Origin of the sequence: Streptomyces sp. NPDC086777 (assembly GCF_040702065.1) — a bacterium.
Taxonomy (GTDB): domain Bacteria; phylum Actinomycetota; class Actinomycetes; order Streptomycetales; family Streptomycetaceae; genus Streptomyces.
On record NZ_JBFBJI010000016.1, the window covers coordinates 1 to 48,488 of the forward strand.

The window sequence follows — 48,488 nt, forward strand, 5'->3', positions numbered from 1 at the left end:
TCCATGTCCTCACCGTCCTCCCTGCTGCACTGGACCCGCCGCATGATCGAGATCCGCAAGCAGAATCCTGCCTTCGGACTGGGGTCCTACACCGAGCTGCAGTCCTCCAACCCCGCGGTGATCGCGTTCCTGCGCGAGTACGAGGACGACCTGGTCCTGTGCGTGCACAACTTCTCCCGCTTCGCCCAGCCCACCGAGCTCGATCTACGGGCCTACGACGGCCGGCACCCCGTCGAGCTGATCGGCGGGGTGCGGTTCCCCGCCATCGGCGAACTGCCGTACCTGCTCACCCTGGCGGGGCACGGCTTCTACTGGTTCCGGCTGCGGGCGGAGCCGGCCTAGGCGGCGCCCCGTAAGGGGCGCTGGGGTCCCCCCGGCCGAAGGCTGGGGGGAGGAACTGCGCGACCGGCCCCCACCGGCCCGCAGCCGAAGAACAGCGCGCCCAGCGGAGCGCTTGGCACAGTCCACCCCGGGCGGTGGCGGTTGGTTTCCTCCGGCCCGCCCGGGGCACGCATCACTAACGCCCCCGACGACCGGGGAAAGGACGTACCGCCATGGCGGAAACGGTCAGCCCCTCCACTCCCGCTCTCCTCGCCTCGCTCGACCCCCTGCTGCGCGAGTGGCTGCCCCGGCAGCGCTGGTTCGCCGGCAAGGGAGCGCCGGTCACCGGCTTCTCCGCGGTGGCCGAGACCGAACTCCTGCCCTCGGACGGCCGGCTGGGCCTGCACCACCTGCTGGTCCGCGCCCACCAGCCGCCCGCCCCCGCCGGGGCCGGCGACTGCTACCAGCTGCTCGTAGGCGTGCGCGAGGCGCTGCCGCCCCGGCTGGCGCCCGCGCTGATCGGGCACCTGACCGACGGCCCGCTGGCCGGGCACACGGTCTACGACGCGCTGTACGACCCACGGCCCGCCGAGGTCCTGCTGGAGGCCCTGCGCACCCGGGCCCGCATCGGCGACCTGCGCTTCGAGCGCGAACCGGGCCAGGAGATACGCGACGGGCTGGTGGCCCGGCTCCTGACCGCCGAGCAGTCCAACTCCTCGGTCGTCTACGGAGATACGTTCATCCTGAAGTTGCTGCGCCGGGTCGTGCCCGGTGTCAACCCCGACCTGGAGATACCCCTGGCCCTGGCCCGGGAGGGCTGCGCCCGGGTGCCCGCCCCGACGGCCTGGCTGCGGGCGGAGCTGCCCGGCGAACACGGCGAGCCCGACGAGCCGTACGTCCTGGCGGTCCTGCAGCCCTTCGTGCGGGGCGCCACCGACGGCTGGGAGCTGGCGCTGCGCGAGCTCGCCAAGGGCGAGGACTTCACGGCCGAGGCGCGGGCGCTGGGGCGGGCCACCGCCGAGGTGCACACGGCGCTGGCCCGGGCGCTGCCGACCGCCACCGTCGGGCACATCCAGCTCGAGTCGCAGGTCGCGGGCATGACCGAGCGGCTGGCTGCGGCCGTGCAGGCGGTACCGGCGCTGCGGCCGTACGAGGACGGGCTGCGGTCCGCCTACACCGCGCTGGCCGAACTGGCCGCCGAGGGCCGCACCTGGACCGCCCAGCGCGTCCACGGCGACCTGCACCTGGGGCAGTGCCTGCGCTCGCCGTCCGGTGCGTGGTCGCTGATCGACTTCGAGGGGGAGCCGGCCCGCCCGCTGGCCGAGCGCCGGATGCCGCAGCCGCCGGTGCGGGACATCGCGGGGATGCTGCGCTCCTTCGACTACGCGGCCCACTCGGTCACCCCGGCGGCGCCCGACTGGGCTCGCGGGTGCCGGGCGGCCTACTGTGCCGGCTACGCCGAGATCACCGGCGCCGACCCGCGCACCGACCCCGTCCTGCTGCGGGCCTACGAGACCGACAAGGCCGTCTACGAGGTCGTCTACGAGGCCCGGCACCGCCCCGACTGGCTTCCCGTCCCGTTGTCGGCCGTGCACCGCCTGGCCACCCCCGACCCGACCTGATCCCCGGGAGACGCGTCCGTGACCTCCAACACCCCCGTGTCCGTAGCCGCCGGCGACCGTGAGCGGCTGCTGCACGGCACCCACCACGACCCGCACTCGGTGCTGGGCGCACATCCGGTCCCGGGCGGGATCGCCGTCCGCGCGTTCCGCCCGTACGCCCGCGCCGTGACGGCCGTCGCGGGCCGGGATCTGCGGGCCGAACTGCACGACGACGGCGACGGCTTCTTCTCCGCCCTGCTCCCCCTCCCCGAGGTGCCGGTCTACCGGCTGCTGGTGGAGTACGACGGGACGGTGCAGGAGACGGAGGACGCCTACCGCTTCCTGCCCACCCTGGGCGACCTGGACCTGCACCTGATCGGCGAGGGCCGGCACGAGCGGCTGTGGGAGGCGCTCGGCGCGCATCCGACCACGCACCAGGGCGTGCCGGGCACCCGGTTCACGGTGTGGGCACCGAACGCGCGGGGCGTGCGGGTGGCCGGCGGTTTCAACTTCTGGGACGGCACCGGGGCGCCGATGCGCTCGCTCGGGTCCTCGGGGATCTGGGAGTTGTTCCTGCCGGGCATCGGCGAGGGCGAGCTGTACAAGTTCGAGATAACCCGCCCGGACGGCTCCCGGACGCTGCGGGCTGACCCGATGGCCCGGCGCACCGAGGTGCCCCCGCACACGTCGTCGATCGTGACGGCGTCCCGGCACGAGTGGGACGACGCGGAGTGGATGGCGCACCGCGGCGACACCCCCGTCCACGAGGCGCCGTTCTCGGTCTACGAGGTGCACCTGCCGTCCTGGCGCCCCGGCCTGACCTACCGCGAGCTGGCGGCGCAACTGCCCGCCTACGTCAGCGACCTGGGCTTCACGCACGTGGAGCTGATGCCGGTCGCCGAGCACCCCTTCGGCGGCTCCTGGGGCTACCAGGTCACCGGCTTCTACGCACCGACGGCCCGGCTCGGCACCCCCGACGACTTCAGGTTCCTGGTCGACGCGCTGCACCGGGCCGGCATCGGGGTGCTGATGGACTGGGTGCCGGCGCACTTCCCGCGGGACGACTGGGCGCTGGCGGAGTTCGACGGGCGCCCGCTGTACGAGCACGCGGACCCGCTGCGGGCCGCGCACCCCGACTGGGGCACCCTGGAGTTCGACTTCGGCCGCCGCGAGGTGCGCAACTTCCTGGTGGCGAACGCCGTGTACTGGTGCGAGGAGTTCCACATCGACGGGCTGCGCGTCGATGCGGTGGCCTCGATGCTCTACCTCGACTACTCGCGCGAGCCGGGACAGTGGACGCCGAACGAGCACGGCGGCCGGGAGAACCTGGACGCGGTGGCGTTCCTCCAGGAGATGAACGCCACCGTCTACCGCCGGTCCCCGGGCGTCGTCACCATCGCCGAGGAGTCGACGGCCTGGGAGGGCGTGACCCGCCCCACCGACGGCGGCGGTCTCGGCTTCGGCCTGAAGTGGAACATGGGCTGGATGCACGACTCGCTGGAGTACATGTCCCACGAGCCGGTGCACCGCAGGTACCACCACCACGAGATGACCTTCTCGATGGTGTACGCGTACAGCGAGAACTACGTCCTGCCCATCTCCCACGACGAGGTGGTGCACGGCAAGCGCTCGCTGGTCTCGAAGATGCCCGGCGACTGGTGGCAGCAGCGTGCCGACGACCGCGCCTACCTGGCCTTCATGTGGGCCCACCCGGGCAAGCAGCTGCTCTTCATGGGGCAGGAGTTCGCTCAGGGCGCGGAGTGGTCGGAGGCGCACGGCCCGGACTGGTGGCTGCTCGACCCCGAGTACGGGGCGGCGGCCGACCACCGGGGCGTGCGGGACCTGGTCCGCGACCTCAACGGGGTGTACCGGGCGACCCCGGCGCTCTGGGAGCGGGACACCGCACCCGACGGCTTCCAGTGGATCGTGGGTGACGCGGCGGAGGACAACGTCTTCGCGTTCCTCCGCCTGGACGCCGAGGGCACCCCGCTGCTCGCCGTCTCGAACCTCTCCCCCGTGGTCCGCGACTACCGCCTGGGCGTCCCGGACGACATCCCCGCCTGGCACGAGGCCCTCAACACCGACCTGGCCCGCTACGGCGGCAGCGACGTCACCAACCCCGACCCGGTCAAACCGGAGCCCCAGGGCAGCCACGGCCGCCCCGCGAGCATCCGGCTGACCCTCCCGCCCCTGGCTACGGTGTGGCTGCGGCCTGCCTGAGCCCGTCCGGCAGGCCGCCGGTGTACAGCACGCCCAGTCGCTGGGTGGCCCGGGTCAGGGCCACGTACAGGTCACTGGTGCCGTAACGGTCGGGTTCGACCACGAGGACGGAGTCGAATTCGAGGCCCTTGGCCTGGCGCGGGTCGAGCAGGACGACGGTCCGCGTCAGGTCGGGTTCGGCGCCGGCCGTGACGCCGTCCAGGCGGGCGGCGAGAGCACGGTGCAGGTCGCGGGGGGCGATCACGGCCAGCCGGCCCTCGGTGGGGGTGAGTTCGGCGACCGCCTTGCCGACGGCGCCGGGGAGGTCGTCGTACGCCTGCCGGATCCACGGCCGTACGCCCGTCGAGCGGACCGAGCTCGGGGGCTCGAAGTCCGGGTGTTCGGCGCGGACCACGGCCGCCGCGAGGTCCATGATCTCGGACGGGGTGCGGTAGTTGACGCCGAGGCGGGTGTGCTCCCAGCGGTCCTGCACGTACGGCTGGAGGATGTCCGCCCAGGAGCCGACGCCGGCCGCCTCCGCGGTCTGGGCCGGGTCGCCGACCAGGGTCATGGAGCGGGTCGGGCTGCGCCGCATCAGCAGCCGCCAGGCCATCGGGGAGAGCTCCTGCGCCTCGTCCACGATGATGTGGCCGAACGCCCAGGTGCGGTCTGCGGCCGCCCGCTCGGCGGCGCTGCGGAAGTCCTCCTCCTCCTGGCGCTCGGCGAACCGCTCGGCATCGATGATGTCGTGCGCGGACAGCACCTCGGACGCCTCGGGGTCGCTGTCCTCCTTGTCGTCGAACTCGAAGGTCCGGGAGGCGTAGGAGACGTCCAGGACGCCCTGGGCGTAGGCGATCTGGGTCTCGCGCTCGCGTTCGGCGCGGGCCCGCGCGACCCGCTCGTCCACGCCGAGGAGTTCGGCCGCCTCGTCGAGCAGCGGCACGTCCGAGACCGTCCAGGTCCGGGTCACCGGGCGGCGGACCGCGGCCGCGTCCTCGGCGCCGAGGTATCCCTCGGGGGCGGCGAGGAGGTCGGCGACCAGGCGCTGCGGGGTCAGCCGGGGCCACAGCTGGTCGATGGCGGACCAGACCTCGGGGTTCTCGGCGAGTTCGTCGCGGATCTGGGTGACGTCGGAGGGGTCGAGCAGGCTGCTGCCGTCGAAGGGGTCGGTGCCCACGCGTTCGGCGTAGAGGTCGGTGAGGGTGTTGAGGATGTGGCCCTCGAAGTGCTCGCGGGCCACGTTGTGCGGGAGCCGGGCGGCGCGGGTGCGTTCGCGGGCCATGTTGACCAGGCCGTCGTCGAGCATCAGCACCTCGCGGTCGTGCTCGACGGTGAGGACCGGGTCGGGCAGCGCCTGCCGGTCGCGTACGGCCGCCGCCAGCACGTCGGCCATGTCGGCGCGGCCCTTCACGGCGGCCGCCTCGGGGGTGTCGGAGGCCGTCGCCCGCACGCCGGGGAACAGCTCGCCGACGGTCGCCAGCAGCACACCGGTCTCGCCCAGCGAGGGCAGCACCTCGCCGATGTAGCCGAGGAAGGCGGGGTTGGGGCCGACGATCAGGACCGCGCGCTTGGCGAGCAGTTCCCGGTACTCGTAGAGGAGGAAGGCGGCCCGGTGCAGGGCGACCGCGGTCTTCCCGGTGCCCGGCCCGCCCTCGACGACCAGGACCCCGCGGTGCGGCGCCCGGATGATCTCGTCCTGCTCGGCCTGGATGGTCTGCACGATGTCGGTCATCCGGCCGGTGCGGGCCGAGTCGAGCGCGGCGAGCAGCACCGCGTCGCCGGACGGGTCCTCGTGGCCGGTGCGCTCGCGGTCGCCGAGATCGAGGATCTCGTCGTGCAGGGCGGCCACCCGGCGGCCGTCGGTGGCGATGTGCCGGCGGCGGCGCAGGCCCATCGGGGTGTGGCCGGTGGCCAGGTAGAAGGGGCGGGCGACCTCGGCACGCCAGTCGACGAGGACCGGGGTGCGCTCGGCGTCGTCCAGGCGCAGCCCGATCCGCCCGATGTGGTGCTTCGTGCCGGAGGTCAGGTCGATGCGTCCGAAGCACAGCGAGCCGTCGACGGCGTTCAGCGCGGCGAGCAGCCCGGAGCGCTCGGCGACCAGGATGTCCCGTTCCAGGCGGGCCTGCATCGGCTTGTCCCCGAGGGCGAGGGCGTCCGCGACCGAGTCCTCGGTGTCGCCGCGCAGGGCGTCCACCCGCGCGTAGAGTCCGTCGATGAATTCCTGCTCATGGCGCAATTCATCGTCCGGAAATTCGGTGTTTGACAATTCCACTCCCGCCCGGATATACTGTGCCCACTGAACTTCTCCGCGACTTCATCGACATCACCTCGATCCGAAGTCGCGAACTCTTGAATATACGCAAAGAAATCCCCCGGACGCAATTGTCCGGGGGATTCTTCGTATTACCGGTCGGTTCAGCCCAGCACGTCGGGCAACGCGTCGGCCAGTTCCTCGCGGAGCCGCCGCTTGGGCCGGGCGCCCACCATCGACCGCACCGGCTCGCCGCCCCGGAACACCATGAACGTCGGCATCGACAGCACCCTGTACGCGTTCGTCGTCTCCGGACTGGTGTCCACGTCCAGCTGCACCACCTTCAGCCGCTCGCCCTCCTCCGCCGCGAGGGCCGCCAGCACCGGGCCCATCTGCCGGCACGGCGGGCACCAGTCGGCGGTGAACTCCACCAGCACCGGCAGCTCCGCCCCGATCACCTCCGCCGCGAAGTCCGCGTCGGTCACTTCGGCCACACCAGCCGCCTTGATCATCGCCCGGTCCCTCCCAGTTCGCAGACCGGCTCCGGGCCCCCCGGAGCCAGCGCCTCGACGGCCAGGTCGTCGCGGGCCCTCCCGCACTCTCGGCTTCGCTCGAGCGGGGGGACCCCCATGGCCCGCTCCAGTCGCGCATCTATCTGCGCCCGCACGGCCTGCAACTCGCCGATCAGCGAGTCCAGCTCCGCCAGCTTGCGCCGGTAGACCGCGAGCGACGCCGGACAGGTGTCGCCCTCCGGGTGCCCGGCCCGCAGGCACTCCACGAACGGTCGGGTCTCCTCCAGCTCGAACCCGAAGTCCTGCAGCGTCCGGATCTGCGTGAGCAGCCTCAGGTCGCTCTCGTCGTACGTCCGATGCCCGTTGTCGGCCCGCCGCGCGGGCAGCAGCCCGCGCGCCTCGTAGTACCGCAGGGCACGTGTGGTGGTCCCGGCCCGTGCGGCCAGCTCGCCGATGCGCATGCCTACGACCGTACGACCTGACGCCGACGTCAAGACAAGCTCGGCTGGACCCCCGCGGACTCCTCGACCTCGAGGAGCGAGGCGCTCTGGCGCTCCTCGTCGAAGGCCCGGCGCCCGCCGCGCAGCCCGAACAGCCGCTTGGCGAGGGCGATGTAGAGCACCGCGAGGACGTTCAGCACGAGGGTCGCGATCTTCAGATAGCTGACCTTCTCCGTGAGTTCCCAGATCTCCAGCGGCAGGAAGGCGGCGGTGGCGACGACCGTCAGGTACTCCGCCCACCGCTTGGCGTACCAGAGGCCGACCGCCTCGACGAGTTCGATCAGCGCGTATGCCAGCAGCAGTCCGGCCACCAGCAGCAGCGTGGAGTGCTTGTAGCCGAAGGCCTTCTGGATGGAGCCGACGACCGGCGAGTGGTCGAGGTCGTAGTGGAAGTGCTTGAACACCGGCCGGAAGGCGTCCAGGTACTCGTTGAAGAGCCTGCGCACCGCGTCCTGGCTGTTGCTGAACTTCCACACCGCGACCGCGACCAGCACGATGAACACCCCGCGCACGGCCCGCTCGATCGCGAGGAACCTCAGGATGAACAGGTCCCGCAGCACCTTCCCGCGCGGGACCAGCGGAGCGTCCGCGGCGGGCCCGGAGCCGTGCGGCTCGCCGAGCACGAAGTCGCCGCAGCGCAGACACCGCCAGGTCTCCCCCACCGCGGTCTGCGCGTGCAGCCGCACCCGCAGCCGCGGGTCGTCCGGGGCATAGGTCACATGCCCCTTGCGCGCGCAGTGCCGGCGGTCCCAGTCGATCGCCATCCCCCGTGCCTCCATATGTCGACGTGCCGTTCCCGTTGGACAGGAACGGCACGTTAGTGGATACGTCCGACGGGCGGGGCCGAGGGGTGGACCGGGCGGCCGGACAACGGGGGGAGTTCCCAGCCGCCCGGAGAGCGGTGACCGGACGGCCGGCCCGGGTTCAGGCCGAGCCGGACGCCCGGCGGCTTGCGTGGCGCCCCATGAGGGGCGCTGGGGGTACCCCCGGCCGAAGGCTGGGGAGGAACCGCGCGGCCGGCCCCCACCGGCCCGCAGCCGACGGCGACGGCGCGCTACGCCTTCGCCAACTCCTCCCGCTGCTCGGGAAGGTCCGGCGAAACCACCGGCTCCCCCTCGTCCAGCAGCGTCTTCTCGTCGAACGGCAGCTCACCCGCGAGCACCTGCCGCACCCGCCCCTTGTCGATCTCCTTCGTCCACGTGCCGATCAGGACGGTCGCGACCGCGTTGCCCGCGAAGTTGGTCAGCGCCCGGGCCTCGCTCATGAACCGGTCGATGCCGACGATCAGACCGACGCCGTCCACCAGAGCGGGCTTGTGCGACTGCAGACCGCCGGCCAGCGTGGCGAGACCGGCGCCGCTGACGCCCGCCGCGCCCTTGGAGGCCAGCAGCAGGAAGAGCAGCAGCGGGATCTGCTCGCCGACCGACATCGGCGTACCGAGGGCGTCCGCGATGTACAGCGACGCCATGGTCATGTAGATCATGGTGCCGTCGAGGTTGAAGGAGTACCCGGTCGGGACGGTGATGCCGACGACCGGCTTGCTCACCCCCAGGTGCTCCATCTTCGCGATGAGCCGCGGCAGCGCGGACTCGGAGGACGAGGTGGAGAGGATCAGCAGGAACTCGCGGGCGAGGTACTTGAACAGCAGGAAGATGTTGAGCCCGGAGACGACCCGCAGCACCGTGCCCAGCACGACGAAGACGAAGAGCACACAGGTGACGTAGAAGCCGAGCATCAGCACGGCGAGGCTCTTGAGCGCGTCGATGCCGGCGGACCCGACGACGGCCGCGATGGCACCGAACGCACCGATCGGCGCCGCCCACATGATCATGCCGAGGATGCGGAAGACGAGCCGCTGGATGTGCTCGACACCGCGCAGCACCGGCTGCCCGGCCGACCCCATGGCCTGCAGCGCGAACCCGGCGAGCAGCGCGATCAGCAGCGTCTGCAGCACCTGGCCCTCGGTGAAGGCGGAGACGAACGTGGTCGGGATGATCGAGAGGACGAAGTCGACACCGCCGAGCGCCTCGGAGTCCACCTGGGCGTGCCCGGTGGCCTTGAGGGCGTTGGTGATGTGCAGTCCGTCACCGGGGTGCAGGATGTTGCCGACGACGAGGCCGATGGTGAGCGCGACCAGCGACATCACCAGGAAGTACCCGAGCGCGATGCCACCGACGGCACCGACCTTGGCGGCCTTCCGTACGGACCCGATCCCGAGCACGATCGTGCAGAAGATGATCGGCGAGATCATCATCTTGATCAGATTGACGAAGCCGGTCCCGAGCGGCTTCAGCTCGACTCCCGCGTCGGGCCAGACGAGCCCCACGACGATGCCGAGGGCCACCGCCGCGATCACGGCGATGTACAGGTAATGGGTGCGGTCCCGCTTCACAGCGGGTGCGGCAGGTGCCGTATCGGGGGTGCTGGCTGCGGCCACGGCTGCCCTCCTTGACGTCTTCGTCGGTACCACCGGCGTGCGGCTCACGTCCGGGCTATGTGGGGGATGCCGTGACTATCTCCCGGCCTGTGAGGGTGGTCACCCTTCCGTTCATTGAGTTCATGCCCGGACCGGAAGGCACACTGCTGACATGCGTTTTCCGTCCGTCCCCCGCCCCCGCAGCCTGGCCGGCCAGCTCCTCGCCATGCAGGCCGTGCTGATAGCGGTCGTGGTCGCCGGGTACGCGCTGTTCACGTACGTCAGCGACCGCCACCAGGCGGAGGAGGCGGCGACCCGGCAGGCGACGGCGGTGGCCCGGTCGATCGCCGACGCCCCCTCCGTCCGCGCGGCGATCCACACCGCGGACCCCACCGCCGAGCTCCAGCCGTACGCCCTTCAGGTGATGCGGGACACCGGCGTCGACTTCGTCACGATCATGACCCCGGACGGCATCCGCTGGACCCACCCGGACCAGAGCCAGATCGGCAAGCACTATCTCGGCCACATCGAGGCGGCCCAGCGGGGCCACACCTACAGCGAGACCTACAAGGGCACCCTCGGGGCCTCGGTGCGCACGGTGACCCCGGTCACGGAGAAGGGCCGGGTGATCGGCCTGGTCAGCGCCGGCATCAAGGTGGAGGCGATCAGCCAGCGGGTCCAGGAGCAGGTGACGGCGCTGCTCGGGGTGGCGGCGAGCGCGCTGCTGCTGGGCGCGCTGGGCACGTACGTCATCAACGCCCGGCTGCGCCGCCACACCCACGGCATGAACGCCGCGGAACTGAGCCACATGCACGACTACCACCAGGCGGCGCTGCACGCGGTGCGCGAGGGTCTGCTGATGCTGGACGGCCAGTACCGGGTGGCGCTGATCAACGACGGGGGCCGGGAGCTGCTGGGGGTGGGCGCCGAGCAGGACGTGGTCGGGCGATCGGTGGCCGAACTGGGCCTGCCGGCCCCGCTGACCGGCGCGTTGCTGGCTTCCGAGCCCCGGGTGGACGAGGTGCACCTGACGGCGGACCGGGTCCTGGTGGTGAACACGTCGCCGGTCTCCGGCGGTGAGCGGCGCGGCACGGTGGCCACCCTCCGGGATGTCACCGAACTCCAGTCCCTGATGGGCGAGTTGGATTCCGAGCGCGGCTTCACGCAGGCGTTGCGCTCGCAGGCGCACGAGGCGGCGAACCGCCTGCACACGGTGGTCTCGCTCATCGAACTCGGCCGGGCGGAGGAGGCCGTGGACTTCGCGACGGCGGAGCTGGAGCTGGCGCAGGCGCTGACCGACCAGGTGGTGGCCGCCGTCGGCGAACCTGTCCTCGCCGCTCTCCTGCTGGGCAAGACCGCGCAGGCGAACGAGCGGGGCGTGGAGCTGGTGGTCTCGGACGAGAGCCGGCTGGATGACGGTTTGCTACCGGAGAGCCTGTCGGCACGCGATCTGGTCACCATCCTCGGCAACCTGATCGACAACGCGGTGGACGCGGCCCAGGGGACGGTACGGGCCCGCGTGACGGTGACCGCGTACGCGGAGGACGCCGAGTTGGTGATGCGGGTGACGGACACGGGCGCGGGGGTCGACCCCGGCCACGCCGAGCTGGTCTTCCAGCGCGGCTTCTCGACGAAGCCGGCGGGCCCCGGCGGCCGGGGGCTGGGGCTGGCCCTGGTACGGCAGGCGGTCGTACGGCTGGACGGCACCCTGACGGTGACGGAGGCGCCGGAGGGCGGAGCGGTGTTCGAGGTGCGGCTGCCGCTGTGGGCGTCGCCGGCGGGGGGCGAGACGCGATGACCGCCGAACCGATCAGGGTCCTGGTCGTCGAGGACGACCCGGTGGCCGCCGACGCGCACGTCATGTACGTGGGCCGGGTGCCGGGATTCGTGGCGGTCGGGAAGGCGCACACGGGGGCACAGGCGCGGCGGATCCTGGACCGCACACCCGTGGACCTGCTCCTCCTCGACCTGCACCTGCCGGACGTGCACGGCCTGCAGTTCGCGCGCTCGCTGCGGGCGGCCGGGCACCAGGCGGACGTCATAGCGGTGACGTCGGCACGCGACCTGGCGGTGGTCCGGGAGGGCGTCTCGCTGGGCGTCGTCCAGTACGTCCTGAAGCCGTTCACCTTCGCGACCCTCCGGGACCGGCTCACGCGCTACGCGGAGTTCCGGGGAGCGGCGGGCGAGGCCAGCGGCCAGGACGAGGTGGACCGGGCCCTGGCGACGCTGCGGGCACCTACGCCGGCGGCGCTCCCCAAGGGGTTGAGCGCGCCGACCCTGGAGCGGGTGACCGTCGCGCTGCGCGAGTCGGCAGAGGGACTGACCGCGGCCGCACTCGCGGAGAGCGTGGGGATCTCACGCATCACGGCCCGCCGGTATCTGGAGCACTTGGTGGAGGCGGGGCGGGCCGGCCGCAGCCCGCTGTACGGGCAGGTGGGGAGGCCGGAGTTGGTCTATCGGTGGGGGCGGGGGCGTGTCTGAGGACCGGCGGGCTGCCGTGGCCGCGTCCGCTCAGCCGGTGTGGTCCACCAGGGCGTCGATGAGTGTGGGCCACAGTTCGCGTGGGCGGTCGTGGCCCATGTCGGGGATCAGCAGGAGCCGGGCGCCGGGTACCAGGTCCGCGGTGCGTTTCCCGCCGCTCGGGTCGATCAGCGTGTCGTCCAGGCCGTGGATCACCAGCGTGGGCACCGCCAGTTCGCGGAGTGCGTCCGCGCGTGACCCGCTGAGGATCATCGCGCCGAGCTGTCGGCCGATCCCGGCCGGGTAGTGGGCGCGGTCGTAGCTGGCGGCCGCCAGTTCGCGCAGCGCCGCGGCGTCGCCGTATCGCCCGGACGCCCAGACCAGTTCCCTCTCCGCCGCCGCGACGTACCCCTCACGGTCCGCGGGCTTCGGGCCGAACAGCACCGCCTGGGCCTCCGGGCTGGACCGGCCGTACTCGTTCTCGCCGGTCGAGGACATCATCGACGTCAGGGTCAGTACGCGGTCCGGGGCGGAGAGCGCCATCGTCTGGGCGATCATTCCCCCCATCGAAGCGCCCACCACGTGGGCTCGTTCGACACCGAGAGCGGTGAGCAGGCCGAGGCCGTCGCCGGCCATGTCGGAGAGCCGGTAGGGGACCATCGCGAGGGCGGCCGCGAGGTCACCGGAGCTCACGGCGGCAATGAACTCGCCCATGTCGACGGGGTGGTCGTCGAACCTGGTGGACAGCCCGCAGTCACGGTTGTCGTACCGGATCACGTAACGGCCGCGCTCCGCCAGCGCCCGGCAGAAGTCCTCGTGCCAGGCGATCATCTGCGCCCCGAAACCCATCACGAGCAGCACGGCGGGATCTCCGGGGTCCCCGAAGCTCTCGTACGCGAGGGACACCCCCGGGGACACGTCAACGATCGACATACGGGGAGCCTGTCACGGCCGACCGTGGATCGCACCCGGATATCGGCCTCTGCACGGACATTGACCTGACTAGACCACTCCACTTACCTTCACACGGCAAGAGAGACGAACCCCCAGGCCACAGCGCAGTGGCCGCCGAGGAGGTCGTGCCCGTGCGCCCCACCGCCGTCAGCATCGTTGCCCTCGCCGTCGTCACCGCCGCCGCATCGCTCACCGCGTGCGGCGGCGGATCCGGAAGCAGTCCGGACACCGTGAAGGTCTCCTTCAAGCAGTCGATGGACAACTCCGTCAAGGTGACGGACACCTATCTCGCGGACATCAAGAAGCAGTTCGAGAAGGAGTACCCGGGGAAGAAGGTCGAACTCGTCCCCATCAAGGCCTCGGACGCGGACTACTACACCAAGCTCCAGCAGATGCTGAGGTCGCCGCGCACCGCCCCCGACCTCGTCTACGAGGACACCTTCCTCATCAACTCGGACATCACCAGCGGGTATCTCAAGCCCCTCGACTCCTATCTCGCCCGGTGGAAGGACTGGGGGCAGTTCCTCGACACCGCGAAGTCGGCGGCCAGAGGCGAGGACGGGAAGACGTACGGCGTGCCGGACGGCACCGACACCCGCGGGCTCTGGTTCGACAAGCGGGTGTTCGAGAAGGCCGGGCTGCCCACCGACTGGCAGCCGAAGAACTGGGACGACGTGCTCGCCGCCGCCCGGACGATCAAGCAGAAGGTCCCCGGCGTCACGCCCCTCAACGTCTACACCGGCAAGCCCGCCGGCGAGACGGCGACCATGCAGGGCTTCGAGATGCTGCTGTACGGCACCGGCGACGGCACCGGCGACCCGCTCTACGACAAGACGAGCAAGAAGTGGATCGCCGGGAGCCAGGGGTTCAAGGACGCGCTGTCGTTCGTCGAGACCGTGTACAAGGACAAGCTCGGGCCGGACGTGTCCGACGCCCTCGACCCCAACTACCGGAACACCGTCTGGGGTGAGCTCATGCCCCAGGGCAAGCTGGGCATCAACCTCGACGGGTCCTGGCTGCCCCAGAACTGGCTCCAGGGCAGCGGGCACGAGTGGCCCGACTGGTCGAAGGAACTCGGGCTCGCCTACATGCCCACCCAGCACGGGCAGGCCCCGGGCAAGGTGAGCATGTCCGGCGGCTGGACCTGGGCCGTCCCCGCCAAGGCCGGCAACCCCGACCTCGCCTTCGACTTCATCAAGACCATGCAGACCAAGGCGAACGCCCAGAAGTGGTACATCGCCAACTCGGGGATCGCGGTGCGCAAGGACGTCGCGAGCGACCCCTCGTACACGTCCGCCCAGCCCGGCATCAAGTTCTTCACCGATCTCGTCGCCAGCACGCACTACCGGCCCGCCTACACGGCGTACCCGAAGGTCTCCACCGCCATCCAGGAGGCCATGGAGAGCGTGACCACCGGTGACGCGTCGGTCGACAAGGCGGCGAGCCAGTACGACTCGAACCTCAAGGACGTCACCGGCGGCCAAGTGGTCACCCAGTGAGCCAGCCGGTGAGGCAACCCGTGGTCATGCGGCGCATCGCCCGCGGCCTCCCGCTCACCCCCGCCCTGGTCCTGATCCTCCTCTTCCTGGGCGGGCCGATCGTCTACTGCGCCTGGATCGCCTTCACCGACCTCCAGCTCACCGGGCAGGCGCACTCGTCCTTCGTCGGTTTCGCCAACTTCCGCCGGGCGTTCCGCGACGACGCCTTCCTGAACGCCGTCTGGCTGACCCTCGTCTTCACCGTGCTGTCCTCACTCGTCGGGCAGAACACGCTGGGGCTCGCGCTCGCCGCGCTGATGCGGCGGGCGTCCAAGCCGGTGCGGACGCTCACCGGGGGGATCGTGGTCACGGCGTGGGTGCTGCCGGAGGTCGTCGCCGGATTCCTGCTGTACGCGTTCTTCCGCAAGGAGGGCACCCTCAACGCCATCCTCGACGTCCTCCATCTGCCGTCGCAGAACTGGCTGTTCACGCTGCCGATCCTGGCGGTGTCGTTCGCCAACGTGTGGCGGGGCACGGCCTTCTCGATGCTGGTCTACTCCGCCGCCCTCGACGAGATACCCAGCGAGATCGAGGAGTCGGCGGAGGTGGACGGCGCCGGCGGCTGGCGGCGGATGTGGCACATCACGCTGCCGATGATCCGGCGGTCCATCGGGACGAACCTGATGCTCAACACCCTTCAGACGCTCTCCGTCTTCGGGCTGATCTGGGTGATGACCAGGGGCGGTCCCGGCGACAAGAGCCAGACACTGCCCCTCTTCATGTACGAACAGGCCTTCCAGAACAGCATGATCGGGTACGGGACCGCGGTCGCCCTGCTCCTTCTCCTGGTCGGTTCGCTCTTCTCCGTCGTCTACATGCGCCTGCTGCGCACGGAGGTGTGAACCGGACCATGCCCCGCCGTCAACGCCGTGCGCACCGGCTCGCCGCCGACCTCGGGCTGCTGATCGTGGCCGCCGCCTTCGTGCTCCCGCTCGCCTGGGTGGTCCTCTCCGCCGTCGACCCGCACGCCGGCCTGCGGGTACGGATCCCGGACGGGTTCACCCTCGGGAACTTCGACGCGATCCTCACCCCGGACATCACCTACACCCCGCTGCTCAACAGCCTGGTCCTGTGCGGCGGCGCCACCGCGCTCACCGTCGTCTGCGCCGCCCTCGCCGCCTATCCCCTCTCCCGCTACCGCTCCCGGTTCAACCGGCCGTTCCTGCTGTCCATCCTGTTCGCGACGAGCCTGCCGATCACCGCGATCATGGTGCCGGTGTACGCGCTGTTCGTCCGGATCAACCTGATCGACACCATGCAGGGCACCATCCTGTTCTTCGCCGCCTCCCAGCTCCCCTTCGCCATCTGGCTGATGAAGAACTTCATGGACGGCGTCCCGAAGGAACTGGAGGAGGCCGCCTGGACGGACGGTGCGGGCTCCGCCCAGTCGCTGGTGCGGATCGTGCTCCCGCTGATGGGACCGGGTCTCGCCGTCGTCACCGTCTTCGCCTTCGTGATGATGTGGGGCAACTTCTTCGTCCCCTTCATGCTGTTGCTCTCGCCGGACCAGATGCCCGCCTCGGTCTCCATCAACGACTTCTTCGGCAACCGCGGCATGGTGGCGTACGGCCAGCTCGCCGCCTTCTCCGTCATCTACTCGACGCCGGTGATCCTGCTGTACGTGCTGGTCGCGCGCCGGCTGGGAGGAGGTTTCGCGCTGGGCGGGGCCGTCAAGGGATGAACAGGTAAGCGCTGCCCGTGAACCCGTACGTTCCCACAATCCGTGTTCCTGGCCGAACGGACCGTAGTCAGCACCCCCGGACACCCCTACCTTGTCGGCTGTGCGACGACCCCCAGCTCTGCCGAACCAGCCAGGTCCCCCCTTCAACGCCCCCGCCGCCCGCAGACTCCGTGCCGCTCTCGGCATGGGGCCCGAACACGTGGCCCACGACCTGCGGGCCTCGTACGGGCTGCCATACGCCACACCCGATCTCGTACGCGCCTGGGAACGCGGGGCGGTGATCCCCAGCAGCCCCGAACTCACCGCGCTGGCGGCCGTGTTGTGGTGCGCCCCGGGCGAACTCATCGGCCGCCCGCGCACCCTGCGCGAACACCGGATCGCCCGCGGGCTGGCCCCGGAGGACGTGGCCCTCGCGGTCGGCCTCGACCTCCTCGGCTATCTCGCGATGGAGGAGGACGAGGACTGGCAGGGCACGGAACGGCAGTCCACCGTGCTGGCCGACACCCTCCGCCTCTCCCTGCCGGACTTCGTCACCGTCACCGGCAAGGAGGAGCGGCTGGCCGAGCTGCTGCGCGGTGCCGTCACCACGCGCTGGCAGGCCTACGTCCGCCAGGTGGGAAAGCTGCTCCCCCTGGACAGACACCTGATCGAGAGCGCGCTGCGCGAACTGCACGAGGACTACCAGGGACAGATGACAGCCACCCTGGCCTGGGGCAACATCGCGACCACGGAAGCAGCCGACGACAAGGGCAGAGACTTCCTCACGGGGATCGTCGCCCACTTCTGGCAACGGATGGAAAGCGCCCGTTGAGGGGCGCTCGGGGTACCCCGGCCGAATGCCGGGGGAGAAATCGCGCGGCCGGCCCCCACGCGCCCGCGGCCCGGGACGGGACCGCGGCCCTAGAAGACGGACTCCGCCTCGTCCATCCGGTCCTTCGGCACCGTCTTCAACTCGGTCACCGCCTCCGCGAGCGGCACCATCCGGATGTCCGTCCCCCGCAGCGCCGTCATCCTCCCGAAGTCGCCCCGGTGCGCCGCCTCCACCGCGTGCCACCCGAACCGCGTCGCGAGGACGCGGTCGTAGGCCGTCGGCGTGCCGCCCCGCTGGATGTGTCCGAGGATGACCGGCTTGGCCTCCTTGCCGAGCCGCCGCTCCAGTTCGTACGCCAGGGCCGTACCGATGCCCTGGAAGCGCTCGTGGCCGTACTGGTCGATCGCGCCCTTGCCGTAGTCCATCGTGCCGTCGGCGGGGTGGGCGCCCTCCGCCACGCACACCACGGCGAACTTCTTGCCGCGGGCGAAGCGCTCCTCGACCATCTTGACCAGGTCGGCGGGGTCGAAGGGCCGCTCGGGGAGGCAGATGCCGTGGGCACCGGCCGCCATCCCGGACTCCAGGGCGATCCAGCCGGCGTGCCGGCCCATCACCTCGACGACCATCACCCGCTGGTGGGACTCGGCGGTGGTCTTGAGACGGTCCATCGCCTCGGTGGCGACGCCCACCGCCGTGTCGAAGCCGAAGGTGCGGTCGGTGGAGGAGATGTCGTTGTCGATGGTCTTCGGGACGCCGACGACCGGCAGGCCCGCGTCGGAGAGCATGCGCGCCGCGGTCAGCGTGCCCTCGCCGCCGATCGGGATCAGCGCGTCGATGCCGAACTCCTCGACCATGTCGGTGGCCCGGTCGCACGCCTCGCGCAACCGGTCCCGCTCCAGCCGGGAGGAGCCCAGGATCGTGCCGCCGAGGGCCAGGATGCCGCCGACCGCGTCCAGGTCGAGGGTGCGGTAGTGACCGTCGAGCAGACCGCGGAAACCGTCCTCGAAACCGATGACCTCGTCGTCGTACTGGGCGACAGCCCGGTGCACCACCGATCGGATGACGGCGTTCAGGCCGGGGCAGTCGCCGCCTGCGGTGAGAACTCCGATGCGCATGGTGGTGGGTCTCCTGCTCGCTGTCGTTACCGGTGAGCCGATCCGATTGTTTCATGCCGGACGGGCGGGTGAGGTCCTGACGGGCGCCTTATCCGGCGTCGGGGGTATTGTCAAGAGGGTTCCGCTCACCCCGGTGGGCGATTTTTGTGCGGCCACAGAGACGGCCACGGAGACGGCTACAGAGACGGAGTGCACACGTGACGCGCAGCGTGTACGTGACCGGGATCGATCGCGGCGACGGCCGCCAGGTCGTCGAGCTGGGCATGATGGAGCTGCTCACCCGGCAGGTCGACCGGGTCGGTGTCTTCCGCCCCCTCGTCCACGACGGTCCCGACCGGCTGTTCGAGCTGCTGCGTGCGCGGTACCGCCTCTCCCAGGACCCGGCGACCGTCTACGGGATGGACTACCACGAGGCCTCCGCCCTCCAGGCCGAGCGCGGTGCCGACGAACTCGTCTCCACCCTCGTCGACCGCTTCCACCTGGTCGCCCGCGACTACGACGTCGTGCTCGTCCTCGGCACCGACTACGCCGACACCCAGTTCCCGGACGAACTGTCCCTCAACGCCCGGCTCGCCAACGAGTTCGGCGCCTCGGTGATCCCGGTGGTCGGCGGCCGCGACCAGAACGCGGAGTCGGTGCTGGCGGAGACCCGCAACGCGTTCCGGGCGTACGACGGCCTCGGCTGCGACGTGCTGGCGATGATCGCCAACCGGGTCGTCCGCGAGGACCGGGACGAGATGGCCCGGCGGATCGACGGGCGGCTGCCGGTGCCGGTGTACGTGCTGCCGGACGAACTGGCGCTGTCCGCGCCGACGGTGGCCCAGATCGCCCACGCGCTCGACGCGAAGGTCCTGCTCGGCGACGACTCGGGGCTGGCCCGGGACGCGCTGGACTTCGTCTTCGGCGGGGCGATGCTGCCGAGCTTCCTGCCCGCCCTGACCCCGGGCTGTCTGGTGGTGACCCCGGGCGACCGCGCGGACCTGGTGGTCGGCTCGCTGGCCGCGCACAGCGCCGGCACCCCGCCGATAGCCGGCGTACTGCTCACCCTCGGCGAGCGGCCCACCGACGAGATCCTCACCCTCGCCGCCCGGCTCGCCCCCGGCACCCCGGTGCTCTCCGTGCCCGGCAACAGCTTCCCGACCGCCGCCCAGCTGTTCTCCCTGGAGGGCAAGCTGAACGCGGCCACCCCGCGCAAGGCGGAGACCGCGCTCGGCCTGTTCGAGCGGTACGTCGACACCGCGGGCCTCAGCAAGCGGGTCTCGGCGCCGAGCACCGGACGGCTGACCCCGATGATGTTCGAGCACAAGCTCCTGGAGCAGGCGCGGTCCGACAGGCGGCGGGTGGTGCTGCCGGAGGGGACCGAGCCGCGGGTGCTGCACGCGGCGGAGGTGCTGCTGCGCCGGGGGGTATGTGACATATCACTGCTCGGTCCCGTCGACCAGATCCGCAAGAAGGCCGCCGACCTCGGTATCGACCTCGGCGACGCGCAGCTGATCGACCCGGCCACCTCCGAACTGCGCGACGTCTTCGCCGAGCGGTACGCCCTGCTCCGCGCCCACCGGGGCGTGACGGTGGAGCTGGCGTACGACGTGGTCGCCGACGTCAACTACTTCGGCACCCTGATGGTGCAGGAGGGCCTCGCGGACGGCATGGTCTCGGGGTCCGTGCACTCCACGGCGGCGACCATCCGCCCGGCGTTCGAGATCATCAAGACCAAGCCGGGTTCGTCGATCGTCTCGTCCGTCTTCTTCATGTGCCTCGCCGACAAGGTGCTGGTCTACGGCGACTGCGCGGTGAACCCGGACCCGAACGCCGAGCAACTCGCCGACATCGCCGTCCAGTCGGCGGGTACGGCCGCCCAGTTCGGCGTGGCGCCGAGGATCGCGATGCTGTCGTACTCGACGGGCACGTCGGGTTCGGGGGCGGACGTGGACAAGGTGCGGGAGGCGACCGAGCTGGCGCGCTCGCGCCGGCCCGACCTGAAGATCGAGGGGCCGATCCAGTACGACGCGGCCGTGGAGCCGTCGGTGGCCGCCACCAAGCTGCCGGGCTCGGAGGTCGCGGGGCACGCCAGTGTGCTGATCTTCCCGGACCTCAACACCGGCAACAACACCTACAAGGCCGTGCAGCGGTCGGCCGGCGCGATCGCCGTCGGGCCGGTGCTGCAGGGGCTGCGCAAGCCCGTCAACGACCTGTCCCGGGGCGCCCTCGTCCAGGACATCGTCAACACCGTCGCCATCACGGCGATCCAGGCACAGAACCCGGCCCAGAGTCCGGCACAGAACCCGGCCCAGAGTCCGGCCCAGCACCCGGCACAGAACCCGGCCGAGCCCGCGGCCGCGTCCCCGAGCGAGAAGGCAACCGCCCAGTGAGCCCCAGTCCGACCCGTGTCCTCGTCCTCAACTCCGGCTCCTCGTCGGTGAAGTACCAGCTGCTGGACATGCGGGACAGCAGCCGGCTGGCGGTCGGTCTCGTCGAGCGGATCGGCGAGCAGACCTCACGGCTCAGGCACACCTGCCCGGGCAGCGGCGACACCCGCGAGGCGATCGGGCCGATCGCCGACCACGAGGCCGCCCTGAAGGCCGTGGCGGAGGAGCTGACGCGGGACGGGCTCGGGCTCGACTCGCCGGAACTGGCCGCGATCGGGCACCGGGTGGTGCACGGCGGGATGTTCTTCACCGAGCCGACGGTGATCGACGACGCCGTGCTCACCGAGATCGAGCGGCTCGTCCCGCTCGCCCCGCTGCACAACCCGGCCAACCTGACGGGCATCCTCACCGCACGGGCGCTGCGCCCGGACCTGCCGCAGGTCGCGGTCTTCGACACGGCGTTCCACACGACGATGCCGGAGTACGCGGCCCGGTACGCGATCGACCCGAAGCTCGCCGACCGGCACCGGATCCGCCGTTACGGCTTCCACGGCACCTCGCACGCGTACGTGTCCCGGGCGACCGCGCGGCTGCTGGGAAGGACACCGGAAGAGGTCAACGTCATCGTGCTGCACCTCGGCAACGGGGCGTCCGCGTCGGCCGTCCGGGGCGGCCGGTGCGTGGACACCTCGATGGGCCTGACGCCTCTGGAGGGGCTGGTGATGGGGACCCGTTCCGGCGATCTGGACCCGGCCGTCATTTTCCATTTGGCGCGAGTTGGCGGAATGTCCATGGACGAGATCGACACTCTTCTCAACAAGAGGAGTGGTTTGTTCGGTCTGTGCGGTGACAACGACATGCGGGAGATCCGGCGCCGGATCGACGAGGGCGACGAAGCGGCACAACTCGCCTTCGACATCTACATTCACCGCCTGAAGAAGTACATCGGCGCGTACTGCGCCGTCCTCGGCCGGGTCGACGCGGTGGCCTTCACCGCCGGCGTCGGCGAGAACGCCGCCCCGGTGCGGGAGGCCGCGGTGGCGGGCCTGGAGGGGCTGGGGCTCACGGTCGACCCGGAGCTGAACGCCGTACGGGCGGACGAGCCGCGGGTGATATCCCCCGCCGGTGCGCGTGTCGCCGTCGCGGTGGTGCCGACGGACGAGGAGCTGGAGATCGCGACCCAGACGTACGCGCTCGTCGGCGCCGGATCGGCACCGGCCGGAATTAACAGCTGAGCACATTAGCGCCCATTTGTATCTTCCACCAGACGGAATATTCCGTAGCGAAACAAACCGATAGGATCGCCCCCATGCGCCGTTCGAAAATCGTCTGTACTCTCGGCCCCGCGGTCGACACCCACGAGAAGCTCGTCGCCATGATCGAGGCGGGCATGAACGTGGCCCGGTTCAATTTCAGCCACGGCTCCCACGCCGAGCACCAGGGGCGGTACGACCGCGTCCGGGCCGCCGCCAAGGAGACCGGCCGTGCCATCGGCGTCCTCGCCGACCTGCAGGGCCCGAAGATCCGTCTGGAGACCTTCGCCGAGGGACCGGTGGAGCTGGAGCGCGGTGACGAGTTCGTCATCACGACCGAGGACATCCCGGGCGACAGGACCATCTGCGGTACGACCTACAAGGGCCTGCCGGGCGACGTCTCGCGCGGCGACCAGATCCTCATCAACGACGGCAACGTCGAGCTGAAGGTCACGGAGGTCGAGGGCCCGCGGGTGCGGACGATCGTCATCGAGGGCGGTGTCGTCTCCGACCACAAGGGCATCAACCTGCCCGGCGCGGCCGTCAACGTGCCCGCGCTGTCGGAGAAGGACATCGAGGACCTCCGGTTCGCGCTGCGCATGGGCTGCGACATGGTCGCGCTCTCCTTCGTGCGGGACGCCAAGGACGTCGACGACGTGCACCGGGTGATGGACGAGGAGGGCCGCCGGGTCCCCGTCATCGCCAAGGTGGAGAAGCCGCAGGCGGTGGAGAACATGGAGGGCGTCGTGATGGCGTTCGACGCCGTCATGGTGGCCCGTGGCGACCTGGCCGTCGAGTACCCGCTCGAAAAGGTCCCCATGGTGCAGAAGCGCCTGATCGAGCTGTGCCGGCGCAACGCCAAGCCGGTGATCGTGGCGACCCAGATGATGGAGTCGATGATCACCAACTCCCGCCCGACCCGCGCCGAGGCCTCCGACGTCGCCAACGCGATCCTGGACGGCGCGGACGCGGTCATGCTCTCGGCGGAGTCCTCCGTCGGCGCCTACCCGGTCGAGACCGTGAAGACGATGTCGAAGATCGTCAAGGCGGCCGAGCACGAGCTGCTCAGCAAGGGCCTGCAGCCGCTGGTGCCGGGCAAGAAGCCGCGCACGCAGGGCGGTTCGGTGGCCCGTGCGGCCTGCGAGATCGCCGACTTCCTCGGCGGCCGCGGCCTCGTCGCCTTCACCCAGTCCGGTGACACCGCCCGCCGCCTCTCGCGCTATCGCGCGCAGCAGCCGATCGTCGCCTTCACCACCGACGAGAACACCCGCAACCAGCTCACCCTCAGCTGGGGCGTGGAGTCGCACGTGGTGCCGTTCGTGAACAGCACGGACGAAATGGTCGACATGGTCGACCAGGAGCTCGCCAAGATCAACCGCTTCAACGCGGGCGACACCGTCATCATCACGGCCGGCTCGCCCCCCGGCGTCCCGGGCACCACCAACATGCTCCGCGTCCACCACATCGGCGGCATCAACAGGTGACGCCCCCGTAAGGGGCCTTGTACGACACCGAGGGCGCTCCCTGTGGCCAGGGGGCGCCCTCGGCGCGGGGTTCGAAGGAGAAGGCGATCATCTCTCCGTCTGCTCCTGCCGGGGGAACTCCGGCGGGGCAACGGACTGGGCTGTGCCCCGCCGAGTCGGTACTCGGCGGGGCACAGCCCTCTTGCGGCTCCCGGAGGGGTCTGTGGTGGAGCTCAGCCGGTTCCGTCGGTCGTGTAGACGTGCATCCCGGGCACGTGCAGGGTGCCGCCGAACTGGGCGGCCTGGGTGACCTTGACGTTGGTGAAGTAGATCAGCGGGATGTTCAGCGGCGGCGGGTTGTCCACGTCGAACGTGATCGGGATCAGGCCGAAGAGGTTGCCGGAGATGGACTCCGTGTACATCGTCGTGGCGCCGCCGGTGATCTTGGACGTGGAACCGGGGGCCGCCTGCACGTGGTAGGTCTTGCCGATGGTCGTGTCCTTGACCGTCTGGTGCAGGTCACCGATGTCGGTGCCGCCCGAGATGACGTACTTCAGCACCTTCTTCGTCTTGCCGCCGGCCGTCCTCACCTCGACGATGCCCTGGTAGTCGGCGCTCTTCAGCGTCAGCGAGCTCGCGCTCAGGTACCAGGGGTCGTCCGCGACGGCGACCTTGTTGTCGACACCGCTCACGTCGTCGGTGGCGACCTTGCAGCCGTCGGCAGACTTGCTGGAGCTCGCGGACGGGCTCGGCAAGGCGCTGGACGTGGCGTCCCCGGCCGCCTTGGCGGCGTCCTTGGTGACCTCGCCGGCCGCCTTGGTCGCCGTGTCGGTGGTGTCCTTCACCGTGTCCGTGACCTTCTTGACGGTCTTGGACACGGTGTCGGAAGCGCTGTCCTTGCTCGACGAGGACGACGAGGAAGAGGACGACGAGTCCGAGGAGGCGGACGCCGACGGCGAGGGGGTGGCGCTCGCGGTGGAGTCCGACGAGGACGAGCCCGTCGTGCTGCCGCCGCTCAGGATGCTGCCGATCGCGTCCCCGATCGAGCCCAGCAGGCCGCCACCGCCGCTGCTCGCGGAGGCGGACGGTGACGGGGTCGCCGTGCTGCCGGAGTCCGACGAACCGGAGGACCCGGACGACCCCGAGGAACCCGAACCGCCCGAGGACGACTTGGACGCGGACGGCGTCGGCGTGGCCGCGTCGTCGGAACCTGAATCCGACGAGGACGACTTGCCCGACGACGACGTGGAGTCCTTGGCGTCGTCCGACGCGGTCGCCGACGGCGAGGCCGGGTCCGTGGCCTTGTCGCTCGCCGACGCCGAGGGCGACGCCGAGTCCAGGGCGGAGACGCAGTCCTTGTAGTCCTCGGCAAGGCTCTTCGAGGACGCCGACGACGTGCTGTTGGTGTCGGCGATCGCGAGCGAGGACGTGAAGCCGAAGCCCATGAGCACGGCCGTCGGCATCGCCACGGAAGCTATCGCCTTGCCCGCAGGCATGTGGAACCTGGTGAACAACGGCTTCTTGGGCGCCGCATGCCGCGGCCCGGTTCTCACACGGGACTCGTCCACATCAGTCCCGTGGGTCACCTCGTCAGCCGGCACTGTGCCTCCCGTTCGCCCCGTTCACCGGGCTCGTTCCTGACAGGTCGTTCTCCCCCAGCGGCGCAAGGCCCTGGGAGGCACCCCCATCGCTCACGCCGTCCGGCCCCGGGTAGTGGGCGGCCTCCTCCGGGGCGCCGTCCCCGGCCGGCGGGATCTCGCCCTCCGGCTGCGGCTTCGGGGGCGCGCCCGGAGACCAGGCCACGGCCATCGCTCCACCCACGAGGGCGAGCAGGAAGCCCATGACGAAGCCGCCGAAGTTGGACACGGGGAGGGACACCAGCGCCAGCAGGATCGCGGCGATTCCCGCGAACGTGCGGATGTGCTTCTGGTACCAGAGGCTGATGCCCAGGACGACGAGCAGCACGCCGATGATCAGGGATCCGGCACCCGCGGTGGTCGCCATCGCCACCGTGAGGTTGCCGATCTGGAGATGCGCGTACGGGAAGTACATGATCGGGAAACCGGCGAGCAGGATGTACAGACCGGCCCAGAACGGCCGCGTGCCCCGCCAGGAGCGGAACTGCAGCCTCCGGCGGGTGAACTGGCCGGATGCGGCAGGAGTCTCGGCGCTCATGGAAAACAGCTCCCTGGTGCGGCGTTGCTGTGGTGGTGATGCTGTGTGGTGCGGTGGTGGTTCCTTGTACCGCGTGTGAAGACCATGGGAAGAAGGTGGAGGGCGGGGGTGCCGTCGGCGCCCCCGCCCGTCACGGAGTGCTTAGTAGCACTCCGCTCCCTTCGTCGAGATCGACATGTGCAGACCGCTCAGCTTGAAGGTTCCGGCGGTGGTGGCCCACGCCGTCTGCTTCACGCCGGACAGCGAGGCGTGGTCCGCCTCCTGCGCGAACCCGTTCGGGTTCGTCAGGCCGGCCTTGGCCTCGTCGCTCTTGATGCCGGGACCCTTGGTCGAGCTGCCGGCCGCGACACCGATGTTGATGTTGGTGAACGTCGCGTCGGCGCTCAGGTCGTCGAGGTCGATGTACAGCTTGGTGGCCTCGACCGGCTTCTTCGCGTCGGTGCCCGCGTGCAGGATCAGGCTGACGTTCCCGAAGATCGGGACGTTCGGCGTGACCACGGACTGGCACAGGTTGGTGATGGTCGCGCTGTTGAACGCGGAGACCGCCACCGGGTGGATCGTCTTGTCACCGGCGAGGGTGACACCCGAGTCCACGGCGCCGTACTGAACGAAGCCGTCACCTTCGAGCGAGTCGGCCGTGACCTTGAACTGCTGGCCCGACACACTGAACGACGCGGCGAGAGCACCCTGCGCGAGGGCGACACCTATACACGCCGTGGCGGCGACGCTGGGCACCATGACCACAGCGAACCGCTTCCATCTGGTCCCGCCACGCACCTGGGACTCCATATTTCCTCCTTCTCGGACGTACATCTCCTGGCCCGGTATCGCCCCCAACGGCGGCTCGGCCGGGCAGGGATGGGAGAAGTGCTACGTCCTCGGAAGGGGAGCGCCCGCACTCGGAGGCACGAACGCACCTCGATCACCGGCGATCACCCCCGAGCGACAACCACTGGTCGCGCCTGACACGCATCACGCACAACCCTGCTGGACAGGCTTCGCGGTGAGGCGAAGACCCCCCTGCCCAAGAGCCGGCGCCACTGCCGCCGACTCTGCTCGGTGGGGACCCAGATGAACCCGCGGCCCGACCGGCTGTCGGGGTACGGGAATGGACCGAGCGTCGCCGATCGTGGTGCATTCTCGCCGCCCGCACAAGGGGCTTCGTTACTCGGTAGTAACGGGCGGATAACCGAGGGACGACCCACCGGTCTCGGAGTGCGACTCTGGGTGGCATCGAGGGGCAGAGCAAAACAGTTGATCGATGGATGAAACCAGACAGACCAACAGCCCTGATTTACTCCGAGTAACAGCGGCCGCCATTACCAAGATTTGGTAAAGAGCGGCCGCCGGGGTCCCGTCTGGGCAAATCTTTCACTCGGGCATCACAGGACGTGACGTTTAGCGACTGGTCAGCCCTGTGTTCAGATCGTTGTCTAGAACAGCGCGCGCGCCAACGCCCTGCGCGCTCCCACCACCCGCGGGTCGTCGGTGCCCACGACCTCGAAGAGCTCAAGAAGCCGCCGTCGTACGGCATCCCGGTCGTCGCCGGCCGTCCGCTGCACGGTCTCGATCAGCCGCCCGAAGGCGTCCTCGACATGCCCGCCCACCAGATCCAGGTCGGCGGCCGCGATCTGCGCCCCCGCGTCGGCCGGCTTCTCGGCCGCGTCCCGGCGCACCTGCTGCGGGTCCATCCCCTGCACCCGCTGGAGCAACTCGGCCTGCGCGAGCCCCAGCTTGGCCTCGCTGTTGGCCGGGTCGTCGCTCAGCACGTTCCTGTACGCCTGGACCGCACCGCCGAAGTCACCCGCGTCCAGCGCCTGGACGGCCGCCTCCAACAGTGCGTCGTGCGGGCCCGCGGGCGCCGCGGCGGGCTCGGTCCGGGCACCCGGCTCCGCGTCGGGGTCGACGACGAGACCGGTCAGGCCGAACCGCTCCTCGGCGACCTGCACCAGCTGGTCCAGCGTCCCGCGGATCTGCTCCTCGCCGGCCGCGCCCTGGAAGAGCGGCAGCGCCTGCCCGGCGACGACGGCGAACACCGCGGGGATCCCCTGGACCCCGAACTGCTGCATCAGCATCTGGTTGGCGTCGACGTCGATCTTCGCCAGCAGGAAGCGGCCGTCGTACTCGACGGCGAGGCGTTCAAGGACCGGGCTCAGCTGCTTGCAGGGCTGACACCACTCGGCCCAGAAGTCGATGACGACGGGGACTTCGGCGGACCGCTGCAGGACATCGCGCTCGAAGCCGGCTTCGTCGACGTCGATGACCAGATCGGCCGGGGACACGGCACCGGCACCACCCTGCCGGGCCGCTTCGGCGCGCGTCTGCTCGGCCTTGGCCTTGGCCTCCTGGGCCGCCTTGACCGCGGCGAGGTCGACGACGCCGCTCATGGACATGTTCCGTGGCTGCATGCGTCTATCCTCCCCCGTTCCCGCGCGTGTGTGAAAAGCGTTGTGAAAGCCGGGCCGAACCTGTGTGCGTCGGCGGCGCCGGGTCCCCACCCCACGCCATGGTCATCGCCCGTGCGGTCGGTCACGAGCTTTCGCTACGACCCGTAGCGTAATGCCATCCGGGAGCCGCGCGACACCACTTTCCGGTGATCTCCCTCACGGCATCACACGAACCGCCGGTTATGGTCGTGGGATGCAGAGCCGCACCCCCGCCGGACGTACCGGCCGCCCGCGCAGCGCCGCCGCGGACACGGCGATCCTGGCGGCGACGCGGCAGGCACTGGTCGAACTGGGCTGGTCCAAGCTCACCCTGGGAGACGTGGCCACGCGGGCCGGGGTTGCAAAAACGACCCTCTACCGCCGCTGGGCGGGCAAGAACGAGCTCGTCGTCGACGCGGTGGCGGAACTCTTCGACGAACTCGAACTCCCCGACCGCGGCAGCCTGGCGAGCGACATCGAGGGCGTCGTGCTCCAGTTCGCGGCGATCCTGGACCGCCCGGAGGCCCGCAGCGGCCTGATGGCGGCGGTCGCCGAGTCGACCCGGGACGACGCCCTGCGGGAACGTATCCGCGCGTCCATCGTGGACCGCCAGAAGCGGCTGGTGGTGGAGGGCAGGGAACGCGCCCAACGGCGTGGCGAACTCCCCGAGCAGACCGACCCGTGCGAGGCGGACCGCACCGCCGACCTCATTTTCGACGTGGTGGCGGGCTCGGTGGTCCACCGCGCCCTGGTGAGCGGCAAACCTGCGGACGAGGAGTGGGTGCGCGGCCTGACGAGGGTTCTGCTGCTGGGCCTGGCGGGCGCGGCAGGCGACGCCGAACCGTAATACTAGAAACTCCTTTGCGGTCCTTTTGTAAAAGTAGGATCCTTTTCGTCTGTGCCTCAGCCGTGCGAAACGCCAGGAATGAGTATGGGATTGCGAAGGGCCCTTCCGGTCGCCGCCGCGCTTCCGGCCCTCCTTGTGATATCCGCGTGCAGCAGCGATTCCGGTGACTCGGCCGACAAAAAGGCCGCCGCCACCGCGAAAGCGACGTCAAGCGCGGAGGCGGAGGCCGCCGCCGAGGCGAAGAAGATCGGCGCGCTGGATCCGCAGTCCCTGAAGCAGGCGACGCTCACCGGCAAGAGCACGGGATTCGATTTCAAGCAGGTGTCCAAGGCGGACACCGAGGCGGGCCGGGACATGAAGGCCGACAAGAGCGAGTGCCAGCCGCTCGCGAGTCTGGCCGGTGGCTACACCCACATCGAGGCGGTGAGCACCGAACACCGCTCCCTGGAACCTACGGACGCCTCGAACGCCACCGTCGGCTCGATGTGGCTGTCCTCCCACTCGGAGAAGAACGCGAAGCTGGTGATGTCGGACCTGCGGACGTCCTTGCAGAAGTGCCCCAAGGGCTTCAAGACCCTCGGTCTCACCTACACGGACGTGAAGCGGCTCAAGGATCCCGGCCTCGGCGACGAGGCTGTCAGTTACGGCATCACGAACGTGGTCGCCAAGCAGTCCCTGCGGATGACGTACACGGTGGTCCGCAAGGGCGGGGTGGTCGCCACGTTCTACGGGGTGAACATGCTGGCGCCCGGCAAGAGCGCCATGCCGGAGACGACGATCAAGGCCCAGCTGGCGCAACTGGGCTGATCTCGACCGGAGCGACCGCCTCCGGCCGAGGGAGTGTCTTGATGACGGTCCGGCCCGCCCAGCGGGCCGGACCCGATCACGCGTCGAGCGCGCCCTGAATGGCCGGTCCGGTCATCTGGATGATCACGGCCGCCTCCTGCAGACCCTCTGGCAGGTTGGCGCGCTGCCCTTCGCCACTCACCAGAACGCCGTCCGGCAGCATGAGCACGGCGTCGAGACGGTCGGCTAGTTCGGCGACGACGTCCAGGATCCCTCCCGGCGGAAAGCGGTTGACGCTGATGCCGTCGGCACTCACGTTCACCTCCGCCTCGCCTCCGTCGGCCGCCCGGATCAGCATCTCCCCGGAGCCCTCCACAGCGTTCACGGCATAGGGGGCCAGAACTTCCAGGGTCACCCGTTCGTCCAGCGCTTCCGGCTCACCGTCGACAAATCGGTGCAGGGAAATACCGTAGCCCATGGTGCATGTCCTTTCACTTTCTCATTACGTGCCGGATGCCGGATGGTGACCGCCCTTCCCATTCCAGGAGGACGATCACCATCCATTCTTGGTCCGACGCCGATTACGGCGTGTGTACGACCGTGATACTGGTGATATTCAAATCAGCCAGCATGGCGCGGAACGCGGTGACTGCCTTGACCTCGGAACAGTGCCAGACGATCGGTATATGGTGCGCCTCGTACGCCTTGTTCTGCCTGACGGCTTCCTCGGCGGCGCTCTTGTACCAGGTGTAGAACTTACCCGTCTTGGGATCGATGAGCCCGAGATACCCGTACTTGGCGTCGAGCAGGGTTCCGTTCTTGAACCCGTCGAACTTCACCCATCCCGACGGTGTGTCCGCGGTGAGCCGGTACACGATTCCCTTGGGAGCCCCGGTTATCCGCATCTGGTAGGCCAAGGGCGCCGGCTTCATGGCCTCGTTCTCGGCCTTCCACTCGCCCGGCCCCGTGAGGTCCACCCAACAGCTGCCGACGGCAGCCACGCGCATGACGGTCCTCGGGCAGGCCGCCGCGAGCTCCTCGAACGCGTTGACGGTGTTCTCGAGCCGTGCCAGGGTCGCGGGATCGACGTGATCCAGGGCTTTCAGGGCGTTGAACGCGTCCCGAACCCCCACTCCCGTCTGCAACGCCGCGTCCAGGGCCCGGATGCCCTCGAGGACCTTGGCGACCGCCTTGCCGGGAATGAAGTTGGACGCGGCCCAGGCACAACCGCTGACACTGCCGTGCCGACAGTCGATGAAGTCCTGGACCAGGATCTGCTTGCCGACCTCCACATAGGTCTTGAGCAGCCCCTCGAGGATGTCCAGCTGCGTGAAGGTCCTGGTGATGTCCTTCTTCAGACCCGTGAGCGGCTCCGAGTCCAGGAACATCGTGTCTTGTGCAGGGCACCCAGATTCGGTGGCCGGAACGTCGGGGTTGAGGCACACGTAGAAGTCGACCGTGACATCGAAGGTGTACGTGAACGTGACGGTGCAGCTCGTGCCGAAGCCGGGTGGGATCTCACAGGGCTTGTCCTGCTGGACATCGGTCACCTTCAAGGTGTCCTCGTCCATGACATAGAACGTGCCGCCGCCGAGTCCCTCGACCAACCCGTCGGTGACCTGCTGGTTGGCAGAGGCACGTTCAGTGCGGTCCGCGGCCGCAGCGGCCTCCTCCGCGTACTCCTGCGCGTGCTCCGCGGCCGTTTCGGCGGCGGTGGCGTCCTCGTCCGCCTGTACGGCGTCCGAATGAGCCTGCTCGGCGAAGCCGTCCGCCTCCTTCGCGGCGGTACGGGCACTCGCGGCGTCCTTCTCCGCCTCGTCGGCAGCGGAGTCCGCGGCATTCGCCGCGCTCCGGGCCTCGTTGGCCGCGAAGGTGGAGTAGAAGGCGTCCTCGCCAGCGGCTGCCGCGTACTGCGCAGACGCGGCATCGGACTTCTTCGCCTGCTCGGCGTACCCGTTCGCCTCGGTGGCCGAGGCAAGGGCGCGCATTGCCGCCTGCTGGGCCCGCACGGTGTCCGCCGCCGCGTCGGCCGCCGCCTGGGTGGCCAGCTTGGCGTCGGCCGCAGCATGGTCCGCGAGAGCCTGCGCCTCGGTCGCCGCCTGCCCGGCCGCCTCGGCCTTCGCCTCCTCCGCCGCCGCCTGCTGTTCGGCGATGGGCTTGGCCAGCTGACCGGACAGGACGGCAAAGGCTGCTGACGCGTCCGTCTGTTGATACGAACTGCCCAGCGCGATCGCGTCGTTAGCTGGCCGGACGACGGCCGTCGCCGCGTCCCGGGCGGCCTCCGCCGCGTTGCCCGCGGCCAGGGCATGCCCCGCGGTGTCGGCCGCGGACTTCGCCGTGGCGGCGGCAGAACTGCGCGCGGCCCGTGCGAAGGTCTGCGCCTGAGCCGCAGCGGCCTCCGCGGTGGCGGCCTGCTCCTGCGCTTCGGCCGCGTCCCGCGACGCAGCCTTCGCCTCGTCGATCGCCTCCGCCGCGGCCGCGTGCGCGGTCTGCGCGGCCGAAAAGGCGTCCCAATAGGCCGACCAGGCCGCCTTGGACGATGCCTCCGCCCGGGTCGCGGCACCATCGGCACGCGTCGCGGCGGCACGGGCATTGCTGGCTGCCGTGGTCGCCTCGTCCGCGGCGTTGTGCGCCGCGATCGCGGCGTCCGCCGCGGTGTCCGCCGCGGCCCATGCCTCATCAGCCGCGGCCCGTGCCGACTCGGCGGCGTCCGTTCCCTCGGCCGCCTGGGCTGCCGCTTCCAGGGAGGCGGCCCGGGCTTCCAGAGCCTTTTGGGCCTGCTCGGCGTCGTATGCCTTGTTACGTGCGATACGAGCGCCTTCCTCGGCCTTCTCAGCCGCTTGGCGCTTGTCCGAGGCGGTGTCGGCCGCCGAGGAAGCGGTGGAGGCCGCGGATTCCGCGGTGTCCCGCTCGGACTGGGCACGTTGCTCCGCCGCGTGCGCCTTGCCTCGCTCGTTTGCCGCGACGACCTGCTGGGCCACTGCTTCAGCCCGGGCCACCTCGGCCTTCGCGCGCTCGGTCTCCGCGGTGGCGGCCGCCGCCTTGGCGTCAGCCTCCGCCTGTGCGGCGGTCGCCGCTGCCTTCTTCGCAGTGGCGACGTGCTCGGCGGCCGACGTGGCCAGGGCCTCGGCGGAGTCGGCCGCGGCCTTGGCCTGGCCAGCCGCTTCCTGAGCGGCGACCCGCTGGAACTCGGTCTCCAGCGCGTGCGCCTCGGTCTGTGCCAGCGCCAACAACGCCGCGGAGTTCTCAACCGTGGCGTTGGCTGCCTGCAGCGTGGTCTGTGTCGCCTTGGCCGCCGCTTGGGCCGCCGCGCCCGACGCACGGGCCACCTGCACCGACTGCTGGGCGTAGCTCAGACCCCGGCCCCGACGCAGGGAGGACGCGTCGGCGATGTCGTACGCCTGCTGCTGTGGCGGCGGTCTGTACGGCCGCTGCCGCCTCCGGGGCCGCGGCGGCGGCCTCCTCGCCGGCCTTCTTGGCCAGGTCGGTGGCGTTCTCCGAAGCGGTGGCGGCGTTGCCGGCGCGGGTGGCGGCGTCCTGAGCGGCGTCCAGAGCCTTGGCTGCCGCGACATGCGCGGACGCGGCGGCACCGGTCGCCTTCAGGTACGAGGACCACGCGCCCTCGGCGTCGGCCTGGGCCCGTTCGGCGGCGCCTTCCGCCTTGGTGGCCGCGGACCGGGCGGTGACGGCGGCGGCTCTCGCCTCGTCAGCAGCGGTCTGCGCGGCGGTCGCGGCGGTGGCAGCGGCGGTCGCAGCGGTGCGGGCCTGGTCGGCCGCGGTACGGGTCTCGCCCGCGGCGGCGCTGCCCGCGGCTGCCGCGGCGGCTGCTTCCAGGGCGGCGGCGCGGGCGGCCGTAGCCTGCTCCTTCTCCTTGGCGGCCGCGGCGGTCCTGCGGGCGGCGGCTGCCGCCGCGGCCTTCGCGTCGGCGGCCTTGCGCTTGTCCTTCGCGGTGGCGGCGGCCGTGTCGGCTGCCGTCTTGGCGTTGTCCGCGGCCGTCTTCCTCGTCGCGGCCTCGGTCTCGGACACCTGGGCCTTGGCCCGCTCGTCGGCGGCGCTGACCCGGGAGGCCACGGCGGTGGCGTGCTCCAACTCTGCCTCGGCGCGCTGCGTCTGGGCGGCGGCCGCGGCGTCGTGCGCGGTGCCGTTCTTCGTCTCGGCGGTGGCCTGGGCGGCCTTGGCGTCGGCTGCGCTGTCGGCGGCGGCCTCCGCCTCGGCGTCCGCGGTGTCGGCGGCGGCCTCTTGGCCTGGGCGGCGGCCTCCTGCGCGGCGATCCGGCGGAACTCGGTGTTCACCGCGTGCGACTGGGTCTGTGCCTTGGCCAGTAGGGTGTCGCTGTCTGCGACGGTGGCGTTCGCGGCCTCCAGCGCGGTCCGGGTCGCCTTGGCGGCTGCTTCGGCGGCGGCGCCGGAAGCGCGGGCGACCTGCACCGACTGCTGGGCGTACATCAGGCCGCGGCCGCGCGGCACGTTGTCCGTGTCGGCGATGGCCCAGGCGGTCTGCTGGGCGGTCGAGGCCTTGGTGGCGGCCTCGGCGGCCTTGCCAGCCTCCGTCTCGGCGGAGGTCACCAGGGCGGCGACGTTGTCGCGGGCCTCGGCCAGGTCGGCATCGGCCTGGTCGTAGAGGGCCTGGTCGGGCTTGTTGAGGGAGTCGGGGTCGGCCGCGAGCTTGTCCTGCCAGTACTTGCGCCAGGTCAGGATCTGCTCGGCGAGCCAGGCCTGGCCGATGGCCTCGATCATGTCATCCGTGGCCGCACGGGTGGCGGTGGCGGCGTCGGCCTCCGCCTTGATGATGGTGGAGCGCGGGGCGGCCTGGGCGGCGTACTCAGTCTCCCACTCGGCCATCGCGGTCAGCACCGGGCCGTTGAGCACCCGGCGGATGTCGACCGGGTTCTGGGAGTCGCACTGGGCCCAGGCCTGCTTGAGGTCCTCGACGAGCACGCGGTACTCGGCGGTGCCCTCGGCGGGTGCCTGGGTCAGTAAGCCGCTGTGCTTCAGATAGGACGCGATGTCGCTGGCCGTCGTGGAGCGGGAGTACCGGGTCTCCTTGACCTCGGTGTCCCGGAGCATGTCGGCGGCGGCGAAGTCGTTCCAGGAGTCCTTGCCGTTGTTCTCCTCGGTGATCTCCCTGGCCCGGGCGACCGCCTCGGCGCTGGCGTTGCTGTGTCCGTCCCATCCGAGGCGCCCGGCCAGTTCCTCCTGTGTGAACAGGGTGAACTGGCGGACGTCCGCGTCGAACGCCGGCGCGTGCCACTGCATGTCGTCGCTGGCGTACGCCGACTGCACATAGGGCTTGTTGGCTGCTTCGAGCGCGTCGGTGCGGGCGTTGGAGGCGTCGCGGTAGTCGAGCGAGGCCTCCTTGTCGGTGTCCCCGGCCTGCCCCAGCGGGCCGAAACCGATCCAGCCGACGTCACCGACCACGTCACGCAGCTGGGCGGCGGTGCCGCTCAGGCCTTCTACGGCCTTGGCCTTCATGTTGGCGCCGCCGTAGTGCAGCGCCACCCCGGCCAGACAGCGGTCGAGCCGCACGGTCTCGCCGACGCTGCTGCGGTAGTACCCGGTGTCCTCTTCGGTGCTGTCCGCCTTGGCCGGCGTGGCCTGGACCAGGCCCGCCATCACGGCGGCGGCGGTGACGAGGGCCGTACCGCTGACGCCTCTCGCCACCAGGGTGTCGTATGCGCCGTCGGCGTCTGCCGACGTCTCTGAACAGTGCCATACAGGGCTGCCTGTCAATCTCTTCGGACTTCGGCAGCCCCGGTCATGCGCATGCCAGATGAGGCATACGTCAGACCTGCGACACACCCCCCGTGCGGCATGCGTCGACGATGGCCCCCCACGAGCCGACGCCGCCGCTTACGCCCCCGACGCTCTCACGCCGCCCCCCCTTTACAGGAAGGTCAAAGAATCTTCATCAAGATCCCAAAGATGACCAAGGAAGGGAAAATCAGACACGCACTTGACCATCTCTTTACCTTGATCGCGAAACGTCGGCCCCCCCATCCGTACGTGGGACGGCGGGGCCGTCCGGGAGCCCCGCCGCCAGGGAGCCCCTAGAACCCCGCCGGCTCCGTGTACACCCCCCACTCGTCCCGCAGCACCCCGCAGATCTCGCCCAGGGTCGCCTCGGCCCGTACCGCCTCCAGCATCGGCTCGATCATGTTGGCCCCGCCCCGGGCGGCGGCCAGCATCGCGTCCAGGGCGGCACGCACCGCGCCCTCGTCCCGCGCCGCGCGGCGTGCGCTCAGCACCCGTACCTGTTCCCGCTCGACCTCGTGCGAGACACGGAGGATCTCCAGGTCGCCGGTGACCGACCCGGTGTGCACGTTGACGCCGACGACCCGCTTGTCGCCCTTCTCCAGTGCCTGCTGGTACTGGAAGGCGGACTCGGCGATCTCGCCGGTGAACCAGCCGTCCTCGATCCCGCGCAGGATGCCCGAGGTGACCGGCCCGATCGGGTGCCGCCCGTCCGGATGGGCGCGCAGCCCGCGCTCCTTGATCTGGTCGAAGATCTTCTCGGCGTCGGCCTCGATCCGGTCGGTGAGCTGCTCGATGTACCAGGAACCGCCCAGCGGGTCCGCCACGTTGGCGACGCCGGTCTCCTCCATGAGCACCTGCTGGGTGCGCAGCGCGATCTCCGCGGCCTGCTCGCTGGGCAGCGCCAGGGTCTCGTCCAGGGCGTTGGTGTGCAGCGAGTTGGTGCCGCCGAGCACCGCCGCCAGCGCCTCCACGGCCGTCCGCACCACGTTGTTGTACGGCTGCTGGGCGGTCAGCGAGACACCGGCGGTCTGGGTGTGGAAGCGCAGCCACTGCGCCTTCTCGGACCGGGAGCCGTAGACGTCCCGCATCCACCGGGCCCAGATCCGGCGCGCGGCACGGAACTTGGCGATCTCCTCGAAGAAGTCGACGTGCGCGTCGAAGAAGAAGGAGAGCCCGGGGGCGAAGACGTCCACGTCGAGGCCGCGGGAGAGTCCCAGTTCGACGTACCCGAAGCCGTCCGCGAGCGTGTAGGCCAGCTCCTGAGCGGCCGTCGCGCCCGCCTCGCGGATGTGGTAGCCGGAGACGGAGAGCGGCTTGTACGCGGGGATGCCGGCGGCGCAGTACTCCATCAGGTCGCCGATCAGCCGCAGATGGGGTTCGGGCTGGAACAGCCACTCCTTCTGGGCGATGTACTCCTTGAAGATGTCGGTCTGGAGCGTGCCGTTGAGGACCGACGGGTCGACGCCCTGCCGTTCGGCGGCGACGAGGTACATGCAGAAGACGGGCACGGCGGGCCCGCTGATCGTCATGGACGTCGTGACGTCGCCGAGGGGGATGTCCTTGAAGAGGACCTCCATGTCGGCGGCGGAGTCGATGGCGACCCCGCAGTGCCCGACCTCGCCCAGCGAGCGCCCGTCGTCCGAGTCCCGGCCCATGAGGGTCGGCATGTCGAAGGCCACGGAGAGACCGCCGCCGCCGTTGGCGAGGATCATCTTGTAGCGCTCGTTGGTCTGCTCGGCGTTGCCGAACCCGGCGAACTGGCGGATGGTCCAGGTCCGCCCGCGGTAGCCGGTCGGATACAGGCCGCGCGTGAAGGGGTACTCCCCCGGCCAGCCGATCCGCTCGAATCCCTCGTAGGTGTCCCCCGGTCGGGGCCCGTACACCGGCTCCACGGAGTCCCCGGAGAGCGTGGTGAAGTCTGCGTCCCGCTTGCGGGCCGCGTCGTAACGGGCCTGCCAGCGTCGGCGGCCCTCCTCGATGGCGTCAGCGTCCATGCTTCGAATTTACTAGGACGTCCTAATAAATGTCGATGGGAAACCGCCGCACGGGTGTCCGTACGGCGGTACCGCCCGGGGGCCCGGGGTCTAGGCCTGGACCTTCGCGGCCACCGGAGAGCCCTCGGTGACCTTGGCGTCCAGCTCGCGGGTGACCTTGCGCTCCACGAAGAAGGCCGCGGTCGGGACGGTGCCCGCCAGCAGCACCCACAGCTGCTTGCCGACCGGCCACTTCGCCTTGGAGCCCAGGTCGAAGGCGAAGACCAGGTAGACGACGTAGAGCCAGCCGTGCGCGATGGCGACGACGCGCGTGACGTCGGCCGCGCCGTCGATGTCCAGCCCGTACTTGGCGATCATGCTCAGGCACAGCAGCACCAGCAGCACACCGGTGACGTAGGCCAGGACGCGGTAGCGGGTCAGCACGCTCTTTTTCATGGGGACGAGCGTAACCACCCGTTCCGGGAGATCTTGTCCCGGGTCACTCCTGTGCGCGGGGCGGATTCAGTCCTCGTCGAAGTCGTTCGCCGCGACCCGCAGCGGCCGCAGCATCGCGAAGATCTCCCCGCACTCCTCGGCGTCGTACGCCCCGAGCCCGAAGTCCATCGCCATCAGGTCGCGGGTGGCCGCCTCCACGACCTCGCGGCCCTTCTCGGTGATCGTGGCGAGCGTGCCGCGTCCGTCGTTGGGGTTGGGCCGCTTGTCGACCAGACCGGACCTCACCAGCCGGTCCACGGTGTTCGTGACCGAGGTCGGGTGCACCATCAGCCGCTCACCGATCTTCGACATCGGCAGCTCGCCGGCCTTGGAGAAGGTGAGCAGCACCAGCGCCTCGTAGCGCGCGAACGTGAGCCCGTACGGCTTGACCACCGCGTCGACCTCGGCCAGCAGGATCTGCTGGGCCCGCATGATCGACGTGATCGCGGCCATCGACGGGACGCTTCCCCAACGCTGCTTCCAGAGGTCGTCGGCACGGGCGATGGGGTCGAAGGGGAGACTGAGAGGCTTGGGCACGGCATCGACCCTACCGGCCGGTCATATAGCGGTCAGCCCCGTCTCGGCTTTCGGTCACCTCCCCGCCCGGTCCCCTCCGGCGGGGCGGGCCGGGGACCGCCGGGCCGCCGCCGCCAGGCCGCAGCAGCACACCACCCCCACCACCCCGGCGCCGGCCACGGCCGCCCGCACGCCCACGGCCTCCGCCGCCAGTCCCGCCACCGTCATGCCGACCCCCTGCAGGGTCATCAGCCCGGCGCTGAGCACGGTCATGGCCCGGCCGCGCAGCTCCTCGGGCACGGCCCGCACGAACCGCTGGTCGAGGCCCAGCGTGTACGCCGACCCGGCCCCCGCCACCAGCAGGAGGAGCAGCGAGAGGACGAGGGACGGGTGCAGGGCGTACCCCAGGTACGGCAGCAGGGTGAGGCAGACCAGCGGGAGGGCGATCCGCTCCCGGGCGGCGGGGCCGAGCCGGGCGCCCGCGTACAGCTCCCCGGCGACGGTGCCGACCGGCAGCGCGCACATCAGCAGACCGAGCCCCGGGGATCCGGCGCCGAGCGCGTCGGCGTAGGGGGCGGCGAGCGCCTCGGGGACGACGGCGAACATCGCCGGGACCCAGAAGAGGAGGAGCAGCAGGCGCACCCGCCGGTCGGCGAGCAGCTGCCGGGTGCCGCCGCGCTCCCGGGTCTGTGCGCGGGCGGGGCGGCGCCGGGTGCCGAGGCGGAGCAGCGCGGCCGAGGCGAGGAAGGTGGCGACGGTGATCAGCAGGGCGTGCCGCGGGGTGAGGACGGCGAGAAGCAGTCCGCCGAGGCCGTAGCCGACCAGCAGGGCGCTCTGCGCGACGATCCGCAGCAGGGAGCGGCCGAGCACGAACAGGTCGCTGCCGCCGAGGATGTCGGAGAGGGTCGCCATCCGGGTGCCGGCGAACACCGGCGAGACGACGGCGAGGGCGCAGCGCAGCCCGAGCAGCACCCCGATACCGGTGCCGGGGACCGCCATCACCGCGACGCACCCCGCGCACACCAGGTCGCACACCACGAGCACCCGGCGGGCCGGGAACCGGTCGGCGACCGGGGCCAGCAGGGTGCCGCCGACCAGGTAGGGCAGAAAGCCCAGCGCGAAGGTCAGGGCGCTGAGCAGGGGTGATCCCGTGAGGTCGTAGACCAGCACGGACAGCGCGATCTCGCTGACGATCACGCCGAGCATGGACAGCACGTGGGCGGCGAAGACGGCACGGAACTCGGGTACGGCGAGGACCCGGCCGTAGCCGGCGGTTCCCCGAAGGGCAGGCGCGGACATGGAGGGCAGCCTGCCCGGGCTGCGGCCCACCGCTTAGAGTTTCGGCACCTGCCGAATCTTCTCCCCGAACGGTCCCGCCATGCCCTCCCAGTTCCACTTCGACGAGGACGACTTCCTGCGGTGCCGGTTCGCCGTGTCGCCGCTGTGGGAGACGCAGGAGGCGGTGCGCACGCTGCGGCGGCCGGACCGGCACGGCTACCACGCACCCTGGCTGCGGCGGATCAGGGAGGTGGCGGCCGGTCTCGACCTGACCCCGCTGTGGCTGCTGATGCCCCGGCGCGGCTACTCGCCCGACTGGCTGGTGACACCGCCGACGGGTCCGGCCGCCGCCGCCGAGGAGGAGCTGGCGGCCCTGCGGGCGGTGGACCCGGAGACGGCCCGGGTGGACACCGCACGCTCGCTCGCGGACACGCCGGGCGCGCTGGAGTCGGCGACCGGGCGGGCGTGGCTGGCCGATCCGGCGCGCCTGGTCCGCGAGGTGACGGGCGCGCTGGAGGAGGCGTGGCGGGCTCTGGTGGCCCCCGACTGGCCGCGGCTGCGCGCCCTGCTGGAGGCGGACATCGCCTTCCACTCCCGGCGGCTGGCGGAGGTCGGCCTGGGCGGGCTGCTGCCGGAGATCCACCACCGGTTCGGCTGGCGGTCCGGGACGCTGACCGTGGCCACACCCGGCGGCGCGTACGAACGGCGGCTGGGCGGGCAGGGCCTGGTCCTGATGCCGAGCGTCTTCACCTGGCCGGACGTGGTCAGCACCTTCGAGCCGCCGGCCCGGCCCACGCTGGTCTACCCGGCCCGGGGCATCGGCGGCCTGTGGACCGACCCGGCCGAGGCGACGCCGGACGCGCTGGTACGACTGCTGGGGCGGGGCCGCGCCGCGGTCCTGGCCGCCCTCGCCGAACCGGCCACCACCACCGCCCTCGCCCACCGGCTGCGCCTCGCCCCCTCCTCGGTCTCCGCGCACCTGACGGCCCTGCGCGACGCGGGCCTGCTGACCTCACGCCGCTACGGCCACCAGGTCCTGTACGAGCGGACCCCGCTGGGCATCGCACTGGCGTCGGGACCGCGACGCCCCTAGGGCCCGTCAGCGCCCCGAAAGGGGCGCTGGGGGTCCCCGGCCGAAGGCCGGGGGAGGAACTGCGCGACCAGCCACGCCGGCGCCGCGGACGACAAACGGCCAACGGCACATCGCCGCACTTCCGGTGGGGCGCCTACGTACGGCCGGCCCGCCGCAGATGGTGCCGGACCGCACGCTGCGCCACCGGGCCGAGTTCGTCCAGCGCGGCGACCATCGCGCCGAGTTGTTCCAGGGCGTCCAGGGCCGCGTGGGCGCCGGCCGTGTCGACGCCCTCGTACAGCTCGATGCCGACGAAGGACGCGGCGACCGCGCGGGCGAGCCCGGCAGGGTCGGCGAACTCGCCGAACGGGGTGGTCGCGAGGACCCGGACGAGCACCTCCTCCATCTCGGCGATCCACAGGTCGAGCCCGGCCGCCGTGGCGGGCCCGAGCGTCTCGTGGGTCTGGGCGCCGGCCAGCAGCTGGCCGAGCAGGGCGACATGGCCGCCCGCGCGCGCCTCGTCGTGGATCTGCCGCCCCACGGTCAGGAGTTCGGAGAGCGAGCAGACCTCGGCGAGGCGGGGACGGAAGCGGGCGACGGCCTGTTCGGCGCCGTACCGGCAGGCGGCGGCGAGGAGTTCGTCCACGGATCCGAAGTGGTAGAAGACCAGCGCCTGGTTGACTCCGGCAGCCGCCGCCACGGTACGGGCCGAGGTCTTGGCGATCCCCTGCTCGGTGAGCGTCCGCAGCGCGCCCTCCAGGAGCTTGTTCTTGGTCTCCAGGGATTTGGCGGTCTCCGGGCTCACCCGCGCGACTCCTCACGGACCGGCCGCAACCCCGGCCGTACCCCGCGGCCGTCGATGCCGGTGTACGACGCCGCGAAGGAGCCCCGGTAGCCGAAGAGCGGCCCGAAGTACCTGTTCACGACCCGCACCCGGACCCGGAAGCGGCCGGCCCGGTCGTCGTAGGACTCGCGCACCTCGGCGGTGGCGCCGACGAGTTCGGGGACCCGGACGTCCACCGGGCCCTCCCTGAAACGGTGTTCGCCGGAGCGGATCAGCAGGGAGCCGTCGGCCCCGGCACGGAAGTGCAGTTCGCTGGCGAGGTGCTGGTGGGTGCCGAGGTAGTCGAGGATGCGGTCGCCCTTGGGGCTGAGCACCATCTGGGCGTCGAAGCGGCGGGGGCGGCCGGGCAGGTCGAAGGTGCGCACGAAGGTCACCGTCTCACGGCCGTAGCCGTCCGCGTAGGGCACATTCTCGATCTTGAAGGGCACGTTCCGGGCGGCCTTCGGCACCAGGATGTTGCGGGTGGCGCCGAGCGCCAGGAACGGCTTCACGAACGCCGGCCCGTGCCAGATGCGCTCCATCACGCCGTGGCCGGTGCAGGCCTCGCCGCTCTCCAGGCCGACCGAGAAGCGCCGCTGGAGCTGCGGGTGCAGCCGCTCGAAGTCCGGGCCCATGACCGTGCGGAACATCGAGGTCACGACTGCTTCTCCAGGGTGTGCAGGACGCGCGGGGCGGTGACCTTCGCCGACGGGGTGCGCCGGCAGCGGCGGGCGGCGGGGGTGGTCGCGAGCGGGGCCGCGAAGAGGGCCAGCGAGAGCACGACCACGAGAAGGAGCGGGACCAGGAAGGCGACGGCTGGCGAGAGGGCGGCGAGGACCGGGCCCCGGTCCAGGCCGGCCGCGCAGCCGGCGACCGTCAGGGCGCGGGCCGCCAGTTCGGCCAGCCAGTTCCGCCGGGACCGCTCCGGGGTGATCCCGCGTTCCAGCCACAGCCGCAGCCGGTCGAAGGACCAGGCGGTCGCCCAGCCCATCAGCGGGCGGAACACCAGCCGGTCGGCGACCGCGCCGACGGCACCCCAGCGGGGCCGGTAGTCGTAGCCGGTGAGGAAGCGGACGCCGTCGCCGACCGGGATGTAGCGCCAGTAGCCGCTGCCCTCGGCGAGCAGCGAGAGCGGGTGCGGGGAGGTGAAACGCAGGGCCGAGGTGCGGGTGCCGTCGGGGCGCTCCTTCTCCCCCGCCGAGACGCCGGTGCCGGCGATCGTCAGGAACGGGAGCACGCGGGTGGCGTAGCGGAAGCGCTGCGGCTCGCCCGCCGCGCGCGGCAGGTGGGCGATCTCGGTGAACCGCAGGTCCCAACGCTGGTGCCGGGCCGGGTCCTGGGTGCGGGCCCACAGCTCGTCGAGGTCGGCCCTGATGTGCGCCTCTATGTAGAGACCCATTGGTGGTGTACCCCCGTCACCCGGTCCTTCGGGGGTTTTTGAGCGACCGCTCAACCCCTCCGGCGATGACGGTACCGGGTTTTGAGCGACCGCTCAATCGCCGGGCACGAGAAAACCCCGGCCGCGAGGGGCCGGGGTCTCCTTGCGCCTTGCCGCTTCCGGCTTGCTGCTTGTGGCTTGCTGCTTGTGGCTTGCTGCTTGTGGCTTGCGCCTTGCTGCTGGTGCCTGGCTTGCTGTGCGCCTGACTGGCCGGCGCCCGGCTTGCTCGCGCCTGGCTCTCTGGCGTTACGGCTACTGGGCGAGGTGCCGCTCGACCGTTGCCACCTTGCTGGTGAGTCCGTCGGTGACGCCGGGGCGGATGTCCGCCTTGAGGACCAGGGAGACGCGCGGGGCGCGCGCCTCCACGGCGGCGACGGCGCGCCTGACGACGTCCATCACCTCGTCCCACTCGCCCTCGATCGAGGTGAACATGGCGTCGGTGCGGTTGGGCAGCCCGGACTCGCGGACCACCCGGACGGCGTCGGCGACGTACTCCCCGACCTCCTCGCCGACACCGAGCGGCGTGACGGAGAAAGCGACGATCATGCGTTCACGACCCCTTCCTTGCGGGCGCGGGCCGCGATGACCTCGTCCTCGGCGGCGCGCTTGAGCTTGCGCTCGGCGAAGAAGCCGCCGGTCGGCAGGACGGAGAGGACGAAGTAGAAGAGGCCGGTCTTCAGGGACCACTTGGTGCGGTTCCAGGCGTCGGCCCAGAAGATCACGTAAAGGATGAACAGGACACCGTGGATCGCCCCCATCACGGGCACCGCGTTGAAGTCCGTGGTCCGCTTGAGCACCGAGCAGACGAGAAGGATCAGGAAGGAAACGGCCTCCGGAGCGGAGACCAGGCGCAGGCGGCGGATGGCGGTGGCGGTCTTGATGTCCACGAGTCACCTTCGGTGGGAGAGACGTCCACTCTTTGTGAACGCGAGCACAAACGTTCTGCCATTGTGGCAAAGAGGCGGCACGGACCCGGCGTGGGGGTGGCAGGCCCGGCCGCGTGACGGAGGGGGCGCCGTGGACCAGCTGCTGCACGACGACGAGAGGTCGGCGCGCCGCCGTGGTCCACCGTCGGCCTCACGGCGGGAACGGCCGTGATACGCGTCCCCGGTGGGCGGCCGCACCGCTGACGGCCGCTCCCCTAGGGGACGGATCGGGGGTGATGTCCACCCGTGGGACCTGTCGCCGCAGTCCGCCTGCGACTACCTTCGCAGCGTGGCGATGTTCCGACTCCAGGGCAGCAAGGTGCTCGCCGTCGAGATGACCGGGGACGCCGTGAAGGCGAAGAACGGCTCGATGGTCGCGTACGACGGGCAGATGGCGTTCAAGAAGCTGAGCGGCGGCGGCGAGGGGCTGCGCGGGATGGTGACCCGGCGGCTCACCGGTGAGCAGATGACGGTGATGGAGGTGAAGGGGCACGGGACGTGCTGGTTCGCGGACCGGGCGTCCGAGATCAACCTGGTCGGCCTCCAGGGCGACAAGCTGTACGTCGAGTCCAGCAACCTGCTCGCGACCGACGCGGGCCTGCGCACCGGCACGACGTTCACCGGGCTGCGCGGCGCCTCCCAGGGCAACGGCCTGTTCACCACGACGGTCGAGGGCCACGGCCAGGCGGCGATCATGTCGGACGGCCCGGCGGTGGTGCTCAGGGTCGGCCCGCAGTACCCGCTGACCGTCGACCCGGGCGCCTACATCGCCCACCAGGGCAACCTCCGCCAGTCCTTCCAGTCGGGTGTGACCTTCCGCACGTTCCTGGGCGAGGGCGGTGGGGAGGCCTTCCAGATCCGTTTCGAGGGGGACGGCCTGGTGTACGTGCAGCCGAGCGAGCGCAACACGATCGCGGGGGACGTCTGACATGGCCCTGCGCGAGGTGAACTCCAAGATGGTCGAGGCGACCGTGGTACCCGGGCAGCGGCTGTTCAGCCAGCGCGGTGCGATGCTCGCCTACAAGGGCGAGGTGTCCTTCACACCCAACATCCAGGGCGGCCAGGGCGGGCTGATGTCGATGCTCGGCCGCCGGGTCGCCGGCGAGGCGACCCCCCTGATGACCGTCGAGGGCAGCGGCACGGTCTTCTTCGGGCACGGCGGCCACCACGTCCACGTCATCACCCTCACCGGCGACACCCTCTACGTCGAGGCGGACCGGCTGCTCGCCTTCGAGGGCACGCTGCAGCAGGGGACGATGTTCATGGGTTCCCAGGGCGGCGTGATGGGCATGGTGCGCGGCCAGGTCACCGGCCAGGGCCTGTTCACCACCACCCTCAAGGGCCACGGGGCGGTCGCCGTGATGGCCCACGGCGGGGTCTTCGAGATCCCGGTCACCCCGCAGCGCCCGGTCCACGTCGATCCCCAGGCCTACGTCGCCCACCACGGCGACGTGCGCAACAAGCTGTCGTCCGCGCTCGGCTGGCGGGAGATGGTGGGCCGCGGCTCCGGCGAGGCGTTCCAGCTGGAGCTCAGCGGCAACGGCATGGTGTACGTGCAGGCGTCGGAGGAGAAGCTGTGAGCGGATACGGAGCGGCCGGCCCGGTCGTGTACGACCCCATGACCCTCCCCGTCGACGACAACGTCAACAAGTACACCTTCTGCGTGGAGCTCAAGAGCAGCCAGTGGTTCCTGCAGAAGGGGAAGATGATCGCCTACTACGGCTCGATCGACTTCAACGGCATCGGACACGGCCGTTTGGACCGACTTGTCCGCACGTCTTTCCATTCGCCTCTGCACGCGAGCGACTGGGTGGTGGCGGAGGGTTCGGGCAGGATACTCCTCGCCGACCGGGCGTTCGATGTGAACTCGTACGACCTGGACGACGGCAACCTGACCATTCGCTCCGGCAACCTGCTCGCTTTTCAGCCAAGTCTCGCACTGAAGCAATCGATCGTTCCCGGTTTTCTGACCCTTATCGGAACCGGAAAGTTTGTGGCGGCGTCCAACGGTCCGGTGGTGTTCATGGAACCCCCCATCCGGGTGGACCCGCAGGCGCTGGTGGGGTGGGCCGACTGCCCCTCTCCGTGCCACCACTACGACCATGGGTACATGACCGGCGTACTGGGCGGTCTACGTGCACTGACGGGCCTCGGCGGGGCCTCCGGAGAGGAGCATCAGTTCGAGTTCGTAGGGGCGGGTACGGTCCTGCTCCAGTCCACCGAGACCCTGATGGCCGAGCAGGCCGCGGGAGCGGTTCCGCACGAGCCCGGAGTGCCCGGCGGAGGCGCCCCCTCCACAGGTCGTCCACAACAACCGGGGGCACCGCGCCTTCCCGGACAGCTGGGGGACCTCCAGCGTCGCTTCGGGCTGTGAGCGGTAGTCTGCGGAGTGTGACATCGAACGCGTGCGCACAGTCACACCACCCTCACTAGTTCGCCTTTCAACATTTTAGGTAGACTTCATTCATGGAGACCGAGACGGCCACGCGCTGGCTGACCGATGCGGAGCAGTGCGCCTGGCGCACCCACCTGGAGGTCAACAGGCTGTTGACGTACCAGCTCGAAAAGGACCTGCAGCCGTTCGGCCTGACAATGAACGACTACGAGATCCTGGTGAACCTGTCCGAGTCGGAGGACGACCGGATGCGGATGAGCGACCTCGCCTCCGCCACCCTCCAGTCCAAGAGTCGGCTGTCCCACCAGATCACCCGCATGGAGAACGCGAACCTGGTCCGCCGCGAGAACTGCGAGTCCGACCGCCGCGGGCTGTTCGCCGTCCTCACCGAGCACGGTATGGAGACGATGAAGAAGGTGGCGCCACATCATGTCGCCTCCGTGCGACGGCACTTCATCGACCTGCTGTCGCCGGAGGCACTCATGGAGCTGGACAAGGGCCTGAAGCCCATCGCGGAACACCTCCGGGGGCAGCGCGGGCGTCCGTGACGACAGACAGCACCTGAAAGCGGCGGACGGGGGTTCAGGTCCCGTCCGCCGCTCGCTGCGTGATGGGTCCGGGGCGCCGGAGCGTCCCGTCAGCGGCGCGCGGAACCGCGCGGCCGGCCTCCGGTGGGCCGCGGCCGGAGGGCGGCCCGCACGCCCACGGCGGACACGACCGCGACGCCCCCGGCGAGCGCGAAGCAGACCGTCACCGGCAGCCGCCCGACCAGCAGTCCTGCCACCACAGAACCTCCTGAGCTGCCGGCGTTGACGGCCGCGTTCACCCAGGCCCCGGCCCGCGTCCGCTCCCCCTCCGCCGCCGTCTCGTCGGCCAGCAGGTACGCCGTCGTGAGGGTGGGCGCCACGAACGCCCCCGCGGCCGCCATGGCCCCGGCCAGCGCCCACACCCCCGGCGCGAGCCCGGCAGCCGAGAGGACCGCGCCCAGCCCCACCGCCAGCCACGCCAGCCGCTCCCCGGCCGGGCGACGCCACTCCACCGCCCCGTTGAGCAGCCCGCCCACCGCACTGCCCGCCGAGAGCGCGGCCAGCACCCAGGGGACCGCCGCCTCGCCGTAGGACCGTCGCGCGGTGAACGCCATCACCAGCAGGTCGGCCGCGCTCAGCGCGAGGCCGAGGCCGACGGCCGCGATCACCGGGGCCGCGGGGAAACGGCCTGGCCGCCGGCCCGGCTCCCGCTTCGGCGGCACCACACCCCGCACCGCGGGCGAGGCCACGAACAGCCCTGTGCCGCCCAGCATCAGCACCGCGCTCAGCAGCACCCCGGCCGGCGGCGGGCCGAACCGGAGCAGCAGGCCCACCAGCACAGGCCCGGACACGAACAGCAGTTCCTCGGCGACCCCGTCCAGGCTGTACGCGCGCCGCAGCAGCGCCGGGTCGTCGGCCAGGCGGCCCCACACCGCCCGCATGGTCGGGCCCAGCGGCGGGGCGCAGCAGCCCGTGAGCGCGGCGGCCGCGGCCAGCACCGCAGCGGGAGCGCCGGGGCGCCAGGCCAGGGCGGCGAGGGCGCAGAGCAGGACGCTGTAGACCGCCGCCATCGGCGGCAGGGCACGCCGCGGACCGAAGCGGTCCACCAGCGTCGCCCGGACCGGCAGCAGGAGAACCGTCGCGCCGCCGAACAGGGCCATCACCGCCCCGGACACGGCGTACGAGCCGGTCGCCCGGGTGACCGACAGCAGCACGGACAGCGAGACCGTGCCGTAGGAGAGACGGGCCGCCAGGGCGGCGAAGAAGGTACGACGGGCGTGCGGAAGACCCAGGACGGCGGCGTACGACGGCCGCCGGGCAGCCGAAGGCCGCACCGAAGTAAACACGGACATGAGTGAGTTCCTCGATCAGAGGCGGAAGAGGGAACACCTGTGCGCCACGGCACGACGTACACACATGCCGATGGCGGCGCCGGGCGCGCTCTACGCCAAGGAGAGGAACATGCCGATCAAGGTAGCAGCACACGCTGCCGCATGCGGACACTTACCGGCACCTACGAGGCACCGCCTGTGTCCCCCGTGGCTGAGAACTGTCACGAGCGCCCGCAGCTGTGTGGCCGCGACCAGCCCCCACCGACGCACACCCGACGCACCT

43 protein-coding genes are annotated in these 48,488 nt (G+C 70.9%); 19 read left to right on the forward strand and 24 right to left on the reverse strand.

The features are described from left to right. From AB0472_RS22665 to glgB, 3 genes are all read left to right on the forward strand, one after another. On the forward strand, positions 1-342 hold a 342-nt coding region (locus AB0472_RS22665; RefSeq protein ID WP_366358343.1), incomplete at its 5' end, for an alpha-glucosidase C-terminal domain-containing protein. A gap of 212 nt (positions 343-554) precedes the next feature. Then, positions 555-1,943 carry a maltokinase gene (locus AB0472_RS22670; protein ID WP_366358345.1) on the forward strand — a complete coding sequence of 463 codons (1,389 nt, stop codon included), beginning with the start codon at positions 555-557 and terminating at the stop codon, positions 1,941-1,943. Between the two features lie 18 nt (positions 1,944-1,961). Continuing rightward, on the forward strand, positions 1,962-4,142 hold the full coding sequence (gene glgB, locus AB0472_RS22675; RefSeq protein ID WP_366358347.1) for a 1,4-alpha-glucan branching enzyme: 2,181 nt from the start codon (positions 1,962-1,964) through the stop codon (positions 4,140-4,142). Here glgB and AB0472_RS22680 read toward each other — a convergent pair. From AB0472_RS22680 to AB0472_RS22700, 5 genes are all read right to left on the reverse strand, one after another. Beyond that, entirely contained in the window at positions 4,117-6,405 is a 2,289-nt protein-coding gene (locus AB0472_RS22680) for an ATP-dependent DNA helicase (RefSeq protein ID WP_366358673.1), read from the reverse strand. The two genes, glgB and AB0472_RS22680, sit on opposite strands and share 26 nt — an antisense overlap. A 131-nt stretch (positions 6,406-6,536) precedes the next feature. Next, the gene (locus AB0472_RS22685; RefSeq protein WP_366358349.1) at positions 6,537-6,884 is read right to left on the reverse strand and encodes a thioredoxin family protein; all 348 of its coding nucleotides are present in this window, start codon (positions 6,882-6,884) and stop codon (positions 6,537-6,539) included. Further along, complete coding sequence (locus AB0472_RS22690; protein ID WP_366358350.1) at positions 6,881-7,345, reverse strand: MerR family transcriptional regulator; 465 nt, start codon at positions 7,343-7,345, stop codon at positions 6,881-6,883. The genes AB0472_RS22685 and AB0472_RS22690 overlap by 4 nt, the downstream gene beginning before the upstream one ends. A gap of 29 nt (positions 7,346-7,374) precedes the next feature. Continuing rightward, positions 7,375-8,148, reverse strand: coding sequence for a DUF2127 domain-containing protein (locus AB0472_RS22695; RefSeq protein WP_366358351.1), 774 nt, complete (start codon positions 8,146-8,148; stop codon positions 7,375-7,377). A gap of 290 nt (positions 8,149-8,438) precedes the next feature. After that, the gene (locus AB0472_RS22700) at positions 8,439-9,821 is read right to left on the reverse strand and encodes a cation:dicarboxylase symporter family transporter (protein ID WP_366358352.1); all 1,383 of its coding nucleotides are present in this window, start codon (positions 9,819-9,821) and stop codon (positions 8,439-8,441) included. 151 nt (positions 9,822-9,972) lie between these two features. Here AB0472_RS22700 and AB0472_RS22705 point away from each other — a divergent pair, with 151 nt between their 5' ends. Continuing rightward, entirely contained in the window at positions 9,973-11,598 is a 1,626-nt protein-coding gene (locus AB0472_RS22705) for a sensor histidine kinase (RefSeq protein ID WP_366358354.1), read from the forward strand. Then, positions 11,595-12,281 (forward strand): response regulator, encoded by a 687-nt coding sequence (locus AB0472_RS22710; RefSeq protein WP_366358356.1) that lies wholly within the window; start codon positions 11,595-11,597, stop codon positions 12,279-12,281. Before AB0472_RS22705 ends, AB0472_RS22710 begins: the two co-directional genes overlap by 4 nt. Before the next feature lie 30 nt (positions 12,282-12,311). Here AB0472_RS22710 and AB0472_RS22715 read toward each other — a convergent pair whose 3' ends face one another. Beyond that, positions 12,312-13,193: an alpha/beta hydrolase gene (locus tag AB0472_RS22715; protein WP_366358358.1), complete on the reverse strand. Its 882-nt coding sequence runs from the start codon at positions 13,191-13,193 to the stop codon at positions 12,312-12,314. 152 nt (positions 13,194-13,345) lie between these two features. Between AB0472_RS22715 and AB0472_RS22720 the strand changes: the two genes are divergently transcribed. From AB0472_RS22720 to AB0472_RS22735, 4 genes are all read left to right on the forward strand, one after another. Beyond that, a complete protein-coding gene (locus tag AB0472_RS22720) occupies positions 13,346-14,713 on the forward strand; it encodes an extracellular solute-binding protein (RefSeq protein WP_366358359.1) in 1,368 nt (455 codons plus the stop codon). 26 nt (positions 14,714-14,739) lie between these two features. Beyond that, positions 14,740-15,594 (forward strand): sugar ABC transporter permease, encoded by an 855-nt coding sequence (locus AB0472_RS22725; RefSeq protein ID WP_366358675.1) that lies wholly within the window; start codon positions 14,740-14,742, stop codon positions 15,592-15,594. An 8-nt stretch (positions 15,595-15,602) separates the two neighbouring features. Beyond that, a complete protein-coding gene (locus tag AB0472_RS22730; RefSeq protein ID WP_366358361.1) occupies positions 15,603-16,433 on the forward strand; it encodes a carbohydrate ABC transporter permease in 831 nt (276 codons plus the stop codon). A gap of 100 nt (positions 16,434-16,533) precedes the next feature. Beyond that, the gene (locus AB0472_RS22735; protein ID WP_366358363.1) at positions 16,534-17,244 is read left to right on the forward strand and encodes an XRE family transcriptional regulator; all 711 of its coding nucleotides are present in this window, start codon (positions 16,534-16,536) and stop codon (positions 17,242-17,244) included. 89 nt (positions 17,245-17,333) lie between these two features. On the opposite strand, the gene AB0472_RS22740 is transcribed toward AB0472_RS22735, so the two are convergent. Beyond that, positions 17,334-18,359: an ATP-dependent 6-phosphofructokinase gene (locus AB0472_RS22740; protein WP_366358365.1), complete on the reverse strand. Its 1,026-nt coding sequence runs from the start codon at positions 18,357-18,359 to the stop codon at positions 17,334-17,336. A gap of 197 nt (positions 18,360-18,556) precedes the next feature. Between AB0472_RS22740 and pta the strand changes: the two genes are divergently transcribed. The 3 genes from pta to pyk all read left to right on the forward strand — a co-directional run bounded on the left by pta (position 18,557) and on the right by pyk (position 23,465). After that, complete coding sequence (pta, locus tag AB0472_RS22745; RefSeq protein ID WP_366358367.1) at positions 18,557-20,731, forward strand: phosphate acetyltransferase; 2,175 nt, start codon at positions 18,557-18,559, stop codon at positions 20,729-20,731. Then, a complete protein-coding gene (locus AB0472_RS22750) occupies positions 20,728-21,963 on the forward strand; it encodes an acetate kinase (protein ID WP_366358369.1) in 1,236 nt (411 codons plus the stop codon). Before pta ends, AB0472_RS22750 begins: the two co-directional genes overlap by 4 nt. 74 nt (positions 21,964-22,037) lie before the next feature. Further along, positions 22,038-23,465 carry a pyruvate kinase gene (gene pyk, locus AB0472_RS22755; RefSeq protein ID WP_366358371.1) on the forward strand — a complete coding sequence of 476 codons (1,428 nt, stop codon included), beginning with the start codon at positions 22,038-22,040 and terminating at the stop codon, positions 23,463-23,465. A gap of 212 nt (positions 23,466-23,677) precedes the next feature. Here pyk and AB0472_RS22760 read toward each other — a convergent pair whose 3' ends face one another. The 4 genes from AB0472_RS22760 to AB0472_RS22775 all read right to left on the reverse strand — a co-directional run bounded on the left by AB0472_RS22760 (position 23,678) and on the right by AB0472_RS22775 (position 28,027). After that, complete coding sequence (locus AB0472_RS22760; RefSeq protein WP_366358373.1) at positions 23,678-25,045, reverse strand: hypothetical protein; 1,368 nt, start codon at positions 25,043-25,045, stop codon at positions 23,678-23,680. Beyond that, positions 25,035-25,619 (reverse strand): DUF6114 domain-containing protein, encoded by a 585-nt coding sequence (locus AB0472_RS22765; RefSeq protein WP_366358374.1) that lies wholly within the window; start codon positions 25,617-25,619, stop codon positions 25,035-25,037. The genes AB0472_RS22760 and AB0472_RS22765 overlap by 11 nt, the downstream gene beginning before the upstream one ends. A gap of 141 nt (positions 25,620-25,760) precedes the next feature. After that, a complete protein-coding gene (locus AB0472_RS22770; RefSeq protein WP_366358376.1) occupies positions 25,761-26,408 on the reverse strand; it encodes a DUF6230 family protein in 648 nt (215 codons plus the stop codon). Positions 26,409-27,052: 644 nt separating this feature from the next. Continuing rightward, complete coding sequence (locus AB0472_RS22775) at positions 27,053-28,027, reverse strand: tetratricopeptide repeat protein (RefSeq protein WP_366358377.1); 975 nt, start codon at positions 28,025-28,027, stop codon at positions 27,053-27,055. Positions 28,028-28,259: 232 nt separating this feature from the next. Here AB0472_RS22775 and AB0472_RS22780 point away from each other — a divergent pair, with 232 nt between their 5' ends. Both AB0472_RS22780 and AB0472_RS22785 read left to right on the forward strand, forming a co-directional pair. Beyond that, positions 28,260-28,892: a TetR/AcrR family transcriptional regulator gene (locus tag AB0472_RS22780; RefSeq protein WP_366358378.1), complete on the forward strand. Its 633-nt coding sequence runs from the start codon at positions 28,260-28,262 to the stop codon at positions 28,890-28,892. A gap of 84 nt (positions 28,893-28,976) precedes the next feature. Next, complete coding sequence (locus tag AB0472_RS22785; RefSeq protein WP_366358380.1) at positions 28,977-29,699, forward strand: hypothetical protein; 723 nt, start codon at positions 28,977-28,979, stop codon at positions 29,697-29,699. Positions 29,700-29,775: 76 nt separating this feature from the next. Here AB0472_RS22785 and AB0472_RS22790 read toward each other — a convergent pair whose 3' ends face one another. The 7 genes from AB0472_RS22790 to AB0472_RS22820 all read right to left on the reverse strand — a co-directional run bounded on the left by AB0472_RS22790 (position 29,776) and on the right by AB0472_RS22820 (position 39,714). Beyond that, the gene (locus AB0472_RS22790; protein ID WP_366358381.1) at positions 29,776-30,156 is read right to left on the reverse strand and encodes a hypothetical protein; all 381 of its coding nucleotides are present in this window, start codon (positions 30,154-30,156) and stop codon (positions 29,776-29,778) included. A 103-nt stretch (positions 30,157-30,259) separates the two neighbouring features. Further along, complete coding sequence (locus tag AB0472_RS22795) at positions 30,260-33,013, reverse strand: Tox-REase-5 domain-containing protein (RefSeq protein ID WP_366358383.1); 2,754 nt, start codon at positions 33,011-33,013, stop codon at positions 30,260-30,262. 264 nt (positions 33,014-33,277) lie between these two features. Continuing rightward, on the reverse strand, positions 33,278-35,338 hold the full coding sequence (locus AB0472_RS22800; protein ID WP_366358384.1) for a hypothetical protein: 2,061 nt from the start codon (positions 35,336-35,338) through the stop codon (positions 33,278-33,280). Positions 35,339-35,724: 386 nt separating this feature from the next. Continuing rightward, positions 35,725-37,425 (reverse strand): methylmalonyl-CoA mutase family protein, encoded by a 1,701-nt coding sequence (locus AB0472_RS22805; protein WP_366358386.1) that lies wholly within the window; start codon positions 37,423-37,425, stop codon positions 35,725-35,727. Between the two features lie 90 nt (positions 37,426-37,515). Continuing rightward, on the reverse strand, positions 37,516-37,860 hold the full coding sequence (locus AB0472_RS22810) for a DUF3817 domain-containing protein (RefSeq protein ID WP_362601853.1): 345 nt from the start codon (positions 37,858-37,860) through the stop codon (positions 37,516-37,518). 66 nt (positions 37,861-37,926) lie between these two features. Continuing rightward, complete coding sequence (locus tag AB0472_RS22815) at positions 37,927-38,436, reverse strand: MarR family transcriptional regulator (RefSeq protein WP_366358388.1); 510 nt, start codon at positions 38,434-38,436, stop codon at positions 37,927-37,929. A 54-nt stretch (positions 38,437-38,490) separates the two neighbouring features. Continuing rightward, complete coding sequence (locus AB0472_RS22820) at positions 38,491-39,714, reverse strand: MFS transporter (protein ID WP_366358390.1); 1,224 nt, start codon at positions 39,712-39,714, stop codon at positions 38,491-38,493. A gap of 79 nt (positions 39,715-39,793) precedes the next feature. Here AB0472_RS22820 and AB0472_RS22825 point away from each other — a divergent pair, with 79 nt between their 5' ends. Further along, positions 39,794-40,786: a DUF5937 family protein gene (locus tag AB0472_RS22825; protein ID WP_366358392.1), complete on the forward strand. Its 993-nt coding sequence runs from the start codon at positions 39,794-39,796 to the stop codon at positions 40,784-40,786. 133 nt (positions 40,787-40,919) lie between these two features. On the opposite strand, the gene AB0472_RS22830 is transcribed toward AB0472_RS22825, so the two are convergent. The 5 genes from AB0472_RS22830 to AB0472_RS22850 form a co-directional block, all read right to left on the reverse strand. Continuing rightward, positions 40,920-41,570: a TetR/AcrR family transcriptional regulator gene (locus AB0472_RS22830; protein ID WP_366358394.1), complete on the reverse strand. Its 651-nt coding sequence runs from the start codon at positions 41,568-41,570 to the stop codon at positions 40,920-40,922. Continuing rightward, a complete protein-coding gene (locus AB0472_RS22835; RefSeq protein WP_366358395.1) occupies positions 41,567-42,247 on the reverse strand; it encodes a DUF4166 domain-containing protein in 681 nt (226 codons plus the stop codon). Before AB0472_RS22835 ends, AB0472_RS22830 begins: the two co-directional genes overlap by 4 nt. Further along, positions 42,244-42,987, reverse strand: a complete 744-nt coding sequence (locus AB0472_RS22840) for a hypothetical protein (RefSeq protein ID WP_366358397.1) — start codon at positions 42,985-42,987, stop codon at positions 42,244-42,246. The genes AB0472_RS22835 and AB0472_RS22840 overlap by 4 nt, the downstream gene beginning before the upstream one ends. A gap of 291 nt (positions 42,988-43,278) precedes the next feature. After that, positions 43,279-43,572: an MTH1187 family thiamine-binding protein gene (locus AB0472_RS22845; protein ID WP_366358399.1), complete on the reverse strand. Its 294-nt coding sequence runs from the start codon at positions 43,570-43,572 to the stop codon at positions 43,279-43,281. Beyond that, entirely contained in the window at positions 43,569-43,913 is a 345-nt protein-coding gene (locus AB0472_RS22850) for a DUF3817 domain-containing protein (RefSeq protein ID WP_366358400.1), read from the reverse strand. Before AB0472_RS22850 ends, AB0472_RS22845 begins: the two co-directional genes overlap by 4 nt. Positions 43,914-44,247: 334 nt before the next feature. Between AB0472_RS22850 and AB0472_RS22855 the strand changes: the two genes are divergently transcribed. From AB0472_RS22855 to AB0472_RS22870, 4 genes are all read left to right on the forward strand, one after another. After that, positions 44,248-44,880, forward strand: a complete 633-nt coding sequence (locus tag AB0472_RS22855; protein ID WP_366358677.1) for an AIM24 family protein — start codon at positions 44,248-44,250, stop codon at positions 44,878-44,880. Position 44,881: 1 nt separating this feature from the next. Then, positions 44,882-45,532, forward strand: coding sequence for an AIM24 family protein (locus AB0472_RS22860; protein WP_351494366.1), 651 nt, complete (start codon positions 44,882-44,884; stop codon positions 45,530-45,532). Continuing rightward, positions 45,529-46,326 (forward strand): AIM24 family protein, encoded by a 798-nt coding sequence (locus AB0472_RS22865; RefSeq protein WP_366358402.1) that lies wholly within the window; start codon positions 45,529-45,531, stop codon positions 46,324-46,326. Before AB0472_RS22860 ends, AB0472_RS22865 begins: the two co-directional genes overlap by 4 nt. 92 nt (positions 46,327-46,418) lie before the next feature. Beyond that, positions 46,419-46,895, forward strand: a complete 477-nt coding sequence (locus tag AB0472_RS22870) for a MarR family transcriptional regulator (RefSeq protein ID WP_366358404.1) — start codon at positions 46,419-46,421, stop codon at positions 46,893-46,895. 89 nt (positions 46,896-46,984) lie between these two features. On the opposite strand, the gene AB0472_RS22875 is transcribed toward AB0472_RS22870, so the two are convergent. Further along, positions 46,985-48,226: an MFS transporter gene (locus AB0472_RS22875; RefSeq protein ID WP_366358406.1), complete on the reverse strand. Its 1,242-nt coding sequence runs from the start codon at positions 48,224-48,226 to the stop codon at positions 46,985-46,987. Positions 48,227-48,488: the final 262 nt, after the last annotated feature.

What these genes read in the sequence shown, in the direction of transcription:
- AB0472_RS22690 (WP_366358350.1), bottom strand. Translation starts at nt 7,345, where the DNA reads ATGCGCATCGGCGAGCTGGCCGCACGGGCCGGGACCACCACACGTGCC.
- AB0472_RS22710 (WP_366358356.1), top strand. Translation starts at nt 11,595, where the DNA reads ATGACCGCCGAACCGATCAGGGTCCTGGTCGTCGAGGACGACCCGGTG.
- AB0472_RS22670 (WP_366358345.1), top strand. Translation starts at nt 555, where the DNA reads ATGGCGGAAACGGTCAGCCCCTCCACTCCCGCTCTCCTCGCCTCGCTC.
- AB0472_RS22725 (WP_366358675.1), top strand. Translation starts at nt 14,740, where the DNA reads ATGCGGCGCATCGCCCGCGGCCTCCCGCTCACCCCCGCCCTGGTCCTG.
- AB0472_RS22805 (WP_366358386.1), bottom strand. Translation starts at nt 37,425, where the DNA reads ATGGACGCTGACGCCATCGAGGAGGGCCGCCGACGCTGGCAGGCCCGT.
- AB0472_RS22765 (WP_366358374.1), bottom strand. Translation starts at nt 25,619, where the DNA reads ATGAGCGCCGAGACTCCTGCCGCATCCGGCCAGTTCACCCGCCGGAGG.
- AB0472_RS22840 (WP_366358397.1), bottom strand. Translation starts at nt 42,987, where the DNA reads ATGGGTCTCTACATAGAGGCGCACATCAGGGCCGACCTCGACGAGCTG.
- AB0472_RS22730 (WP_366358361.1), top strand. Translation starts at nt 15,603, where the DNA reads ATGCCCCGCCGTCAACGCCGTGCGCACCGGCTCGCCGCCGACCTCGGG.
- AB0472_RS22820 (WP_366358390.1), bottom strand. Translation starts at nt 39,714, where the DNA reads ATGTCCGCGCCTGCCCTTCGGGGAACCGCCGGCTACGGCCGGGTCCTC.
- AB0472_RS22685 (WP_366358349.1), bottom strand. Translation starts at nt 6,884, where the DNA reads ATGATCAAGGCGGCTGGTGTGGCCGAAGTGACCGACGCGGACTTCGCG.
- AB0472_RS22775 (WP_366358377.1), bottom strand. Translation starts at nt 28,027, where the DNA reads ATGCAGCCACGGAACATGTCCATGAGCGGCGTCGTCGACCTCGCCGCG.
- AB0472_RS22790 (WP_366358381.1), bottom strand. Translation starts at nt 30,156, where the DNA reads ATGGGCTACGGTATTTCCCTGCACCGATTTGTCGACGGTGAGCCGGAA.
- AB0472_RS22770 (WP_366358376.1), bottom strand. Translation starts at nt 26,408, where the DNA reads ATGGAGTCCCAGGTGCGTGGCGGGACCAGATGGAAGCGGTTCGCTGTG.
- AB0472_RS22845 (WP_366358399.1), bottom strand. Translation starts at nt 43,572, where the DNA reads ATGATCGTCGCTTTCTCCGTCACGCCGCTCGGTGTCGGCGAGGAGGTC.
- AB0472_RS22860 (WP_351494366.1), top strand. Translation starts at nt 44,882, where the DNA reads ATGGCCCTGCGCGAGGTGAACTCCAAGATGGTCGAGGCGACCGTGGTA.
- AB0472_RS22855 (WP_366358677.1), top strand. Translation starts at nt 44,248, where the DNA reads ATGTTCCGACTCCAGGGCAGCAAGGTGCTCGCCGTCGAGATGACCGGG.
- AB0472_RS22785 (WP_366358380.1), top strand. Translation starts at nt 28,977, where the DNA reads ATGGGATTGCGAAGGGCCCTTCCGGTCGCCGCCGCGCTTCCGGCCCTC.
- AB0472_RS22715 (WP_366358358.1), bottom strand. Translation starts at nt 13,193, where the DNA reads ATGTCGATCGTTGACGTGTCCCCGGGGGTGTCCCTCGCGTACGAGAGC.
- AB0472_RS22780 (WP_366358378.1), top strand. Translation starts at nt 28,260, where the DNA reads ATGCAGAGCCGCACCCCCGCCGGACGTACCGGCCGCCCGCGCAGCGCC.
- AB0472_RS22810 (WP_362601853.1), bottom strand. Translation starts at nt 37,860, where the DNA reads ATGAAAAAGAGCGTGCTGACCCGCTACCGCGTCCTGGCCTACGTCACC.
- AB0472_RS22740 (WP_366358365.1), bottom strand. Translation starts at nt 18,359, where the DNA reads ATGCGCATCGGAGTTCTCACCGCAGGCGGCGACTGCCCCGGCCTGAAC.
- AB0472_RS22870 (WP_366358404.1), top strand. Translation starts at nt 46,419, where the DNA reads ATGGAGACCGAGACGGCCACGCGCTGGCTGACCGATGCGGAGCAGTGC.
- pyk (WP_366358371.1), top strand. Translation starts at nt 22,038, where the DNA reads ATGCGCCGTTCGAAAATCGTCTGTACTCTCGGCCCCGCGGTCGACACC.
- AB0472_RS22705 (WP_366358354.1), top strand. Translation starts at nt 9,973, where the DNA reads ATGCGTTTTCCGTCCGTCCCCCGCCCCCGCAGCCTGGCCGGCCAGCTC.
- AB0472_RS22695 (WP_366358351.1), bottom strand. Translation starts at nt 8,148, where the DNA reads ATGGCGATCGACTGGGACCGCCGGCACTGCGCGCGCAAGGGGCATGTG.
- AB0472_RS22875 (WP_366358406.1), bottom strand. Translation starts at nt 48,226, where the DNA reads ATGTCCGTGTTTACTTCGGTGCGGCCTTCGGCTGCCCGGCGGCCGTCG.
- AB0472_RS22825 (WP_366358392.1), top strand. Translation starts at nt 39,794, where the DNA reads ATGCCCTCCCAGTTCCACTTCGACGAGGACGACTTCCTGCGGTGCCGG.